This window comes from Gordonia sp. NPDC003376, from assembly GCF_053589235.1.
The window spans coordinates 37429-94579 of the sequence record NZ_JBSFRM010000016.1 but is presented as its reverse complement, the minus strand read 5'-3'; the positions used below and the strand labels follow the sequence as shown (position 1 = coordinate 94579).

54 protein-coding genes and 1 tRNA gene (1 of these 55 cut by a window edge) are annotated in these 57151 nt (G+C 68.7%); 36 read left to right on the top strand and 19 right to left on the bottom strand.

Annotated elements, in window-relative coordinates:
- On the top strand, positions 1-637 hold the 3' portion of the coding sequence (fbaA, locus tag ACWDUA_RS16705) for a class II fructose-bisphosphate aldolase (protein ID WP_449752117.1). The gene continues 398 nt to the left of window position 1, outside the view; the window shows 637 of its 1035 coding nt (coding positions 399-1035); its start codon lies off the left edge, out of view; its stop codon occupies positions 635-637.
- 859 nt (positions 638-1496) lie between these two features.
- On the opposite strand, the gene ACWDUA_RS16700 is transcribed toward fbaA, so the two are convergent.
- Positions 1497-3497, bottom strand: coding sequence for an Rv0361 family membrane protein (locus tag ACWDUA_RS16700; protein ID WP_449752116.1), 2001 nt, complete (start codon positions 3495-3497; stop codon positions 1497-1499).
- A 467-nt stretch (positions 3498-3964) separates the two neighbouring features.
- Here ACWDUA_RS16700 and ACWDUA_RS16695 point away from each other — a divergent pair, with 467 nt between their 5' ends.
- The 3 genes from ACWDUA_RS16695 to ACWDUA_RS16685 all read left to right on the top strand — a co-directional run bounded on the left by ACWDUA_RS16695 (position 3965) and on the right by ACWDUA_RS16685 (position 6508).
- Positions 3965-4402: a DUF3151 domain-containing protein gene (locus tag ACWDUA_RS16695; protein ID WP_449752115.1), complete on the top strand. Its 438-nt coding sequence runs from the start codon at positions 3965-3967 to the stop codon at positions 4400-4402.
- 10 nt (positions 4403-4412) lie between these two features.
- The gene (locus tag ACWDUA_RS16690; protein ID WP_449752114.1) at positions 4413-5516 is read left to right on the top strand and encodes an FUSC family protein; all 1104 of its coding nucleotides are present in this window, start codon (positions 4413-4415) and stop codon (positions 5514-5516) included.
- A gap of 74 nt (positions 5517-5590) precedes the next feature.
- Complete coding sequence (locus tag ACWDUA_RS16685; RefSeq protein WP_449752113.1) at positions 5591-6508, top strand: cation diffusion facilitator family transporter; 918 nt, start codon at positions 5591-5593, stop codon at positions 6506-6508.
- Positions 6509-6533: 25 nt separating this feature from the next.
- Here ACWDUA_RS16685 and ACWDUA_RS16680 read toward each other — a convergent pair whose 3' ends face one another.
- On the bottom strand, positions 6534-7094 hold the full coding sequence (locus ACWDUA_RS16680) for a helix-turn-helix domain-containing protein (protein ID WP_449752112.1): 561 nt from the start codon (positions 7092-7094) through the stop codon (positions 6534-6536).
- 93 nt (positions 7095-7187) lie between these two features.
- On the opposite strand from ACWDUA_RS16680, the gene ACWDUA_RS16675 reads away from it, so the two are divergent.
- Positions 7188-8402: a benzoate/H(+) symporter BenE family transporter gene (locus tag ACWDUA_RS16675; protein ID WP_449752111.1), complete on the top strand. Its 1215-nt coding sequence runs from the start codon at positions 7188-7190 to the stop codon at positions 8400-8402.
- A gap of 652 nt (positions 8403-9054) precedes the next feature.
- Here ACWDUA_RS16675 and ACWDUA_RS16670 read toward each other — a convergent pair.
- Together ACWDUA_RS16670 and ACWDUA_RS16665 are read right to left on the bottom strand one after the other, a co-directional pair.
- Positions 9055-9939, bottom strand: a complete 885-nt coding sequence (locus ACWDUA_RS16670; protein ID WP_449752110.1) for a polyphosphate kinase 2 family protein — start codon at positions 9937-9939, stop codon at positions 9055-9057.
- A gap of 32 nt (positions 9940-9971) precedes the next feature.
- Positions 9972-10823, bottom strand: a complete 852-nt coding sequence (locus tag ACWDUA_RS16665; RefSeq protein WP_449752149.1) for a TetR/AcrR family transcriptional regulator — start codon at positions 10821-10823, stop codon at positions 9972-9974.
- Positions 10824-10866: 43 nt separating this feature from the next.
- Here ACWDUA_RS16665 and ACWDUA_RS16660 point away from each other — a divergent pair, with 43 nt between their 5' ends.
- From ACWDUA_RS16660 to ACWDUA_RS16620, 9 genes are all read left to right on the top strand, one after another.
- Complete coding sequence (locus ACWDUA_RS16660; protein ID WP_449752109.1) at positions 10867-12213, top strand: DUF445 domain-containing protein; 1347 nt, start codon at positions 10867-10869, stop codon at positions 12211-12213.
- Positions 12214-12310: 97 nt separating this feature from the next.
- Positions 12311-12919, top strand: a complete 609-nt coding sequence (locus ACWDUA_RS16655; RefSeq protein ID WP_449752108.1) for a helix-turn-helix domain-containing protein — start codon at positions 12311-12313, stop codon at positions 12917-12919.
- Positions 12920-12924: 5 nt separating this feature from the next.
- Complete coding sequence (locus ACWDUA_RS16650) at positions 12925-14169, top strand: heparin-binding hemagglutinin (RefSeq protein ID WP_449752107.1); 1245 nt, start codon at positions 12925-12927, stop codon at positions 14167-14169.
- Between the two features lie 102 nt (positions 14170-14271).
- Positions 14272-14586: a DUF2516 family protein gene (locus tag ACWDUA_RS16645; RefSeq protein ID WP_449752106.1), complete on the top strand. Its 315-nt coding sequence runs from the start codon at positions 14272-14274 to the stop codon at positions 14584-14586.
- A gap of 425 nt (positions 14587-15011) precedes the next feature.
- On the top strand, positions 15012-15479 hold the full coding sequence (locus ACWDUA_RS16640) for an RrF2 family transcriptional regulator (protein ID WP_449752105.1): 468 nt from the start codon (positions 15012-15014) through the stop codon (positions 15477-15479).
- A gap of 75 nt (positions 15480-15554) precedes the next feature.
- Positions 15555-16745, top strand: coding sequence for an FAD-binding oxidoreductase (locus ACWDUA_RS16635; RefSeq protein ID WP_449752148.1), 1191 nt, complete (start codon positions 15555-15557; stop codon positions 16743-16745).
- Entirely contained in the window at positions 16742-17179 is a 438-nt protein-coding gene (locus tag ACWDUA_RS16630; protein WP_449752104.1) for a hypothetical protein, read from the top strand. Before ACWDUA_RS16635 ends, ACWDUA_RS16630 begins: the two co-directional genes overlap by 4 nt.
- A 53-nt stretch (positions 17180-17232) precedes the next feature.
- Positions 17233-18138, top strand: coding sequence for a MerR family transcriptional regulator (locus ACWDUA_RS16625; RefSeq protein ID WP_449752103.1), 906 nt, complete (start codon positions 17233-17235; stop codon positions 18136-18138).
- Positions 18139-18198: 60 nt separating this feature from the next.
- Positions 18199-19281 (top strand): alpha/beta fold hydrolase, encoded by a 1083-nt coding sequence (locus ACWDUA_RS16620; RefSeq protein ID WP_449752102.1) that lies wholly within the window; start codon positions 18199-18201, stop codon positions 19279-19281.
- Here ACWDUA_RS16620 and ACWDUA_RS16615 read toward each other — a convergent pair.
- The 3 genes from ACWDUA_RS16615 to ACWDUA_RS16605 all read right to left on the bottom strand — a co-directional run bounded on the left by ACWDUA_RS16615 (position 19278) and on the right by ACWDUA_RS16605 (position 22257).
- Entirely contained in the window at positions 19278-20702 is a 1425-nt protein-coding gene (locus ACWDUA_RS16615) for a sensor histidine kinase (protein ID WP_449752101.1), read from the bottom strand. The genes ACWDUA_RS16620 and ACWDUA_RS16615 overlap by 4 nt on opposite strands.
- Positions 20699-21406, bottom strand: coding sequence for a response regulator transcription factor (locus ACWDUA_RS16610; RefSeq protein ID WP_449752100.1), 708 nt, complete (start codon positions 21404-21406; stop codon positions 20699-20701). The genes ACWDUA_RS16615 and ACWDUA_RS16610 overlap by 4 nt, the downstream gene beginning before the upstream one ends.
- Positions 21407-21471: 65 nt before the next feature.
- Positions 21472-22257: a DUF5666 domain-containing protein gene (locus tag ACWDUA_RS16605; RefSeq protein ID WP_449752099.1), complete on the bottom strand. Its 786-nt coding sequence runs from the start codon at positions 22255-22257 to the stop codon at positions 21472-21474.
- Between the two features lie 137 nt (positions 22258-22394).
- Here ACWDUA_RS16605 and ACWDUA_RS16600 point away from each other — a divergent pair, with 137 nt between their 5' ends.
- Entirely contained in the window at positions 22395-23072 is a 678-nt protein-coding gene (locus ACWDUA_RS16600) for a GyrI-like domain-containing protein (protein ID WP_449752098.1), read from the top strand.
- Here the strand turns inward: ACWDUA_RS16600 and ACWDUA_RS16595 are convergent.
- Positions 22990-24615, bottom strand: coding sequence for an FUSC family protein (locus tag ACWDUA_RS16595; protein ID WP_449752097.1), 1626 nt, complete (start codon positions 24613-24615; stop codon positions 22990-22992). The genes ACWDUA_RS16600 and ACWDUA_RS16595 overlap by 83 nt on opposite strands.
- Before the next feature lie 19 nt (positions 24616-24634).
- A complete protein-coding gene (locus tag ACWDUA_RS16590) occupies positions 24635-25714 on the bottom strand; it encodes a UDP-N-acetylmuramate dehydrogenase (RefSeq protein WP_449752096.1) in 1080 nt (359 codons plus the stop codon).
- 123 nt (positions 25715-25837) lie between these two features.
- Here ACWDUA_RS16590 and ACWDUA_RS16585 point away from each other — a divergent pair, with 123 nt between their 5' ends.
- From ACWDUA_RS16585 to ACWDUA_RS16560, 6 genes are all read left to right on the top strand, one after another.
- Positions 25838-26332: a DUF2505 domain-containing protein gene (locus ACWDUA_RS16585; protein WP_449752095.1), complete on the top strand. Its 495-nt coding sequence runs from the start codon at positions 25838-25840 to the stop codon at positions 26330-26332.
- 49 nt (positions 26333-26381) lie between these two features.
- Positions 26382-26891, top strand: coding sequence for a DUF2505 domain-containing protein (locus tag ACWDUA_RS16580; protein WP_449752094.1), 510 nt, complete (start codon positions 26382-26384; stop codon positions 26889-26891).
- Positions 26892-27048: 157 nt separating this feature from the next.
- Positions 27049-27753 (top strand): class I SAM-dependent methyltransferase, encoded by a 705-nt coding sequence (locus ACWDUA_RS16575; protein WP_449752093.1) that lies wholly within the window; start codon positions 27049-27051, stop codon positions 27751-27753.
- Positions 27754-27886: 133 nt separating this feature from the next.
- Positions 27887-28687: a carbon-nitrogen hydrolase family protein gene (locus ACWDUA_RS16570; protein ID WP_449752092.1), complete on the top strand. Its 801-nt coding sequence runs from the start codon at positions 27887-27889 to the stop codon at positions 28685-28687.
- A 31-nt stretch (positions 28688-28718) separates the two neighbouring features.
- Positions 28719-30032 carry a hypothetical protein gene (locus ACWDUA_RS16565; RefSeq protein ID WP_449752091.1) on the top strand — a complete coding sequence of 438 codons (1314 nt, stop codon included), beginning with the start codon at positions 28719-28721 and terminating at the stop codon, positions 30030-30032.
- A gap of 52 nt (positions 30033-30084) precedes the next feature.
- Entirely contained in the window at positions 30085-30897 is an 813-nt protein-coding gene (locus ACWDUA_RS16560) for a DUF1542 domain-containing protein (protein WP_449752090.1), read from the top strand.
- A 132-nt stretch (positions 30898-31029) separates the two neighbouring features.
- Here the strand turns inward: ACWDUA_RS16560 and purU are convergent, their stop codons facing one another.
- On the bottom strand, positions 31030-31974 hold the full coding sequence (purU, locus tag ACWDUA_RS16555) for a formyltetrahydrofolate deformylase (protein WP_449752089.1): 945 nt from the start codon (positions 31972-31974) through the stop codon (positions 31030-31032).
- A 28-nt stretch (positions 31975-32002) separates the two neighbouring features.
- Here purU and deoC point away from each other — a divergent pair, with 28 nt between their 5' ends.
- Complete coding sequence (gene deoC / locus ACWDUA_RS16550) at positions 32003-32680, top strand: deoxyribose-phosphate aldolase (protein ID WP_449752088.1); 678 nt, start codon at positions 32003-32005, stop codon at positions 32678-32680.
- A 50-nt stretch (positions 32681-32730) separates the two neighbouring features.
- Here deoC and ACWDUA_RS16545 read toward each other — a convergent pair whose 3' ends face one another.
- On the bottom strand, positions 32731-33735 hold the full coding sequence (locus tag ACWDUA_RS16545; protein ID WP_449752087.1) for an NAD(P)/FAD-dependent oxidoreductase: 1005 nt from the start codon (positions 33733-33735) through the stop codon (positions 32731-32733).
- Positions 33736-33783: 48 nt separating this feature from the next.
- Between ACWDUA_RS16545 and ACWDUA_RS16540 the strand changes: the two genes are divergently transcribed.
- Together ACWDUA_RS16540 and ACWDUA_RS16535 are read left to right on the top strand one after the other, a co-directional pair.
- Positions 33784-34374 (top strand): helix-turn-helix domain-containing protein, encoded by a 591-nt coding sequence (locus tag ACWDUA_RS16540; protein WP_449752086.1) that lies wholly within the window; start codon positions 33784-33786, stop codon positions 34372-34374.
- A 107-nt stretch (positions 34375-34481) separates the two neighbouring features.
- Positions 34482-35741 (top strand): L,D-transpeptidase, encoded by a 1260-nt coding sequence (locus ACWDUA_RS16535; protein ID WP_449752085.1) that lies wholly within the window; start codon positions 34482-34484, stop codon positions 35739-35741.
- Positions 35742-35799: 58 nt separating this feature from the next.
- Here the strand turns inward: ACWDUA_RS16535 and ACWDUA_RS16530 are convergent, their stop codons facing one another.
- The 3 genes from ACWDUA_RS16530 to ACWDUA_RS16520 form a co-directional block, all read right to left on the bottom strand.
- Entirely contained in the window at positions 35800-36783 is a 984-nt protein-coding gene (locus tag ACWDUA_RS16530) for an alpha/beta hydrolase (RefSeq protein WP_449752084.1), read from the bottom strand.
- Between the two features lie 134 nt (positions 36784-36917).
- Positions 36918-37730: an SDR family NAD(P)-dependent oxidoreductase gene (locus ACWDUA_RS16525; RefSeq protein ID WP_449752083.1), complete on the bottom strand. Its 813-nt coding sequence runs from the start codon at positions 37728-37730 to the stop codon at positions 36918-36920.
- A 70-nt stretch (positions 37731-37800) separates the two neighbouring features.
- On the bottom strand, positions 37801-38598 hold the full coding sequence (locus tag ACWDUA_RS16520) for an HpcH/HpaI aldolase family protein (RefSeq protein WP_449752082.1): 798 nt from the start codon (positions 38596-38598) through the stop codon (positions 37801-37803).
- 82 nt (positions 38599-38680) lie between these two features.
- Between ACWDUA_RS16520 and ACWDUA_RS16515 the strand changes: the two genes are divergently transcribed.
- The 8 genes from ACWDUA_RS16515 to ACWDUA_RS16480 all read left to right on the top strand — a co-directional run bounded on the left by ACWDUA_RS16515 (position 38681) and on the right by ACWDUA_RS16480 (position 48311).
- Positions 38681-39601, top strand: coding sequence for a LysR family transcriptional regulator (locus ACWDUA_RS16515; RefSeq protein WP_449752081.1), 921 nt, complete (start codon positions 38681-38683; stop codon positions 39599-39601).
- Between the two features lie 155 nt (positions 39602-39756).
- Complete coding sequence (locus ACWDUA_RS16510) at positions 39757-40734, top strand: cyclase family protein (RefSeq protein ID WP_449752080.1); 978 nt, start codon at positions 39757-39759, stop codon at positions 40732-40734.
- Positions 40735-41075: 341 nt separating this feature from the next.
- Positions 41076-42608: an aldehyde dehydrogenase family protein gene (locus ACWDUA_RS16505; RefSeq protein WP_449752079.1), complete on the top strand. Its 1533-nt coding sequence runs from the start codon at positions 41076-41078 to the stop codon at positions 42606-42608.
- A complete protein-coding gene (locus ACWDUA_RS16500) occupies positions 42605-44140 on the top strand; it encodes a flavin-containing monooxygenase (protein ID WP_449752078.1) in 1536 nt (511 codons plus the stop codon). Before ACWDUA_RS16505 ends, ACWDUA_RS16500 begins: the two co-directional genes overlap by 4 nt.
- A gap of 2 nt (positions 44141-44142) precedes the next feature.
- The gene (locus tag ACWDUA_RS16495; RefSeq protein ID WP_449752077.1) at positions 44143-44625 is read left to right on the top strand and encodes a DUF3237 domain-containing protein; all 483 of its coding nucleotides are present in this window, start codon (positions 44143-44145) and stop codon (positions 44623-44625) included.
- A gap of 4 nt (positions 44626-44629) precedes the next feature.
- On the top strand, positions 44630-45406 hold the full coding sequence (locus ACWDUA_RS16490) for an alpha/beta fold hydrolase (RefSeq protein WP_449752076.1): 777 nt from the start codon (positions 44630-44632) through the stop codon (positions 45404-45406).
- 123 nt (positions 45407-45529) lie between these two features.
- The gene (locus ACWDUA_RS16485) at positions 45530-47302 is read left to right on the top strand and encodes a class I adenylate-forming enzyme family protein (protein ID WP_449752075.1); all 1773 of its coding nucleotides are present in this window, start codon (positions 45530-45532) and stop codon (positions 47300-47302) included.
- A gap of 13 nt (positions 47303-47315) precedes the next feature.
- Positions 47316-48311, top strand: coding sequence for an AraC family transcriptional regulator (locus ACWDUA_RS16480; protein ID WP_449752074.1), 996 nt, complete (start codon positions 47316-47318; stop codon positions 48309-48311).
- Between the two features lie 126 nt (positions 48312-48437).
- Here ACWDUA_RS16480 and ACWDUA_RS16475 read toward each other — a convergent pair whose 3' ends face one another.
- Entirely contained in the window at positions 48438-49244 is an 807-nt protein-coding gene (locus ACWDUA_RS16475; RefSeq protein WP_449752073.1) for an SDR family NAD(P)-dependent oxidoreductase, read from the bottom strand.
- Positions 49245-49335: 91 nt separating this feature from the next.
- Here ACWDUA_RS16475 and ACWDUA_RS16470 point away from each other — a divergent pair, with 91 nt between their 5' ends.
- From ACWDUA_RS16470 to ACWDUA_RS16460, 3 genes are all read left to right on the top strand, one after another.
- Complete coding sequence (locus ACWDUA_RS16470) at positions 49336-50448, top strand: ROK family protein (protein ID WP_449752072.1); 1113 nt, start codon at positions 49336-49338, stop codon at positions 50446-50448.
- 61 nt (positions 50449-50509) lie between these two features.
- Positions 50510-51322, top strand: a complete 813-nt coding sequence (locus ACWDUA_RS16465; RefSeq protein WP_449752071.1) for a transglutaminase-like domain-containing protein — start codon at positions 50510-50512, stop codon at positions 51320-51322.
- Positions 51323-51326: 4 nt separating this feature from the next.
- Positions 51327-52424, top strand: coding sequence for a zinc-binding metallopeptidase family protein (locus ACWDUA_RS16460; protein WP_449752070.1), 1098 nt, complete (start codon positions 51327-51329; stop codon positions 52422-52424).
- A 38-nt stretch (positions 52425-52462) separates the two neighbouring features.
- Here the strand turns inward: ACWDUA_RS16460 and otsB are convergent, their stop codons facing one another.
- From otsB to ACWDUA_RS16440, 4 genes are all read right to left on the bottom strand, one after another.
- Positions 52463-53272, bottom strand: a complete 810-nt coding sequence (gene otsB / locus ACWDUA_RS16455) for a trehalose-phosphatase (protein ID WP_449752069.1) — start codon at positions 53270-53272, stop codon at positions 52463-52465.
- Positions 53269-54765: an alpha,alpha-trehalose-phosphate synthase (UDP-forming) gene (locus ACWDUA_RS16450; RefSeq protein ID WP_449752147.1), complete on the bottom strand. Its 1497-nt coding sequence runs from the start codon at positions 54763-54765 to the stop codon at positions 53269-53271. Before ACWDUA_RS16450 ends, otsB begins: the two co-directional genes overlap by 4 nt.
- A 108-nt stretch (positions 54766-54873) precedes the next feature.
- The gene (locus ACWDUA_RS16445; protein ID WP_169798187.1) at positions 54874-55035 is read right to left on the bottom strand and encodes a hypothetical protein; all 162 of its coding nucleotides are present in this window, start codon (positions 55033-55035) and stop codon (positions 54874-54876) included.
- Between the two features lie 153 nt (positions 55036-55188).
- The gene (locus tag ACWDUA_RS16440; protein ID WP_449752068.1) at positions 55189-56592 is read right to left on the bottom strand and encodes a threonine/serine ThrE exporter family protein; all 1404 of its coding nucleotides are present in this window, start codon (positions 56590-56592) and stop codon (positions 55189-55191) included.
- A 5-nt stretch (positions 56593-56597) separates the two neighbouring features.
- On the opposite strand from ACWDUA_RS16440, the gene ACWDUA_RS16435 reads away from it, so the two are divergent.
- Positions 56598-56672: transfer RNA gene (locus ACWDUA_RS16435), tRNA-Thr, on the top strand.
- Positions 56673-57151: the final 479 nt, after the last annotated feature.

Genomic DNA, 57151 nt, shown 5'->3' with positions numbered 1-57151 from the left:
GGCCGTGCCGATCGACGAGAACCTCGAGATCGCCCAGGACCTGCTGGCCCGGGCCGCTGCCGCCAACATCATCCTCGAGGTGGAGATCGGCGTCGTCGGCGGTGAAGAGGACGGCGTCGAGGCCGCGATCGACGACAAACTGTTCACCACCCCCGAGGACTTCGAGAAGACCGTCGACGCGCTCGGCGTGGGCGACAAGGGCAAGTACCTGCTGGCCGCCACTTTCGGCAACGTCCACGGTGTGTACAAGCCGGGCAACGTCAAGCTGCGCCCCGACGTGCTGAACACCGGCCAGGAGGTGGCCACCAAGAAGCTCGGCCTGGCCGCCGGCTCCAAGCCCTTCGACTTCGTCTTCCACGGTGGCTCCGGCTCGCTGAAGAGCGAGATCGAGGAGGCCCTGAGCTACGGCGTCGTCAAGATGAACGTCGACACCGACACCCAGTACGCCTACACCCGCCCGGTTGCCGGCCACATGTTCGCCAACTACGACGGTGTGCTCAAGGTGGACGGTGACGTGGGTGACAAGAAGACCTATGATCCGCGCGCCTGGAGCAAGAAGGCCGAGACCTCGATGAGCGAGCGCGTCGTCGAGGCCTGCAACGACCTCAAGTCGAACGGCAAGTCGATCAGCGCCTGAGCGCGACCGGATGATGTCGGCGACCTGATCGCCGCACCGACCCCGACGCGGGCGGGAACCCCACACGTGTGATGCGTGTGGTGGGTCCTGCCCGCGTCGTCGTCGGGAGGTGGGTTCGCCGAAGGGGCGGCCTGGAAGACCCGGCTCGATGGTCGGTGGGCTCAGATGGTCAGAATGCCGACAAGCACGCCGAGTGCCAACAGCACCATCACGATGGCCGCCCCGATCACGAGTGGATCGGCGCGGTGTCGGCGGGACGAGGAGTCCCGGCCGGACCGGCGCGGTGCGGGGGCCGGTCGGAAGGTGCGCGGCGGGGCCTGGGGCCCCTGGGCCTGTGGTGTGGAAGCCTGTGGTCTGGAAGCTGGGGGGGCGGAAGCTGGGGGTGCAGCGGCCTGGGGTGCGGGTTGCGCCGGTGCGGCGGGTGGCGCGCCGACGGACCAGGCGCGGAATCCGCCCGGTGGGGCAGCGCCACCGGGCGGTGGCCCCGCCGGTGCCGCCTCGGGTTGGGGCTGCTGAGTTCCCGGCTGCGGAGTTCCCGGCTGCGGTCCAGGCTGCTGTGGTCCCGGGTGCGGTGGGGCATCGGGGACCACCGGTACCTGCTGCTGGGGGATCGGGGCCTGCGCAGGGGTGGGCACTTGCCGGGGTGCCGGTGCCGGTGGGGCCGACGGACCATCCACGTGATGCGCACCGGGACGTGCGCTCGTGCCCTGCGGCCCGACCGGGCGGGTACCCATCGGCAGTGGTGGACGATCCGGGGGAGGTGCGGGCCGCTGATGACGGCCACGCGCCGACAGCGGGCGCGTGGCGGGCTCGTCGTCGGCGCCCGGTGGAGTCACCTCCCCGGCCGGCACGTCCCAGGTCACTGCGGGGTGCAGACCTTCCAGTCGTCGCCGGACTTCTGCACGTTGATCGCCACGACCTGCGGGTCACCGGGGGCGCTGGTGCGTTCGGCGGTCACCTCGACCACGGCCGAGTTGCCGCCGTCGTCGATCCGGACCGCATTCACCGTGAGGACCCGGACCAGTTCGTTGCGCTGCTTCTGCACGTTGTAGACGCGGTTCCACTCTTCGTCGCTGATGCCTTGGTAGTAGGCCTGACGATCGCCACAGGTGACCTGCCGCAGGGTCGCCAGATCGCCGTCGTAGGCGGCCGTGGCGAAGGACTGCGCCGCATCGGCGGCCGCGTCTTCCGGGGCCATCGGTCGGGTCTGCAGGTAGGCGACGACGCCGATCACGATCGCGGCGATGACGACGATCGCGGCGACCACCGAGATGATCACGCCCTTGCGCTTCCCCCCGCCGGACGTGGTGTCGGTGGAACCCGGGATGACCTGCGGCTGATGAGCGGTGGTCGACCACCCCTGGGTTGCCGCGGCTCCCCCTGCGGGAGTACCTGAGGCAGCAGCCGCAGCGCCGGTGGCCGCGGTTCCTGCGGCAGCTGCGCCTCCTGCCGCGGCCGCGGCGACCGGCTTGGTCAGCACCGGCCGCGGCAGGACCTGGGTTGCGCTGTCGGCGTTGCCTTCCGGGGTGTCGGCTGCGGGGGCATCGGCTGCGGCGGGGGCTTGCGCGCTCTTGTCGTCCGCGCCTGCCTCGGTCGCCTCGGCTTCCGGCTGTGTCCCCGGCTCGGGATCGGACTCCGCCTCGGTGGCTGCGGTCTCGGGCTCCGACTCGTCCGTATCGGCGGCGGTCGGCTCGGAGTCCTCCGCCGACTGTGCCTCGACCTCCGCCGACTGTGCCTCCGGGTCCCCGTCCGATTCGGCTTCCGCCGCCGTCTCGGGCTCCGTCTCGGACTCTGGTTCGGTGGCTGATCCTGCGGCCTCGGGGGCTGCTTCGTCGGGGGCATCGGTGTCGGGGGCATCGGTGTCGGGGGCCGCGTCTCCGGTGTCGGCCGCCGGTTCGGTGGCCTCGTCGGCAGCGGAGTCCGTTGTGGCTTCGGCCTCGACCGTCTCTGTCCCGACCGTGTCTGGCTCGGTCGGCTGCGCCTCGGGAGCCTCGGTGTCGTGTGCGTCGGCGGGCTCCGCGTCGGACTCTGTTCCGGCGTTGTCGGTCTCGGCGTTGTCGATCTCGCTACCGGCGGTTTCGGTTCCGTCGGCGTCGCTGTCACCGTTCGACGCGGCGATCGCGGCACCGGCTGCGACCACCGCGGTTGCGCCGACAGCGGTGCCCTTCGAGGGTTCGGCGTCGGAACCAGCGGTGTCTGTGGTGGACCCGGCCGCGCTCTGCGGCTCGACCTCGGCTCGTGCGTCACCGGTATCGGCCTCGGTGGATTCGGAACCGGCGTCGTCGGCCTCGGCCGCTCCCGTTTCGGTCGGCGCGTCCGCAGCCTGGGTATCCGCAGCCTGGGTATCCGCAGCCTGGGTATCCGCAGCCTGGGTATCCGCAGCCTGGGTATCCGCAGCCTGGGTATCCGCAGCCTGGGTATCCGTAGCCTGGGTATTCGCAGACTCGTCGGCACCGGTCTCGGACCCGGGGGTCTCCGCCTCGGCGGCTGGGTCAGTGTCCTCGGCGGCGTCGACCGCCGGCTCCTGGGCTTCTGGTTGCTGGGCTTCTGGCTCCTGGGCTTCCGGTTCTGGGGTCCCGGCGTCCGTGTTCTTGTTCGCCGGTCCGCCCAGCGGGTCGATGTTCTCCAGGTCCTCCAGCTCGCCGGCATCCGGAAGGCTCGACCGTGAGATCACCTTGGTGGCCGAGTCGATTCCGCGGCCTCCGCGTGGGGTCGGGCGATCGGTCACCTGTTCTCCTGAGGTCGAGGCCGCGTCGTCGCTGGATTCGGCGGGGGCGGTGGATGTCGAGGGGGTGTCGGGGGTGGCCTGCACCGGCTTGTCGGGGCCGGCGGATGCGGTCCCGGCGGGTTGTGCCTTCATGGGCTGGGTCGTGAGGGGCCGGGTCGGCGTCGGCCGGGAGGCCGGTATCGGGATCGGCGTGGTCGGTGCCGATGACAGAGACCCTGATGACGGTGAGTCCGATGATGATGGTCGACCTGACGACGGTCGACCTGCTGACGGGGCAGGCGTCGACATCCGGGAGGCCGGGGGCGGCGGGGCGGTGGGATTCCGCTGTGCATCCGCGCGCCCCGAGCGGGCCTTGGCGCGTCGTTCACCCATCTCACGCAGTCGTGAAAAAGCCCTGGTGACGGCCGATTTCTGGTCGTCGGACTGCGTCATCGGTGATCACCCAACCTTCCTCGAACCCCCACGCTCGAATACATCAGGAACCGCCGAGATCTCGGCGAATGGGGTCGCGACGCGACTCCAGTGCGACTTCACCCTAGCGAACTGCCCCGGCAAGCATCATCTGGGGAGACCCGGACCATCGGTGATTGAATGACAAGGTGACTTCCTTCGGAGACCTCCTCGGCCCTCAACCGGTTCTGCTGACCGGTGACGACGACGCTGAATCGGACCTGCTGAACGGTGCCGATCCGGCCACGGTGGCGGCGGCGCACCCGACCGCGTCGATCGCGTGGGCCCATCTCGCCGAGGCCGCGCTCGATGGAGCCGGCGACGACCCGGGCAAGAGCAAGGTCATCGAGGCCTATGCCTACGCCCGCACCGGATACCATCGCGGCCTTGACCAGCTGCGTCGACACGGCTGGAAGGGATTCGGCCCGGTGCCGTGGCGACACGAACCCAACCAGGGTTTCCTGCGGTGCGTCGGTGCACTGGCGCGTGCCGCACAGTCGATCGGCGAGGAAGACGAATACCTGCGCTGCCTCGACCTGTTGAACGACAGCGACCCGACCGCCGCGGGTGAACTCGGCCTGGCCTGAGCGGAGCGCCGTGATCTCGTGGGTGCGAGACCGGTTCCAGGCGTTGCCCCCGGTGCTGCGAGTACGGAGCCGAAGGCTGTGGTTGTCGGCCGGGCCGATCCTGCAGTGTTCGGTGGCGGCCGGTCTGGCCTGGTGGTTCGCCCTCGACGTCCTCGGCCACGCGCAGCCCTTCTTCGCGCCGATCGCGGCGGTCATCTCCCTCGGCCTGTCCCTGGGCCGGCGATGGCGTCGGGCCGTCGAGCTCGTCGGCGGTGTCACCATCGGGATTCTCGTCGGTGACCTGCTGATCACCCAGATCGGCTCCGGGGCGTGGCAGATCGTGGTGGTGGTGGCGCTGGCCATGGCGGTCGCGGTGTTCCTCGACGACGGCCCGCTGATCCCGATGCAGGCGGCGTCGTCGGCGGTGCTGGTGGCCACCCTGTTGCCACCGGGCGGCATCGGTGGATTCCACCGTGCGATCGACGCGCTGACCGGCGGCCTGATCGGCATCCTCGTGGGGGCGTTGCTGCCCGCCAATCCGACGGCCCGCGCGCGTCGCGACGCCGCCGGTGTGCTCGCGATCGTGCGCGATGCCGCCACCGAACTCGCCACCGGCCTGCGGGAACAGGATGCGGACCTCGTCTACGCTGCGCTGGTCAAGGGCCGCGGCACCCAGGCCGCGATCAACACCATGCGGTCGGACATGCGCGGCGGGCGCGAGATCAGCACGATCTCACCGCTCTACTGGGGGTCGCGGATGCGGCTCCAGAAGATCTCGGCGACGGCCGACCCGATCGACAACGGGGTGCGCAACTTCCGCGTGGTCGCGCGGCGAGCCCTGGCGATCACCCAGCGCGGCGAGCAGGTGCGGCCCGAACTCATCGAGATCATCGCCGATCTCTCCGGCGCCTTCGAGATCCTGCGGGAGATGATGCTCGCCGACCCCGGCGAGTCGCCCGATGCCGCCGACGCCGCCCGCGTGCTGCGCACCGTGGCGCGCAAGGCACGTCCGGAGCTCGTCGCCGATCGCGGGTTGTCGGAGACGGCGTTGCTCGCCGAACTCCGATCGCTGCTGGTGGACCTGCTGATGGTGGCCGGTCTGCGACGCTCGTCGGCGCTGGCCACCCTGCGCTGAACCGCACTCCCGGAGCACTGAGGGTGACCTAACCCTTGTCATATATGCGAACTCGTGCATATATTGGGGTTGTCATGGGCCACTCACATTCACACTCGCACGCACCGGTCGACGCCGCCGACGCGGCACGGCGCCGGATCTGGCCGATGGCGGTCGCCGTCGGACTGATCGGCGGCTACTTCGTGGTGGAGCTGACCGTCGGTGTCGCGGTGAACTCGCTCGCCCTGATCGCCGACGCCGGGCACATGCTGACCGATGTGGTCGCGCTCCTCATGGGCCTGACCGCGCTCCTGCTGGCCCGACACGGCCGGACCACCGACACCCGCACCTTCGGATGGCACCGAGCGGAGGTGTTCACCGCCGTCGCCAACGCCGTGCTGTTGATCGGTGTCGCGGTCTTCGTCCTCTACGAGGCCATCGAACGGATCGGTTCCGACCCCGAGGTTCCCGGGCTCACGCTGATCATCGTCGCGCTGATCGGTCTCGCGGTGAACCTCGGCGTGATGCTGCTGTTGCGCGCCGATTCCCGTGAGTCGATCGCGGTCAAGGGCGCCTACCTCGAGGTGCTCGCCGACGCCGTCGGCAGCGTCGGGGTGCTCGTCGCCGGCATCGTCGCCATGTCCACCGGGTGGGGTTATGCCGACATCATCGTCGCGGTCGGGATCGCGTTGTGGGTGGTCCCGCGGGCGCTGCGGCTTGCCCTCGACGCCCTGCGCATCCTCAACCAACAGGCCCCCGCCCACCTCGACGTCGACGCCCTGCGTCGTGAACTCGCCGAACTCCCGCTGGTCGACGACGTCCACGACCTGCACGTCTGGTCGCTGACCACCGGCATGGACGTTGCCACCGTGCACCTCACCAGCACCTGCCCGAATGCCGAACTGCTGCCGCAGGCGCACGAGATCCTCGAACGGCACGGCCTCGCCCACGCCACCGTGCAGATCGACCCGTCCGACGAGAGCGAACACTGCCGCGAACATCTCACCTGGTAGTGCCGCCCGGGTGACCGGCCGCCGCTCAGGTGTCCGCCGGTGACTCGATGACGAGCACGGCCAGTGCCCCGTCGTCGCTGCGGTAGGTGTGCTCGGTGTCGGAGACCCAGTGCAGGCTCTCGCCCGGCCCGGCGGTCGATTCTGCACCGGCCGGACCGGCGACGACACGTCCTCGCACCACCCGGAGGTGTTCGACGACGCCGGCGCCGTGCGGGGGTGAGACCCGCATGCCGGGCCCGACACGCAACCAGAACACCTCTGTCACGCCGCCGTCGGGGTGATGTTCCACATGCAGCAACCGCGCCGACAGATGAGGGCCGACCCCCTCCGTGCCGGACTCCTCGCCCAAGAGTGCGGTGAGCGGCACGCCGAGCGGGCCCGCAACGGCGTACAGGGTGTCGAGCGTCGGATTGCGTTGTCCGGATTCGAGCTCGGACAGTGATCCCTTGCCGATTCCGGCGGCACGCGCCAGGGCGGACAGGCTCAGCCCGCGTTGTGACCGGACGTCGGCGATGCGGGCACCGACCGCCCTGCGCCGCTGATCGACGGGTGTCGCATCCGCGGTCATCGGCATCGGTGTGCTCATGGGGAATCCTGTGCTTGTGGGGGCGTGTCTGATCGAGGTCCTGCACGGACCAACATCGTTCCGTAAACAGAACGATATCGTTATGCTGGGTCGATGACCACCCCTGCACGGACATCTCTGAGTGAACCGATCACCGCCGGTGTCATCACCGCGCTGGTGGGGTTCACCTCGTCGTTCGTCGTGGTGGTGGCGGGTCTGCGTGCGGTCGGCGCCGACGCCGGCCAGGCCGCCTCCGGTCTTCTCGCGCTCACCGTCACCTTCGGGGTGGGCATCATCGTCCTCTGCCTGCGCTATCGGATTCCGATCACCCTCGCGTGGTCGACGCCGGGTGCGGCCATGCTCGTCGCCGCCGGTGCCGGCTATCACGGCGGCTGGCCCGCCGCGGTCGGGGCGTTCCTGGTGGTGGGACTGCTGATCGTCGCCACCGGTCTGATCCCGGCGCTGGGAGCCCTGATCGGCCGGATACCCACACCGATCGCGCAGGCGATGCTCGCCGGGGTGTTGCTCGTGCTGTGTCTTGCGCCTATGAAATCGCTTGCCGTACAGCCGCTTCTGACCATCCCGGTCCTGGCGGTGTGGTTGGTGGCCACGCGCTGGTTGGCCCGCTGGGCACTGCCGTTGGCCCTGGTCGCCGCGCTGGTGGTGATCGGGATCTACGTCGGCGCCCATGAGGTGAACGTCCCCGCCGCGTCGTCGTGGTGGCCACAGATGGCCTGGACCACACCGGAATTCGACGCCTCGGCGATCATCGGTCTGGCGATTCCGCTGTACGTGGTCACCATGGCCTCGCAGAACGTGCCGGGCGTCGCCGTCCTGAAGTCCTTCGGCTACGAAACACCTTGGCGTCCAACGATGTTCGTCACCGGTGCGGGGACGGTGGTCGGCGCACCGTTCGGCGGTCACGCGATCAACCTCGCCGCCCTCTCGGCCGCGTTGGCCGCGGGGGACGAGGCAGGCGCCGACCCGGCGCGACGCTGGATCGCCGGGATCAGCGCCGGGATCTCCTATCTGGTCCTGGCAGCGCTGTCGGGGGTGCTCGTCACCGTCACCGACCTCGCGCCGCACGGCCTGCTCGAGGCGGTCGCCGGCCTGGCACTGCTCGCGACCTTCGCCAACGCACTGCTCGGTGCGTTCGGGCGACCCGAGATCCGCGTCGCGGCGGCACTGACCTTCGTCACCGCTGCCGCGGGCGTCACCTTCTGGGGTATCGGGGGTGCGTTCTGGGCGATCGTCGTCGGACTGATCGCGCACGCGGTGCTCGGCGGCGGACCCGGGTCGCTGGTCCGGGAGGCCGAGTCGACCCGATGAGTGCGCGGTGCTGGTCGGCTCCGACTCCGTCGTCGCGCGTCTCGCCTGCGCAGGGTCGACCTGCTCGAGCGGTGGATGGTGGCATCGTGCTCGATCAGCAACTGCGGCAAGATGGTTGAGCTGCAAGGAAGCACAGCGACGAGGCGTGTGTTGTCGGTGGTTGAGCCGTCGAGGAGCGGAGCGACGAGGCGTGTCGAAACCTCGGTTGGCTGATGTCGGGTGGTGACCAACTGCTGGGGTGGGGGGACAGTGTCGGGTCGCGGGGTCTCGACTTGGGTCCTCGCCCTCGGGGCTCGGTCCCGGCTCGACCATCGATGCAGGGTGAGCCGCTGGGGAGCGGAGCGACGAGGCGTGTGTTTTTGGTGGTTGAGCCGTCGAGGAGCGGAGCGACGAGGCGTGTCGAAACCTCGGTTGGCTGATGTCGGGTGGTGAGCAACTGCTGGGGTGGGTGGGGACAGTGTCGGGTCGCTGGGTCTCGACTCGGGTCCTCGCCCTCGGGGCTCGGTCCCGGCTCGGCCATCGATGGGGGTGGGGCCCGGCTCGACCATCGAGAGCGGCCTCGACGGGGCCGGTGCGTGAGAACGTCCTGCTCAACCGGCAGCGGGGGTGTCCTGATGAGAATTGGCGATGCGCCGGCCGACGCCGACCGTGCTCAGTCGTCGAGAGACCGAACGCGTTCGAGTTCGGTGGCGACGTCGAAATCTGCTGCGGGCCAGTCCAGGTCGAGTCCGGAGAGCGCACGGATCAGTAATTCGCACACCGCCAGACGCGCGAACCACTTGCGGTTGGCCGGGATCAGGAACCATGGGGCGGCGTCGGAGTCGCAACGGTCGAAGATGGCCTGGTAGGCCTGCAGGTACTCGTCCCAGAATCCCCGCTCGTCGATGTCGCCCGGGTTGTACTTCCAGTACTTGTCGGGTCGTTCGAGTCGCTCGGTCAGACGCGCCTTCTGCTCGGCCTTCGACACCACCAATGCGCACTTGATGACCGTCGTCCCGGACTCGACCAGCTCCTTCTCGAACTGGTTGATGATGGCGTAGCGCTTCTCCCACTCCGCCTGCGGCACCAGGTTGTGGACGCGGACCGGCAGCACGTCTTCGTAGTGCGACCGGTCGAAGATCCCCAACCGCCCGGCGGGCGGAAGCGCCTGGTGGATGCGCCACAGGAAGTCGTGCTCGAGCTCCTCCGGGGTGGGCTTGCCGAATCCCTTGATCACCAACCCCTGTGGGTCGAGCAATCCGCCGACGTGACGCACGATGCCGCCCTTGCCCGCGGTGTCCATACCCTGCAACACGAGCAGGACCGATCGGTTGTCGCCGGCGCGCCCGTTGGCGTACAGCAGCTCCTGCAGACCCGCGAGCACCTCACCCCGCTCGGCCAGCATCTGCTCGCCCAGTTGGCGGGGGCCTGAGAACCCGGGCGTCGAGTCGGCGTCGAAGTCGGCGATCGGTCCGACCGCCCCGACCCGCAGTGCGGTTGCCGCCGGGGTCAGCCAGCCGACCGAATCCCCCTTGCCGTTCTTACCGTTCTTGCCCATGGGTGTGGACCTCCTCGGGTCGGTCGGGTCGATCAGGCAGGGAAGTCCGAATCCTGCCCTGCGGTGGAGTCGGGTTCCACTGCAGAACCGGGTCCCACGCCAGAACCGGGGACTGCGGTGGGGTCGGGCATGGCCGGCGGGGCGGCCATGAACAGTTCGCGGGAACCGTTCGCCGCGGCCACGCCGACGATCGAACTCCACACCATCATCACCAGATAGTCGATCAGTTCGGCCAGCTCGATCGGGCGGTCGACCATCCACCAGTCGACGGCGCGCTGCATTGCCCCGACCAACATGTACGACCACACCTGGGCGCCCGAGGAATCACCGGATCGCTCGTCGAAGCGGCTGACGAGGGTGGCGTTGAGTAACCGCGCGACGATCTTCTCCGACTCCGCGGAGGTCACCGACGACGTCGGCGACGCCGACCACGCGAACCGGTACAGCGCGGGTTCGTCGGCGACGGCGGTGACGTACACCTCGATCACCGTGCGGGTCAGGGTGTACTCGTCCACCTCGTCGCTGATCGCGTCGGTCAGCCGGGGCAGCAGCGTGGTCTCGAAGAACCGGAAGGTGACCGCGACGCCGAGGTCGTTCTTGTCGGTGAAGTATCGGTAGAGCACGGTCTTGGAGATGCCGATGTGCTTGGCGATCTCGTCCATCCCGACGTCGGCGCCGAGTTCGCGGATCGCGGCGATCGTGCCGTCGGTGAGTTCGGTCCGGCGTGCCTGCTTGTGTTTCTCCCAGCGGGCGCGACGGCCGTCGGGTTTCGGTCCGGACTCGGCGGGCCCCCCGAGCAGCGCATGCTCGATGCCCCGGGTCACCGTCGCCGCGGCCGACACCGCGGCACGGGCCGCCGATGCGGGGCTGGGGCGATTTGCGATCACCAGGTCAGCGTAGTGGCTGCAAACGGGTACAACTGAGGGGGTGTCAACACTGAGTCCGGACATCACGGGCACCGGGCGTCACCGTAAGCCGGAGTCGGCATCGGCTCCGGGGTTCGGCGCGGGCGACTCCGCGGCCGACGAGAAGCGGCGACGCGACCTTCGCAAGATGAAGGTCGTCGCGACCGGCATGCTGCTGCTCGCCGCGCTGATCTACCTGTTCACCAGGTATCTCGAGCACCGTGACGGCGCCGATGTGGCCGCGTGGGTGGGGTACGTCCGGGCGGCGTCGGAGGCGGGCATGGTGGGTGCGCTGGCCGACTGGTTCGCCGTCACCGCCTTGTTCAAGCACCCGCTCGGCCTGCCGATTCCGCACACCGCGCTGATCCGCAAGAAGAAGGACGAGATCGGCGACCAGTTGGGCGGCTTCATCGAGGACAACTTCATGACGCCGGAGGTGATCGTCCAGCGCGCCGAACAACTGGACATGCCGCGGCGGGTGGCGACGTGGCTGACGGATCCGGCCAACGCCCCGCGGGTGTCCGACGAGGCGGCGCGCGCCCTGCAGCTCGCGTCGGAGATGCTGCGCGACGAGGACATCGAACAGTTCATCCAGGCAGCGCTGCGCTGGGCGGCCGAACCGGAGTGGGCGCCGCCGATCGGCCGCATCCTCGACCAGCTGATCGCCGAGGAGCGACTCGAACCGGTCTTCCAGCTCTTGTGTGACCGCGCCCACGAATGGGCGCTCGGCAGCCAGGAGGTGATCGATCGGGTCGTCGAGGCGGATGTGGGGCCGTCGTGGAAACCGAAGTTCGTCAGCGTGCTGGTGGGCGACAAGATCTACCGTGAGCTCGTCGACTTCACCGAGAAGGTGCGCACCGATCCGCAGCATGACCTGCGCAAGTCGATGCACCAATTCGTCGAGAAGTTCGCCCACGACCTGCAGCACGACCCGCAGATGGTGGCGCGGTTCGAGGGCATCAAGCACGAACTGGTGGGCAGCGACGAGGTGGCCGGTGCCGCATCGACCGCCTGGAACACCGGCAAGGCCGTGATCGAGCAGATGCTCGCCGACCCCAACTCGACCCTGCGCAACACGTTGTCGGATGCGGTGATCAACCTGGGTGTGCGAATCCGTGACGACCGGCCGCTGCAGGAGAAGATGAACGGCTGGGTGGCGCGTGTCGCCAATCACGTGGCCACCAACTACTCGCGGGAGATCATCTCGGTGATCACCGAGACCGTGCGCGGGTGGGACGCCGACGACACCAGTCGCAAGATCGAGCTACAGGTGGGGCGTGACCTGCAGTTCATCCGGATCAACGGCACCGTGGTCGGCTCGCTGGCCGGACTGGTGATCTACACGATCTCGGTGCTGATCTTCCACTGATCCGCGGGGTCACGGCCCGCCTCGACGTCCTCACGGACTCGCGGTGCATGCACAGTGCTTGCATGAGTTAGCACCTGCGCCGATACTGGCTTGCACCATGCGCGGCACATCCAAGACCCCTGATCCCTCCCATCCCGACGACGACCCGGCCGGGTCGTCGGGGGACGGGTCGGATGCCGGACCGTCCCACGACAGCCACTCCGGCGGCGGGGTCGGGCATACGGTGGAGAACGTGACCGCCGTCGCGCAGGATGCCGTGACGAACGCCGCCCAGGACATCGGGGCGTTCATCCGGTCGCAACGGCTCGGTGCCGAGGTCTCGTTGCGGCAGCTGGCCGAACGGGCCGGCGTCAGCAATCCGTATCTGAGTCAGATCGAACGTGGTCTGCGTAAACCGTCGGCCGATGTGCTCGCCCAGATCGCCAAGGGTCTGCGCGTCTCGGCAGAGGTGTTGTACGTTCGTGCCGGGATCCTCGAAGAACGGCCGGCCAGCCCGGTCCGGGATGCCCTGGTCGCCGACGACTCCATCAACGAGCGGCAGAAGCAGATGCTGCTCGAGATCTACGAATCCTTCCGTAAAGAGAACGCCGCAGAGGTGAACGGCCCAGCGGCAACCGGCCCAGAGGTACATGGCCCAGAGGAAAACGACCCGGCGGAAGACGCCCCAGCGGGGAACGACCCGGACGGTCCCGACTCCGAGGAGTGACCACCATGCCCGACAACCCGTTGACCACCGCACTCGGCCAGGTGTCCGCGCTGCTGACCGATCTTCGCGAACGCGGGGAGGCCGCGACCGGCGAGGCGCAGTCGCGGATCGCCGACACCGTCGGCGGGGTCCAGGCCCGCATCGCCGGGGGCATCGAGGAAACGCAGTCCACCATCGACGAGACCCTGGCGGCGGCGCTCTCCGCGTTCGGCGATGCCCGGTCGAAGCTGTCGGCGTTGCCGGTGGAGATCCCGGCCGAGATCGACGAGCTGGCCGCGCGTTTCTCGCCGGACGAACTGCGCCGGGTGGCCGAGGCCTACCTGGCCGTCGCCGCCGCCCTGCTGACCTCGTTGTCCGAGCGCGGCGAGCAGGTCGTGGGCAAACTGAAAGCACAGCCATCGGCACTGGAGAACCGGCCGAAGCTGGAGAAGCTGTACACCGATGCGCTCGCGCTGACCGAGGAGGCGCTGAGCACCATCGCGTCCTCGGCCAGACTGGTCGGCGAACGTGCGGTGGCCGATGTCGAGACGCTCGTCGTCGATGCGGAGATCGTCGACGACGATCCGGTGATCGAGGCGCCGAAGGTGCCAGAGGTCGAGGTGGCGGTGGCGACGTCTGCACCCGCGAAGAAGGCTGCACCTGCGAGGTCCACGGTCGCTGTGACGCCCACTCCGGTGAAGAAGGCGGCGCCGGTGAAGAAGGCCTCGCCGGCCACGGGAACCGCCTCGAGAACCCCGGCAACCACGAAGGCTGCACCCGTTCCGAAGACAGCAGCGAAGGCGACGCCGGCCACGAAGACCGCACCGGCCACGAAGACCACGCCGGCCAAGAAGACCACGCCGGCCAAGAAGACCACGGCCGCGAAGACCACGGCCACGAGAAAGACCACGGCGAAGAAGACCACGGCGAAGAAGACGACCACGGCGAAGAAGACGACGACGGCAGCCACGAAGGCGACGCCGGTCCCGAAGACCACGGCAGCCAAGAAGGCGACGGCAGCCACGAAGACGACGCCGGCCAAGAAGGCGACGCCGGTCCCGAAGACCACGGCAGCCAAGAAGGCGACGCCGGCCAAGAAGACGACGCCGGCCAAGAAGACGCCGCCGGCCAAGAAGGCGACGCCGGCCAAGAAGACGACTGCTGCGAAGAAGACGACCAGCGCGAGGAAGCCCACCGCGGCAACGAAGACGACCGCCACCAAGAAGACCGCACCGGCGAAGAAGGCCACGCCACCGCGATCCACCACGTAGCGACGCACGGCCGGGGTGGCCCAACCGGATGTGCTCGGTCGATCGACTGTGGGCCCCGTCGCATCGGGTGCCTGTCGTGTATGTCGGTCTAGAGTGGTCGCTGTGAGTCTTGTGGGAGTTCTTGCGGCCGGCCAGAACATCGTGCTGTGGCTGCTGACCGTCGTCGCGGGCGTGGCCGCTGTCGTCGCGCTGATCCATGCCAGTATCCAGCGCAAGGACGCGTTCCCCGCGGTGGACAAGCAGAGCAAGGTGCTGTGGGTGTCCCTGCTCGCCGCGGCGACAGTGTTCATCTGGATCTTCCAGGCGCCGACGATCCTGTACCTGATCGGCGTCGTCGCCCTGATCGTCTACCTCGTCGACGTGCGTCCCCGCGTCGACTCCGTCCAGGGCAAGTCCTGGTTCCGTAAGCACGGCTGACCCGCCGAACCGTTCGCCTTCCGAGCAGCCGCCCGCATGGGGTGGCTGCTTCTTTCTGCCCCTTCCGGATCGTGGCTGGTGGTTGCGTCGGTGAGGTCGGGCGGCGGTGGTTTCGACACGCCTCGTCGCTGCGCTCCTCGTCGGCTCAACCATCGAAGGCACACGCCTCGTCGCTGCGCTCCTCGTCGGCTCAACCATCGAAGGCACACGCCTTGTCGCTGCGCTCCTCGTCGGCTCAACCATCGAAGGCACACGCCTTGTCGCCGTGCTCGGTTTCGGCTCGACCATCGCAAGGGCTCGCTGTGTCGCTGTGCTTGTCCGGCGCGGCGATCGCAAGCGCTGCCTCGTGGTCGCCTGGCACATGGTGACGAGGGACACGTCCAGATAATATGCATTTGAGATGCAAATTATGGTGAAGTGGAGTCGTGCAGTTGACCCGGTTCACCGACATCGGCCTCCGCGTGGTGATGCGGCTGGCGGTACTGGGGGACGGGTCGATGACCACACGAGCACTGGCCGATGACCTCGAGGTGCCCTATACCCATGTGGCGAAGGTCGTCGGTCGGTTGTCCGAGCTCGGGATCGTCCACTCCCGGCGCGGTCGAACCGGTGGGCTCGTCATCACCGAACTCGGGCGGACCGCCCGGGTCGGGTGGCTGGCGGGACGGCTGGAAGGGGAGGGGGAGGTCGTCGACTGTGATGGCCCCAACCCCTGCCCGCTCCGAGCCGCCTGTCGTCTGCGTGGGGCGCTTGCCGCCGCACGTCGGGCATTCTTCGCCAGCCTCGACGAGCACACCGTCGGCGACCTGGTCGCCGACCCCACCGGTGCGGTGCTGCTTACCCTCGACCTGCCGCGGCGAACCGTCGCCGAGGTGGACCGGGTCGCCGAATAGCCCTCGGCGACCTACCCTTCCCGCCCGGATACCCCACTCGGTACCCGCCCGGGGACCTATCGAATGGAGAATGCCGTGCTGTCGCAGGCCACTCGCGAAACCGTTGCCGCCACCCTTCCTGCTGTCGAAGGCGCGCTCGGCGAGATCACCCCCAACTTCTACAACCGGCTGTTCACCGCGCATCCGGCGTTGCGCGACAACCTCTTCAACCGCAGCCATCAGCAGTCCGGAGAGCAGCCGCAGGCCCTCGCCGGCTCGATTGCCGCCTATGCCCGTCTGCAACTCGAGCCCGACGTGCGTCGTCAGCTGTTCATCATCGACCGGATCGCCCACAAGCATGCCTCGCTCGGCGTCACCCGCGACCAGTACGCGGTGGTCCACGAGCACCTGTTCGGGGCCATCGTGGAGGTTCTCGGTGCGGCGGTGACCCCGGAGGTCGCCAACGCGTGGGACGAATTGTACTGGGACATGGCCGATCTGCTGATCCGCGAGGAGTCCGATCTCTACGCCGCGGCGGGCGTGGAGCCCGGACAGGTGTGGCGCGACCTGCTGGTCGCCGGCCGAACCCAGGTGTCGCCCGACACCGTCTCCTTCACCCTGGCCCGACCCGACGGCGCCGAGCTGCCGACATTCCATCCCGGACAGTACATCTCGGTGCAGGTCCCGCTCGCCGACGGCGCACACCAGATCCGCCAGTACAGCCTGACCGGTCCCGCCGATCGTCGCGCCGAATGGGAGTTCAGCGTGAAGCTCGCCGGCGAGGTGTCGGCACACCTGCACGAGCACATCTTTGAGGGCGACACCCTCCACGTGTCCACCCCGTTCGGAGATCTCGTTCTGCCCGAAGATGATTCGCCGCTTCTGCTGGCGTCGGCCGGAATCGGCTGCACCCCGGTGATCGGTCTGCTCAACTCCCTGGGCGCCAACGACCGACATCGCCGTGTGACCGTCCTGCACGCCGATCGCTCACGTGCCCGACAGCCGCACCGCGGCCAGCTCGCGGCCCTGGTGGAGAACCTCGACGATGCCCGCCTGTACCAGTGGTATGAGCAGGGCGTGGAGCACGTGAACTCCGACGACGTCCGTGTCGGCCAGATGTCGCTGGACGGAATCGAACTCGCCGACGGTGTCCACGCGATGCTCTGCGGCCCGGCAGGTTTCATGGGTGCCGTGCGCGAGCAGCTGCTGGCCCGTGACATCCCCGAGGACCGCATCCACTACGAGACCTTCGGTCCGGAACTGCTGCGCACGGGCAGCACCCGATGAGTTCCGCCTCGGCGTTCGCCGTCGCGGCCACCTTCCTGTGGCTCGGGATGGTGTTCGCGATCTCGTTCATCGAGGCACCGCTGAAGTTCCGGGCCCCCGGGATCACCATCCCGCTGGGCCTGGGCATCGGCCGGCTGGTGTTCCGGGCGCTCAATGCCGCCGAGGTGGTGTGGGCCGTCGTGCTGGTGGTCTGCGCCGCCGCCGGCGGCTGGATCAGGGACGCCCAGGGCATCCTCGTGATCGTCGTCGCGGTGCTCCTCGCGATCCAGGTGGGCGGGGTGCGTCCGATGCTCAACCGCCGCTCCGACGCCGTTCTCGCGGCCGGCGACGCCTATGTCGACGGCCCGCGCAGCCACACCCATCTGGTGTATGTGGCACTCGAGGTGGTCAAGGTGGGCGTGCTGATCGCGATCGGAGCGCTGCTTCTCGCGTGACGCGCGGGAGCGGGCCGCAAGCCGTGTGATCGAAGCGGAATAGACTGATCTGCGTGGCTGAGTATCGGATCAACGACCTTGCCGAGGCGTCCGGGGTCAGCGTGCGCAACATCCGCGTCTATCAGGACCGCGGTCTGCTCCCGCCCCCGACCATCCGGGGACGCACCGGCTGGTACACCGAGGACCACCTGGTCCGGTTGAACCTGATCTCCCGCATGCTCGAGCGTGGGTACACCTTTGCCACCATCAGCGAACTTCTGCACGCCGCGCACTACGGGATGAAGGTCGAGCACGTGCTGCGTGGCACCCCGCCCAAGGGCGGACGGTTCCGCAACTTCAAGCGGGCCGCGACCATCACCTTCACCGAGCTGCGCAAGTCGCTCAACGCCAGCGAGCGGTCCATCGCCCTGAGTCAGAAGCTCGGTCTGCTGGTCAAGGACGGCGCCCACTACGCGGTCAAGAACCCCGAGGTCCTCGAGGGGGCCGAGGTGCTGGTCAAGAGCGGTATCGACATCGACGTCCTGCTCGACCGGTTCGTCCGTGTGCAGGGCGATCTCGAGGACGCCGCACGCAGCTTCGTCTCCATCATCACCGACAAGTACGTCAACGAGAGCCTGCCCGATCTCGGCGAGGACACCATCAGCAAGGTCGCCGAGCTGATCCAGACGGTCCGGCCGATGGCGCACGAGATCGTCGAGACCACCTTCCGCAAGGCACTCGACGACGAGATCACCCGCGCGATCGGTCAGGCGTCGACCTACTTCGACGTGACCGCCGACGACGATGACGCCGGGATCACGGTGCTGGACGATCGAGACACCGCAGACGATCGGGACACCGCAGACGATCGGGACACCGGAGACGGCCGGGACCCCGTAGGCCACCTGGATGACGGGAATCAGGATCGCGCGGCACCCGTTGACGGGGAGGAGACGGCCGGCAAGGCGGCCGAAGGATGATGCGCGGCAACGCGCAAGGACGGGAGACCTGATCGTCAGGCCTCCGAGGGGGGAGAGAACATGCGAACACGTACTGCACTGATCGGAGTGGCGGGAGCGGTATCCGGTGCCGTGGCGGTGGGGGCCGCAGCCGGGATCGGCGGCATCTTCGCCGCATTGGCCCGGGAGGCGCTGACCGCCGAACGGGCGGTCGACGACGGCCCGGACGAGCTGATCGCCACCCCGGTGGCCGAGCCGATCCGCCGGGAGGTCGTCGCCACCGACGGCACCCGCCTGTATGTGGAGATCCACGGACCCGATCCGGCCACCTCCGACGCGGAGGTGATCGTCGCCGCCCACGGGTGGACCTGCAACACCAGCTTTTGGAATGCCCAGATCAACCGGCTCACCCCGGAACGCACCGTGGTGGTCTACGACCAGCGCGGACACGGCCGCAGCCAGGTGAGCCGCACCCGACCCACCATCGACCTGCTCGGTCAGGACCTCGACGCGGTGCTCACCGCGGTCCTCCCGGCCGGGCGCAAGGCCATGATCATCGGGCACAGCATGGGCGGCATGACCGTGATGTCGTGGGCGGCGCAGTTCGCCGACACGGTGCCCGACGTCGCGTCGTCGGTGGCGTTGATCTCCACCGCCGCGGTCGACGTGCTCGGCAACCATCGCCTGATCCCGGAGAACCTGCCGTTCTACAGCCGGCCGTTCCAGCCGACCGTCGGCCGCCTGGTCACCTCGACACCCGTTCCGCTGCCGCACACCGCGTTCAACGACCGGTTCTCGCACTACATCGCACTCGGACCGCACGCCCGCGCGGCACATGTCGCCTTTGTCGACGAGATGGTCTCGCAGTGTCCGGCGCGGGTCCGGGCCGGTTGGGGTGCGGCGATGGGTCGGCTCGACGTGCTCGCCGGGTTGCGTGCGCTCACCGTCCCGACCACGGTGATCGTCGGCGATCGCGACCGACTGACCCCGGTCGTCCACGCCGAACGGATGGCGCAGGTCCTACGTGACCAGGGCGATCTCCGCGACCTGGTGGTGCTGGAGGGGATCGGTCACATGGCCCCGATCGAGGCGGCCGGCGTGATCGACGACATCCTCGAACAGCAGGCGATCGAGACCGGTTCGGCGTTCCCCGCCGACCACTAGACCCCGGGCGAGCACGTCCCGGATCCTCTTGTCGCGGTGCCATCTACCGCGCCGGGTGCACCGGTCCCGTGGGGTGTGGTGGGGTCGTGCGGCGCACTGGTGAGCGGTAGCTCCAGCCGGAAGCTCGCGCCGGGTCCGTCGGTGTCGAGCAGGCGCAGCTCTCCACCATGGGAGCGGGCCAGGCCACGGGCCACCGCCAGTCCGAGCCCGGCTCCCCCGGAGCGGCGGTCCCGGGAGTGGTCGAGCCGCACCATCCGGTCGAAGATGCGTTCCCGGTCGGCCTCGGGCACCCCGACACCGGTGTCGGTGACCGTCGCCGAGACCGTGCCTGCCGACGCCGAGACCGTGACGTCGACCCGCCCGCCCGCCGGGGTGGCCTGACCGGCGTTGTCGACCAGATTGGCCAGGATCTGGGACACACGCCCGGGATCTGCCCACGTCAGCGGCGCGTCACCGGTGCAGCTGATCTCGAGTTCGGGATGCAGTAGGGCCACGCGCCGGCACTGTTCGTCGGCGAGCGCGGTGAGGTCGGTGGGTGCCGGTTGCAATGTCAGGCCGGCGTCGATGCGGGCCATGTCGACCATGTCGTTGACGAGTCGCCCGGCGCGTCGGGTCTCCTGCACGAGCAGCAGCAGCAGTTCCTCGCGTTCCTCGGGGTCGGCATCGGGCCGCATCTGCAGGAGTGTCTCGGCGATCGCCTGCACCCCGGTGACCGGGGTGCGCAGTTCGTGGGCGGCGTCGGCGACGAACCGGCGCACCTGCTCCTGCGCCGCACGCTGGCGTGCCTCCGCGCCCTCGAGCGAATCGAGCATGTCGTCGAATGCGGCCGCCGTCCGACCGAGTTCGGTGTCGGTGCGGACGGGGTCGAGGCGGGTACCGCGCCGACCCGCCGCGATGGACCGGGCCACCGAGGTCATCGAGTCGAGCGGCGACAACGCGTAGCGCATCCCGAACCACAGCACCAGTGCGGTGACGGCGAGCGCGACGGCGCCCGTGACGAGCATGTCGACGAGCAGGCGGGAGCGCACCTCGCCGATCAGATCGCCGTCGATGGCGAGGGTCACCTCGGCGTCGTCGCTCCACGATCTGCCCGACCCCCTCAGTCGGACGTCGCGCTGGGCCACCGACCCGCGGGTGGGTCGGCCCAGCTCGGTGCCGTCGGCCAGCCGGACGCGGGCGCGCACCGACTCGTTCTCGATACGACGCAGGAACATCTCGGGATTCGCCGAGTTACCCGCATACTGCTGGGCCAGGGCCTCCCGGTCGGCCAGCAGGGCGTCGGCGGCCTGATCGCTGGCCACCGTGAACAGCGTCGCCCCGATCGCGATGATCGCCACCAGGGCGAGGGTCACCACGGCGACGGCGGCCAGCGTGACCCGGGCCCGCAGCGAACCACCGGTGATCGGGCGGCGCAGCGTCACGGTCGGCTCCCCGCGGTGGAGTCACCCGCGGCATCCGGTGCGGCGGGACGCAGCGTGTAGCCGCGGCCACGTTCGGTCTGCAGCAGCCGTGGCCCGTGGGCCTCGAGTTTGCGGCGTAACGCGCTGACGTTGACCTCGACGAGGTTGGGGTCGTAGTGGTCATACCCCCACACCCCGGTGAGGATCTGGGTCTTGGTGACCACCCGGTCGCGTCGCTGCGCCAGGAAGTACAGGACGCGGAATTCGGTGGGGGTCAACGCAAGTGGCGTGCCGGCGCGGGACGCGACACCCTGATCCTGGTCGATCACCAGATCGTCGACGTAGAGCAGGTCGGTGTGTGCGCCGCGCCGGCGCAGCACGGCGCCGACCCGGGCGACGAGCTCGGCCATCTCGAAGGGTTTGGTGATGTAGTCGTCGGCACCCTCGGTGAGACCGTGCAGCCGGTCGGCGACGGCGTCGCGCGCGGTGACCATCAGGATGCCGGCGTCGCTGCGGCGCCGGACGACGTCGAGCAGCGTGAAGCCGTCCGATCCGGGCAGCATCACGTCGAGCAGCACGACGTCCGGTGTGAACTCGTGCAGATCGTGCTCGAGTCGGGTGCCGTCCTCCCGGGCGATCACCCGGTGCCCGGCGTCGGTCAGGGCCGCAGCCAGGGCGACCCGAATGGATGTGGCGTCCTCGATGACCAGGACCGTCGCGTTCACGACTTCCGATTCTGCCAGTGCCCGGGTCCGCCGCGGATGACGCCGGACCCGATTCGCACAGGTGCTCAGCTGGGCGTGGCGGCGGTGGACGGGCCGCTGGTGCTGCCCGGGGTGGTGGTGTTGCCCTGGGCGCCACGATCGGACGCCTTGGCGATGCGGGTGGCGGTCATCGTGTCGCCGTCGCGGAGACCGGCCACCACGACCTCGTCGCCGACGGCGAAGTCGCTGCGCTCTGCCGGGGCGCGGCCGGTGCCGAAGCCGGTCTCACCGCCGACGGTGACGGTGATGTCGGTGTTGTCGCCGGTGCGAACGGTCCAGGTGTCGCCGTTGATCGCGGTGATCTGGCCGATCACGCCGCGGCCGGTCCGCATCCCGGACCCGTTCTCGCCGCCCATCGGTCCGCCCCCCATCGGTCCACCGCCCATGCCACCGCGATCACCCTGGCCGAAACCGTCACGGTCACCCTGCATCTGTGAGTGGCCGCCACGCCCGCCGTGATGGTCGTCGCCGTCACCGCTCGCGGCCCAGCCGATGCCGCCTCCGATGAGTCCACCGATGATCAGCGCGGAGACACCGGTGATGATGGCGGTGCGGTGGGAGCGCACGAACGACCAGCGCGACGTGGATGCGGGGGCCGCTGCCGGGGGAGTCGCTCCTGCCGGAATCGTCCCTGCCGGAACCGCACTGCCCGGTTCGCCGCTCGAGTACGGGGCGGTGGGTGCCGCGGGGATCGCGGAGGTCGGCTCGGCCGGGTGCGCGGTGGTGGGGGCGGCGTCCGGGTGGACGACGGGGGTGGTCTCCGCGTCGCCGTTGTTGCCGTGGTCGTCCTGCGGTGCACGTGAATCACTCATGGGGCATACGTTAGGGATCCGACAGGGGCCGGAACTGAAGGGTTTCTGAAGGTATCCGGGAGGGTCGGGATGTGGCAGGGTCCCAGGTCGGGTGCCCCACCCCTGATGAGGGCCGCACCCGGGACAGGAGGGCAGCAGTGGGCGAGGTGGACGAGCAGACCGGGGAGGCGACGGCCGGAGGACACCGGAAGGTCGACTTCCGCACGGCGCTGGACGGGTACCGGGCGCGCCGCGGGCGGTTCGACATCATCGACGTCCCGGTCACGTCGTACCTGATGATCGACGGCCACGGGGACCCGAACTCGGCGCCGGAATTCGCCGATGCGGTCGTCGCGCTGTATCCGGTGGCCTACGCGCTGAAGTTCCTGAGCAAGCGGGAGCTGGGCCGCGACTACGTCGTCCCGCCACTCGAAGGACTGTGGTGGGCAACGGATATGGACGCCTTCACCACCGCACGCGACAAATCCCGCTGGGACTGGACGTTGATCCTGATGATCCCTGGCTGGCTCGGGGCACAGCATGCCGATGCCGCCATCGCCGCGGTGCGCGCCAAGGGCGATGTGCCCCGCCGGATCGACGACATCCGGGTCGCGGACCTCGACGAGGGACGATGCGTGCAGACGCTGCACGTCGGGTCGTTCGACGACGAGGCGCCCGTGCTCGACGAGATGCACCACCAGTTCATCCCCGGGCACGGTCTTGCGATGACCGGCACCCACCACGAGATCTACCTCAGCGACTTCCGTCGGACGGCGGTCGAGCGGCGCCGCACCATCCTGCGTCAGCCGGTGCGACCAGCGTCCGATGCGTGCTGAGAGGGCCCGGGACCCGGTGGGATCCGTGCGGCCGGAAGGTGGACCTGTCCCGATCGGCCAGCAGCTCGCGGCCGGCGGCGTGCAGTCGGTGATGTGCGGGCCACCGTTGCCGGGTCCATCCCGGTTCACAGTGTGCGGCATGCCGGACGGCGGCGGTCCCGGCCCGCAGCGCGTGGTCGAGTCGACGACGGTGATGCGGTGAACCGGGGTCGGTCGAGGCGTCGGTGATCGACGCGGTCACGCGTGCCTGGGCATCCGCGAGGATCGCCCGGTGTGCCCGGGGCAGGACGAGCCACAGCACGGCCACCGCGACCATCACACCCACGACGGTCTCCAGGATGCGGGCGAACAGCGTGGGACCCAGCGATTCCGGCGGGGCCAGCTCGCCCAGGATCATCGCGAGGGGGGTGATCACGATCATCGCGATCGAGTAGTTCACCACCAGGAACACCTCGGTGACCGCCATCAGCACCGCGACGGCGAGGATCAGCACCGCCGGGATCTGCAGCGGTACGGCCAGGACCGCCAGCACCACGACACCCGCCGCGGTGCCCACCAGCCGGTGCACTCCGCGCCAGCTGCCGAGGAGCCGGTCGGGTCCCTGATGCAGGATCATCGCCGCGGTGATCACCGCCCAGTCCGGGCGCGGTAGGCCGACGGCGATCGCCGCGCCACCCGCGATCACACAGGCGAACCCCAGACGCAGGGCCAGAGTGCGGGTCCGGGCGCTGCCGCATCCCCAGCGCAGACGCTCGGCCACGGTCGGGGTGTCGGTACGAATCGGGGCATCGGGACGCGGTGTCGTCGGCGCGAAAGTGGTTGCGGTCGAACCTGTTTCGGGTATCCGCCGGGTCCGGGACCGCCACACATCGGGGAGAGCGGCGCACACCGTCACCAGCAGTGCCGACACCGCCCCGGCCGCAGTCCATCCGATCACCGCGCCCACCGACGCCGTCGAACGGGCCACCAGTACCCCGGCGAGCTCGGCGCACAGCACCAGCAGGAACGACCCCGGCGCGGGTTCCCGGAGCAGGTCAACCCAGACCGCGGCGACGACTGCGATCACGATCATCAGCGCGCACAACGCGATCCAGCCGAGGGTGGTCGGCCACGAGCGCATGCCGTATCCGACCAGCGCACCCGCTCCGGCGCAACCGATGAGTACCAGTCCGTACCCGCACACCACCCGCCACCTGACCCGGTGCAGGCGGCGTTCGCCGTACACGACCGCGAACGCGCCGAGTGTGGAGATCGCCGCCGCGACACCACCGCCGACGGCCAGACCCACCAGGCCCGGTAGGGCCACCGCGATCAGCGCGCGGAGCGCACCGCCGACCCGGGACCGCGCGCCGTCCACGCCGAACAGGATGGTGCGGACCGAGGGTCGATGCGGAAACCCCTCGGAGATGGTCGAATTCGTCCGGTCGGCGGTCTGGGTGGGGCCGGCGGCCTGTGCGTGAACAGAGGTCCGTGCGTGATCAGGGTGCTGTGCATGATCGGGGGTCGGTGCGTGGTCGGGGGTCGAGGGGGGATCGGTGTTCACCGGGACACGGGCGCAGAGATCACAACGAACACCCCACCAGCACCGGCTCGGGATGCAGCACCACACCGAACGCGCCGGCCACGCCGTCGCGCACCTCGCGGGCCAGGGCGAGCACATCCGACGTCGACGCACCGCCCCGATTGGTCAGCGCCAGAGTATGTTTGGTGGACAACCGGACGAGTGCATCGGGGCCGGGATGGCCCTTGGCGAAGCCGGCACGCTCGATCAGCCACCCCGCCGACAGCTTGGTCCCGCCGTCGGCCGGATAGGTGGGCACCGCGACGTCGGGGCCCACCTGTGACCGAATTCGCTCCAGGATCGCCGAGGTGTCGGCGTCGGAGACGATCGGATTGGTGAAAAACGAACCAGCACTCCAGGTGTCGTGGTCGCCGGGATCGAGGACCATACCCTTGCGTCGCCGTGTCGCCAGAACGTGCTCGCGGACGTCGGCGGCGTCGGCACGCCCGCCGGGTTCGACACCCATCGATTCCGAGAGCTCGCGGTATCGCAGCGGCCGGCTGAGCCGATCGTCGTTGAGCCAGAACGACACCGCCACCACGACCATCTCGTCGCGGTGCTTGAGTCGCGACGTCCGGTATCCGAGCCCGAGCTCGTTGGGGGACACCCAACGCAAGTTGCCGGCGCGCCGGTCGAGCACTTGCACCGACCGCAGGATGTCGGCCACCTCCACGCCGTACGCCCCGACGTTCTGGACCGGCGTCGCACCGGTCGAGCCGGGGATGCCGGACAGGCATTCCAGACCGCCGAACCCCTCGGCGACGGTGCGGGCCACCAGGTCGTCCCACACCACCCCGGCGTCGGCGGTGACATGGGCGCGACCGGACTCGCGGCCGGTGCCGAACTCGATCCGGGAACTCTCCACCACGATCGCGGTGCCGGGGAACCCGTCGTCGGCGATCAACAGATTGGACCCGCCGCCGATGATCAGGACCGGTTCGCTCTCGGCGTCGGCGGCCGCGATCTCCTCCACGAGATCATGCGTCCGCACACAACGGATCAGGGCGCGGGCCGGTCCGCCGACACGCAGTGTGGTCAGGCCGGCGAGCGGCACCCCGTGCTGCAGCGATGTCTCGGTCACGGCTGTGAGGGTAACCCGGACACCGGACCGGTGAGATCTCGACGGCGTACGGTCCGGGCCGGTGACACCCGCCGGGCCGGGACGCGGCGCGGGTCCGGACCGGCGTCGAGTAATCTCCTCGACATGGCGAGCTCGCTCAAGCACTCGGTGTCCTTTCCGTTCTCCACCGCCCGGTACTGGGACATCGTGTCCACCGAGCAGTACTGGCATGACCTGCTCGAGGCGACGAACTCCAGCCACGGCTCCCTGGAGTCGTTCCACCGTGACGGCGACACCGTTGTGATCGAACTCAAGCAGGGTGTCCCCGAGGACCGGCTGCCGTCGGCGGTCACCGCCGTGCGTCCCGGCGACCTCGAGATCCCTCGCACCGTGCGCTTCACCCACACCGGCGACACCATCACCGGCACCATGTCGGCCACCGTCACCGGTGCTCCGGCCAAGGTCGACGGCGAGATCTCGGTCAGCGGCGACCCCGCCACCGTCGTCTACACCGGCTCGGCGGCGGTGAGCATCCCCTTCCTCGGCGGCAAGATCGAGAAGGCCATCATCAGCGAGCTCGAGGCACTGCTCGACAACGAGCGCGAGAAGACCGTGACCTGGGACGTCGAACACCCCTGAGCCCCCACCCGGGCGGAGGTAACGGGACGGTCACGTACGCTAGACCGTTATGGCACGACGTCTCAGCTACTCCGCGCGCTACACCCATGCGCCGGACAAGCTCTACGAAGCTCAATGCACCCGTCAGTACTGGGATGACATGATGGCGGGCTTCCAGATGATCTCCCCGCACTGCGAGGTGGAGGATTTCCGGGCCGACGAGACCGGCATGAAGGTGATCCTCAAGCAGCACATCGGCCGCGATCAGCTGCCGGCCATCGCCCAGACCGTCCTCATGAAGGACATGGTGATCACCCGTGAGGAGTCGTTCGGTCCCTTCGATCCGGACAACACCAAGGGTGACTACACCGCGTCCATCCCGGCCGGTCCCGGAAGCCTGACCGGATCGCAGGAGCTGCTGCGCACCGACACCGGCTGCACCATTCGCAAGACCACCGAGGTGAAGGTCTTCATCCCGTTCGTCAACGGCAAACTCGAGCAGCTGATGCTGGTCAACGTCGTCGATCTCTTCCGCGCCGAGGCCGAATACGCCAAGGACTGGATCGACAAGAACCTGTAATGCGCGTGCCGGGCCCGATCCCGCCCCGAGACCGTTCGGTGCGCGTGTCCTCGCCACGCTCGTCGATCCTCACCCGGCAACCGGCACGGTGAGACCCGCCGGCCGGATCACACGCGGCACGACGAACATCAATCGTCTGCGCCGGATCGATCGGTGGATGGTGAACTCACCGGCGGTCACCGCCGCGCTGACGTCGGTCCCCGAGCCGCTGGTCGTCGACCTGGGCTACGGCGCCCGCCCCGACACGTGCGTCGAGATGGCGTGCCGGCTGCGGACGGTCGCACCCGACCTACGGATGGTGGGACTGGAGATCGACCCCGACCGGATCGTCGACCCGCGAGACGGGGTTCGGTTCGCCCTCGGCGGTTTCGAGCTGGCCGGGCTCCGCCCCCACCTGGTGAGGGCGTTCAACGTGTTGCGTCAGTACGACGAGTCGGAGGTCGCCGAGGCGTGGGCGCGGATGTGTGGTCGGTTGGCGCCCGGAGGTCTGCTCGTCGAGGGGACCTGCGACGAGATCGGCCGTCGGTGCACCTGGGTCCTGCTCGACGCCGACGGCCCGCGCACCCTCACCCTGAGCTGGGCGCCCCGGCACACCGCCCGCCCCTCGGATCTGGCCGAACGGTTGCCCAAAGCCCTCATCCACCGCAACGTGGCGGGGGAGCCCATCCATGATCTACTCGTCCTCGCCGACCGATGCTGGGACAACGCCGCCGGTCAGACGGTATTCGGCCCGCGGGCGCGGTGGGCGCAGACCCTGCGGCTGCTGCGTGGCGAAGGTGTCGACGTCGAGATCCCCCGACACCGATCGGTGGACAACGTGCTCACCGTTCCGTGGTCGACGGTCATTCCGCGGCAGTGGTGAGGGCCGGCCGAGGGTGGGGCGCGTGTGCATGGCGGTCGTTCCGCGGCAGTGGTGAGGGCCGGCCGAGGGTGGGGTGCGTGTGCATGGCGGTCGTTCCGCGGCAGTGGTTGAGCCCTGGATTAGGGTGGGCCGCATGCGCATCGCCATGGCCCAGATCAGCACCGACGTCGATCCCGCGGAGAACCTGCGTGCGGTTGCCGCCGCGACGGCCGAGGCGGCCGCCGGCGGTGCACGTCTCGTCGTGTTCCCCGAGGCCACCATGTGCCGGTTCGGTGTGCCGCTGGGGCCGATCGCCGAGCCGCTCGACGGCCCGTGGGCGCGCGGCGTCGCCGACATCGCGGCCGAGCACGGTCTCACCGTCGTGGCCGGGATGTTCACCCCCGCCGACGACGGCCGTGTGTTCAACACCCTGCTGGCCGCCGGACCCGACGGCACCCGCACCGGATACGACAAGATCCACCTCTACGACGCCTTCGGGTTCCGGGAGTCGAAGACCGTCGCCCCCGGTGACACCGCGGCCGTCATCGACGTCGACGGTGTCTCGGTGGGATTGGCGACCTGCTACGACATCCGGTTCCCGGCCCTGTTCACCGCACTCGCCGAACACGGGGCGGAGGTGATCGTGGTGCCCGCCTCGTGGGGTGCCGGTCCGGGCAAACTCGACCAGTGGCGCACGCTCGCCACGGCGCGGGCACTCGATGCGACCGCCTATGTGGTGGCCGTCGGACAGGCGGAACCGGTCGACGAGGCGGTGCGCACGGCGAAGGCCCCCACCGGGATCGGACATAGCCAAATCTCAGATCCCTTCGGTAGCGTGGTCGCGTCATACGAGGGGGACCACCGGATCGGCGTGCACGAGCTCGATCCCGGTGTGGTCGTCCGCGCGCGCGAGCAGCTCGCAGTGCTGGCCAACCAGCGCACATTCCATTTCTGACCTTTTCCGACGACGCCGAAGGACCGAACGCATGTCCGAGGACCCGAACGACGAAACCCGTACCCCGAGCACCCCGGACGGGAGCGGCGGCGTCGGTCGTTCGCAGGATGTCCCGGCCACCGGTCGTTCGGCGACCGATGACTCGGAGACCCGTGAGATGACCGGGTCCACAACGGGAGAATCGTCCGACACCGCAGGCGGTGCCGGGGCCGGTGCCTCGACCCGAGGTGACTCATCGGGCAGTTCATCGCTCACCGATACCACCGATACCACCGATCCCGCCGAGCCCGCCGGGGCGGCGCCCACCGACATGTGGGAACCGATCCCGACCGCCGAGCAACCGCGGGCGTACTCGCGGATGTCGGAGGCGCCGACCAGCCCGACTCCGACCGATCCGCTGACGGCCTCGCCGGGTAGACCGGTGACCGCGACGTTCACGGCCACCGGAACGCAGACCCTGCCCCCGCAGGAGCCGCCGGCCACCCCACCGGCCGGTGGGGTGGTGACCACCGCGCCCAGCGGTGGTGGCAAGGGAAAGTTCATCGCGCTCGGCGCGGTCGGTGTGGTGCTGCTGGTCGTCATCGCGCTCGTGGGATCGGAGTTGTTCTTCCGCAGCCGGGTCACCAACTGCCTCGAGGACCAGCTCGGCGAGATCACCGGACAGCCGGTGAGCGTCTCGTTGAGCAAGAAGCCGGTGCTGCTGCAGGTGATCAGCAAGAACCTGCCGTATGTCCAGATCGACACCGACGATTCCGGTGGTAGCTCGGCCATCCGGTTGCACGTCCGGGCCGACGGGGTCTCCCAGAGCGGTGACGCGGTGACCATCGATTCGGTGCAGGGCACCGGGTTCGTGTCGTTCCAACGGGTCGTCGACCTCAGCAAGAACGGGCAGTTCGGACTGGGCGGGCAGGGGTCGGGCCAGACCGGGGGAACCACCGGCGGAACCGGGGGAACCGGTGGCCAGAACTTCCTCGCCACCACCCAGATCACCTCCCTGGTCGGCAATCCCGCCGACGGCACCATCAAGGTCGACGCCGCGGCGCAGCTCGGGTTCATCCCCATCCCGGTGAGCCTCACCGTCAAGCCGGTGCTCGAACAGGGCAAGGTGAAGTTCACCGCGGTCGAGGCGAGCGCCTTCATCTTCGGTATCCCGGCCGACTACGCGCAGCAGTTCGTCGACGGTTTCGGTGACACCCTGTTCGGCGACCTGACCGACGACATCACCGTGCAGGACCTCAAGGTGACCGAGCAGGGCGTCGACTTCTCGGTGACCGGATCGAACCTCGACCTGTCGCAGATGCAGACCGCCGGCGGGCAGCAGACGAGCACCTGTTCGCTGTTCTGACCCCGGTAGGCTGGGGGATGTCCGATTCTCCACCCGGCTCCCGGAGGTCACCGTGGGACAACTCCTGCTGATCGCGCTCGTCATCCTGCTCGTCGTGGGGGTGGTGGTGATGGTGCAGCAACGCACCGGCGCATCCCGTGCCCGCGACCTCGACGACGCGAAAGCCGATGCACGCCAGGCGATCGAACGTCTCGGCGGACAGGTCTATCTGCTCACCGGGGACTCCCCGGCGTCGCGGCAGGCGCTCGCCGACGCCTCCGAGCGGCTGACCGCAGCCGGGTCGCAGATCGAGCAGGCGGGCACGCCCGTCCAGGCGCGACTGGCCAAGCAGACCGCGATCGAGGGCCTCTACTACATCCGTGCCGCGCGCACCGCGATGGGCATGGACCCGGGGCCGGCCGTCCCCGAACTCGACGGACAGAAGAGCGCGGGACAGGTCACCGAGGACCGCGTCGTCGACTTCGAGGGCCGCAAGGTCGAGGCATCGCCCAGCCCGTCTGCGTCCACCCCGAACTACTACCCGGGCGGTCGTGTGGCCGGGCGTCCCGTGCCCGCCGGCTGGTACTCCGAACCGTGGTGGAAGCCCGCACTGATCGCCGGTGCGTGGGGGATGGGATCGATGCTGCTGTTCTCGTCGTTGTTCGCCGGGATGTCCGGGGTGGGCTACGACGCCGCCGCCTTCGAGAACGGCGCCGGTGACGGCACCGAGGCGCTCGACTCCGGTGCCGGTGGCGACGACGTCGGCGGCGGTGGTGATGGCGATTTCGGTGGCGGAGGAGACTTCGGCGGCGGTGATTTCGGTGGTGGTGGTGGTGATTTCGGCGGTGGTGGTGATTTCGGAGGTGGCGACTTCGGCGGGTTCTGATCGCCTGCGACGTCCGATGTCGCACACGGCCATCCGCACCTGATCGGGAGGAGTCGATGCCCGATCAGGTCAACACGGTGATCAGGTGAACGCCGTGATCAGGTGGACACCGTGATCAGTTGAACACCGTGATCAGTTGAACACCACGGTCTTTCGGCCGTGCACCAGTACGCGGTCCTCGAGGTGCCAGCGCAGGCCCCGTGCGAGGACCAGGGTTTCGATGTCGCGGCCCTGACGCACCATGTCCACCACCGAGTCCGAGTGGTCGATCCGGGTCACGTCCTGCTCGATGATCGGTCCGGCGTCGAGGTCGGCCGTCACGTAATGGCAGGTGGCGCCGATGAGTTTGACGCCCCGCGCGAACGCCTGGTGGTAGGGCCGTGCGCCGACGAAGCTCGGCAGGAAGCTGTGGTGGATGTTGATCGCCCGGCCGGCCCACGCCTCGCACAGTTCCGGCGGCAGGATCTGCATGAACCGGGCGAGCACCACCGCGTCGGGGGAGTAGCCGTCGACGATCGCCTCGACCTGATCGAATGCGGCGCGCTTGGCGCGGGCGCTCACTCGTGTCCGGCCCCGCGTGGCCGCTTCCGGCGCGGTGAACGGCACGTGGTGGAACGGGACACCGAATCGTTCGGTGAGTTGCTCGAGGTCGGGATGGTTGCCGACCACCGCCGACACCGTCGCGGGCAGTTCGCCGCGATGCGCCCGGCCGAGCAGGTCGATCAGGCAATGGCTCTCCTTGCTGACCAGCAGCACCACGGACTTGGGTTCACCGGTGTCGGTGAGCTTCCACTCGGTGTCCGGGCCCCATTCGGTGGCGACCTCGGCGAATCGTTCCCGCATCTCCGACAACGGCATCGACACCGAGTCCGCACGGACGGCCTGACGGGTGAAGAACCAGCCGGAGTCGTCGTCGGAGTGGTAGGCGGCCTCGGTGATCCATCCACCGATCTCGGCGAGGAAGCTCGAGATGCGCGCCACGATGCCGGTCTGGTCGGGGCAACCGAGGGTCAGGACGTAACGGCGGTCGGAGATGGCGGCGGTGCCGGTGGGGTGTGGGGCGTCGGAGGGGATCACGGTAGTCCAGTGTGCCAAGCTCGACGGTGTGACCACCACCGACCTCCGTCGTTCCGATGTCGCCGCCCTCGTCGACCACACCCTGCTCAAACCCGAGGCCTCCCGCGCCGACGCGGAGGCGACCGTCGCCGAGGCCGCCGAACTCGGGGTGTACGCGGTGTGTCTGTCACCCTCGATGCTGCCGATCGGCACCGGCGCCCAGAAGACCTGCGTGGTGGCCGGTTTCCCCTCGGGAAAGCATCATTCGCTGGTCAAGGCCGCCGAAGCGCGCCTGGCCGTCGACACCGGTGCCGACGAGGTCGACATGGTGATCGACGTGGGTGCCGCGGTGTCGGGGGCATTCGACGAGGTCTTCGCCGACGTCCTGACCGTCCGGGAGGCGATCGGCCCCGACGCCGTACTCAAGGTGATCGTCGAGTCGGCGGCACTGCTCGAGCTCGCCGGCGACGACACCCTGCGGGAGGTGTGCCGACGTGCCGCGACCGCCGGGGCGTCGTTGGTGAAGACCTCCACCGGGTTCCATCCGGCCGGTGGTGCGAGCGTGCGGGCCGTGCAGATCATGCGTGAGGCCGTCCCCGCGACGGTCGGGGTGAAGGCATCCGGCGGGATCCGCGATGCGCGCTTCGCGGCCGAACTGATCGCGGCCGGGGCCACCCGGCTCGGGCTGTCGGGGAGCCGCGCGGTGCTCGACGGCTTCCCCGACTAGTCCTGTGGCCGGCCGGTCCCGGGCGTCCGGGCCGGTCCGGGAGCCGGTCCTCAGGCCGAGGTGGCCGTGCTCACCCGCATCGCGACCGCGTGGGTCAGATCCGCGTCGGCGAGATCGGCGTTGATCAGTGCCCCTGCCTGCACCCCGGCGGCGGCCGACGCCCCGACGATCGCCGAGATGTCTGCCGCATTGCCCGCCGCGAAGACGCCGGGAACGCTTGTGCGCCCGCCCATCTCGGTAGGGATGAAGGTTCCCATCGGGTTGTCGGCGAGCTCGCCGCCGAGGGCGGTGAACAGGTCGGTGCGGGCGACGAACCGTGGCGTGACGGTCAGCGCGTCCAGCTCGAGTTCGGTGCCGTCGGAGAGGACCGCCGCCCGCAGCCGGCCATCGGCGGTGTCGAGGCGCCGGACCGGTCCCCGGACGAGCGGCACGCCGAGGGCGTCGAGCCGTGCGTGCTCGTCGGCGGACAGCTCCGGCAGTGCATGGTCGATCAGGGTCACGTGGTCACTGAGCTGGGCGAACAGCAGCGTCTGGTGCATGGCCATCGGCCCGCTGCCCAACACCCCGATCCGTCGGCCGCGCACCTCGTAGCCGTGGCAGTAGGGGCAGTGCAGCACATCGCGGCCCCACAGCTCGCCGATCCCGTCGATGTCGGGGAGCTCGTCGACGAGTCCGGTCGCGAGCAGCAGTCGTCGGGCACGGAACCGGGTGCCGTCGGTCAGTCCGACCTCGAAGGAGGGGTCGGTTCCGTCGCGTCGGGTCGCGGTCGTGACCTGGCCGTCGACGATGCGGGCGCCGTAACCGATCGCCTCGCCACGCCCCGCGGCGAGCAGGTCGGCCGGTGCGATGCCCTCGCGGCCCAGCAGGTTGTGGGCGCCCTCGGCGGGGGCATTGCGGGGGTGGCCGGCGTCGACGACGACCACCGTGCGCAGTGATCGGCCCAGGGCGACCGCGGCAGAGAGTCCGGCGGCGCTGCCGCCGACGATGACGACGTCCACCGCGGTGGCCGGAGCGGGCTGTGGGGAGTGGTCTGGGGAGGTGGGTGTGGTGGACATGGGACCGACGCTAACCGCGTCATGCCGAATTGGCATATGATCTTGCGTATGGAGCAAGAAATCGATGCGGTGGTGCGGCAGCGCATCCGCGCCCTGCGGATCGCGAAGGGCTGGACCCTCGATTCGCTCGCCGCGCGGTGTGACCTGAGCGCCTCGACTCTGAGCCGGATCGAGACCGGGCACCGGCGGGTCGCCCTCGATCAGCTGGTGCCGATCGCACGGGCCCTCGACACCTCGCTGGACGTGCTGGTGGAACCGATCGGCGACACCGACGTCGTGATCCGGCCCGAACCGCACTGCACCGCGGGCATCACCGTGTGGCCATTGTCACGAGAGGGTGCCCCGGCCGGCGTCGTGGTGGCCAAACTCCGCTTCGAGCAAGAGGTCGCCGAGGCCGCCCGCGAGCTGCGGGTCCATCCCGGGCAGGAGTGGTTCACCGTCCTGTCCGGGCGGCTCCGGCTGCGTCTCGGCGAGCGAACCATCCTCGTTCCCGCAGGTCACGCGGCAGAATTCCGGTGCACGGTGCCCCACTCACTGGCCCCCGACGGTGGCCCCGCGGAGATCCTGTCGATCTTCGACGCGGACGGTGAGCGAGCACACCTGCGCGGCTCGGCCGCGGGTACCCGATCCCTGACCTGAGGCCTCTCCGTGGTGCCCGTCCGAACCCCTGCCGTGTCGTTCACTCGGCGTCCTCACAGGAGGCGGAGCGCCTGCTCACAGCAACCCGCCGGTACGCTGGGATGGCCATGACTACGAACGCCACGCCCACACGACGCACCGTCCTCGCCGCTGCCGGCCTCGCCGCCGCGGGACTCGTCGCGGTGGCCTGCGGACGTTCGGACGATTCCGGTTCCGGTTCCGCCGGCCCCAAGACCGCCACCGTCTCGGTGACCTACACCCCGGATCTCAAGTCCCCGGACGCCCCCAACCCGACCGCCAAGATCGAGGTCACCGCCAACGGCGGCTTCCTCAATCCCGACATCAAGCTGCTCAACCCGAACGGCAAGTCGGTCGCCGGCACCCTGTCGGACGACCGCACGACGTTCACCGTCACCGAACCGCTCGGGTACGGCACCACCTACACCTGGAAGGGCACCGCCATCGGGCAGGACCGGATGACGGTTCCGGTCGAGGGCACGTTCACCACCCTCGAGCCGCAGACGCAGATCAACCTGGTGGTCAACGTCGCCGACGGCCAGGAGGTGGGCATCGCCGCACCCCTGATCCTCAAGTTCGACAGCACCGTCACCGACAAGGAAGCCGTCGAGAAGGCGCTGACGATCACCACCACTCCCGAGACCGAGGGTGCGTGGGCGTGGCTCGGCGAGGACAACGGGTCGCGGGTGCACTGGCGGCCCAAGGAGTACTACCGTCCCGGCACCAAGATCCACATGAGGGCCAAGCTCTACGGTCTCGACCACGGCGACGGCGCCTACGGTGCCGCCGACGTGACCAGCGACTTCGTCATCGGCCGGTCGCAGATCGTCAAGGCCGAGGCGTCGTCGCACCAGATCGTCGTGGTGCGCGACGGGGCGACGCTGATGACGCTGCCGTGCAGTTACGGCGAGGGCGACCTCGACCGCAACGTCACCAGGTCGGGCATCCACGTGGTCAGCGAGAAGCACGAGGACTTTTACATGTCGAATCCGGCGGCCGGGTACTTCAACGTCCGCGAACGCTGGGCGGTGCGGATCTCCAACAACGGTGAGTTCATCCACGCCAACCCGGAAACCGTTGGCGTGCAGGGCTCGTCGAATGTCACCAACGGGTGTATCAACCTGTCGCTGGAGAACGCCGAGCAGTACTTCAGCACCGCCATCTACGGCGACCCGGTGGAGGTGACCGGCACGCGGATCGCGTTGTCGGAGGCCGACGGTGACATCTTCGACTGGATCTACGACTGGGAGACCTGGACGAGCATGTCGGCGATCAAGGGCACCCCGCAGTCGCAGTCGGTGCCCGCCACCCCCAGCGGGGCGCCGTCGACGGTGCGCGTCCCGAACTGATCCGACGCCGTCGTGGTGGGACGGCGAGCAGGTCTCACTCAGCCGGAGCGGGGCCGAGTCACACAGCGCCCTCGGCGTTCTCGCCGAGCAGCCGGCGGATCCAGGCATCGCGCGCCCGGGCCATCTCCTGCGAGAGTCGTGTGTGCGGCGCCAGGGCCGAGGCGCCGTGGAAGACGCCGGGCCAGACATGGAGTTCGGCCTGGCCGCCGGCAGCCCAGATCGCATTCGCGTAGGCGACGTCCTCGTCGCGAAACACCTCGGCCGAGCCGACATCGATGAAGGTCGGCGGCAGATCGGACAGCTCGGTTGCCCGCGCCGGTGATGCATAGATCGAGACCTCTGGTCCGCCGCGACGGTCACCGAGCAGCGCGCTCCATCCCGTGCGGTTGCTCTCGCGGTCCCAGATCCCGCACCCGTCGATCTGTGCCGCCGAAACGGTGTTGTCGCGGTCATCGAGCATCGGGTAGATCAGCAACTGTCCGGCGAGCTTCGGGCCGCCACGGTCGCGTGCCAGCAGTGCTGTCCCGGCCGCGAGCCCGCCGCCCGCGCTCTCACCGCCGATGACGAGCCGGTCGACGTCGATGCCGAGCTCCGTCGAGTTCTCGGCGGTCCACACCAGGCCCGCATAGCAGTCCTCGATCGGGTAGGGGTCCGGGAACTCCGGCGCCAGACGATACTCCACCGACACGACCACCCCGTTGTAACGTGCCGCCCACTCGACATATGGTGCCAGTCCCCCGAATCGATCACCGATGACCATGCCGCCGCCGTGCGCGTGGTAGAACCCGGGGCCGGTTCCGGTGTGGTTCTTGGTCGTGATGATGGTCAGGATGATCTCGTCACCCAGGTGACCGGGAATCCTCACGTCGTGTTGTTCTGTGCCGAATCGTTCGAGCAGTTCCGCGGTCGACTCGAGGGGAGTCGGCTGACGAAAGGCGGGGATCATCTCCGGGGTGATTGTCGCGGGAAGGGTCTTGTTGATCACCGACAACGCCGCTTCCTGTTCGGGATCGAAGGGTGGGCGGGGGATGATTCCGGTCATCGTCAACTCCTGCTGCATGGTCGTCGAGTGTGGGGGGCGGGTGCCGTGGCCCGACGGTGATCTGAGATCTGTTGTGGCGCCGGCGCATCGATGATGAGTCCGGTCCGGTGTCTCGTGGTGCGAACGAGGCCCACTCAGAGGGCGGAGACCTGGTGGATGCCACCGTCGACGGTGAGGAGCTCACCGGTGACATATCCGGACAGATCGGTGGCGAAGAACTCGATGGGTCCGACCAGGTCGGCAGGTGTGCCGAGGCGGCGCATCGGGATTCGGTCGTTCTGGTCAGCGGTCGCGATTCCGCGCTGCGTCGCGGTCGCGACCACCCGAGCGGTCCGGACGATGCCGGGTGCGACGGCGTTCACCCGGACTCCGTCGGGGCCCAGTTCGACTGCGAGTGAACGGGTGAAGTCGACGACGGCTGCCTTTGCGGCCGTGTAGACCGCGTAGGTGGCACCCAGCGGTGACGAGAAGATGCCGAGGGTCGCGATGTTGATGATCGACCCACCCGGTTTGGTGATGACCTTCGAGGCCTCCTGGCAGCAGTACAGGGTGCTGTAGAAGTTTGCGTTCATGAGTTTTTCGATGTCTTCGACCGGTGACTTGGTCACGGTGCTGCGCTCGATGGGGGTGATGGCACCGCCGGCGTTGTTCACCACCACATCGAGCCGACCGAAGGCATCGATGCCGGCGGTGACGGCGGCATGGGCGACCTCCGGGCGGGAGAGGTCACCCTCGACGCTCGTGGCCCGTCGTCCCAGTGCCAGGATCTCTGCCTCGACGGAATCCTCGACCTCGCCCCACCGCTTGCCGGCACCGAGATCGAGATCTGCGATCACGATGTCGGCGCCGAGTCGTGCCAGGTGGTGTGCGTAGGCGCGGCCCATGCCACCGGCGCTACCGGTGACGAGTGCGACCTTGCCTTCGAGGGGGAGTGCGGCGGTTGTCATGGTGTCGAGCTGCTTTCTGTTGTGTGGGTTGGGGTGAGTGAGGTGTCGTGACCCGGTGGGTCGTCGGGCGTCAGACGGCTGCGTCGGTGTGGGCCGGCCGGCCGTTCTTCACCGCATCCAGCGATCCGAGAAAGGCGGCGAAGATCCCGGGGCGATCACCGGTGACGGTGACCACGCGGCTCCCGGTGCCGGGGAACGCACCGAATTCCCAGTCGACGGTTGCGGTGACGTAGTCGATGCCCGCGGTGCGGCAGGCCTCGACGACCCGGGCATGCTGCTTGCGCACGGTGGGATGACCGACGTCACCGTCCACTCCGATTTCCATACCGAGATCGAATGGGCCGAACACGAGCCCGTCGAGACCGGACTCGGCGGCGATCGCCTCGACGTTCTGGACACCTTCGACGTCCTCGATCAGACCGAACACGAGCAGGTCGGAGTCGGCGGACGTGTAGTCCGCCTTCCAATCTCGTGTGATGTGGCCGACCGAGCGGACCGCCGGGCAGGCGCCCCGGATGCCTGCCGGGTTGTACTTGGCCGCGGCGACGATGGCGCGTGCGTCGTCAAGGGTTCGGACGTGCGGAGCCATGATGCCCGCGGCCCCCAGGTCGAGGACACGCTGGATGAACGACGGCTCATGGTCGGGCACTCGCACGATCGAATCGATGCCCACGGCGTCGGCGGCACGGATCAGCGAGCGCAGGTCGGACAGCGAGAAGCAGCCGTGCTCGGCGTCCAACCACGCGTAGTCATAGCCTGTCTGGCCGACCATCTCGACGAGGTCTGGGCTGGGGAGCTGGATCGCGACGCCGTAGGCGCGTTCACCCGAGGCCCACCGTGCTCTGATCCGACTGTTTCGGGTGGCCATCTCGGTCCCTGCCTTTCGATGATCGTATTGGACATCGTCGATGCTATGGCAGAAGATCAAGAGCGAGATTCCGATTTTCGGAATGAGAGTTTCTGTAGATCGGGAGTATCGCGTGCAGTTCGCCCACCTTCAGGTATTCCTGGCCGTCGTCGAAGAGGGGTCCTTCGCGGCGGCTGCGCGGAAGTTGTGGATCTCGCCGTCGCGTGCCACCGAACGGGTCCAGCAACTCGAGCGGTCCCTTGGGGTGTCCCTGCTGGACAGATCGTCACGCCGGTTGGAACCGACCCAGGCCGGGCTTGCCCTGGTGCCGCGTGCGCAAGCGGTTGCCAGGGAGTTCGAGCTGATCAGGGCCCTGTTTCCGGAGGATCGCGACACCGGGCTCCGCGTCGGTATGCGTTCGCTTCCGCTCCCGTTCCGGGAGCGGGTCAGGGTCCTGCTGGAGCGGGCCGTCGGTGTCGACCGTCTGACCATCCTGCCGCTGGACACCAGGACCCAACTGAACCTGCTGGATACCGCGCGACTCGATTGCGGGTTCATCTGGTCGGTTCCCCCGGAGCCCATCGCGACGGTGCCCATCTTGAGTGAGCGTCTGGCGGTCGCGGTCCCCGCGGCGTCCCCGCAGGCTGCTCATTCGGTGATCCATCCACGAGATCTGGCAGGTCTACGGCTCGCGAGCATTGTCGATCCGATGACGATCCCGGCCGACCTGGGTTCCTTTCTCGAATACCTGCCGCAGGTCGACATCGTCAACGCGGCCGTGGCGAATGCGTTGTACATGCTCGTCTCCGGGGGAAAGCACTGTGCGTTTGTTCCGGCGGAAACGACCGAACACGCCTCGCTCTCGAGTGAGACCCGGCGAAACGTCGTGGTGAAACCGCTGGCGGAGCCGGTCCCGACGCTGTGTACGCACCTCGCCTGGCGGGGAGACCTCGAGCAGGCCCCATTACTGGCGGCCGCCGTGACGCAGTTCGAACACACCTTTCGGGAACCCGAGGTCCACTGAGACTTCTGCGGATGTGCGGCGATCTTCGGATTTCCAGAATCAGGATGCCAGGATCTCGTACTAGCGTTGGGGAGAACAATCCGCACGCACATCGCGCAGCCACGTGTCGCGGCCGCCGACCCATGCGCGTGAAGCCAACGAAGGGAGCGTCGACGATGGGTATCGCCGATCCGATTCTGACCGCCGCTCAGGTCGAGGAACTGCATACCACTCTGTCCAACTGGGGTCGATGGGGCGACGACGACCGTCGTGGAACCCTCAACCTGATCACACCGGAGGTCCGGCGCGCGGCCCTGGCCAGTGTCCGATCGGGCAACGCGATATCCCTGTCCCGTGACATGAACCCCGCCGATCCCGATCCGTTGAAGTCGGGGATCGCCGAGGTCCGGCGGACCAGCGATGTCGCGGAGGTGCAGAACGCCGTCGGTCGGGGGTTCCGTTTCGAGGCGGTCAGTGAGCACATCCACATCGCTCCGCACGGTGGGAACGCGCATCTCGACGGGCTCGCTCACTACTCATGGGATGGCAAGAACTACAACGGGTTTCCTGCTTCGGCGACCACCGAGGACGACGGTGCCACCGAACTGGCCGTCCAGCACGCCTCCGCGGGCATCATCACCCGGGGGGTGCTGTTGGACATCGCGGGTCTGTTCGGTGTGCGTCACGTCGAGCGGGGATACGCCGTCACCCCGACAGATCTCGAGGCAGCCGAACGACGTCAGGGCGTCACCGTACGTTCCGGGGATGCACTCCTGATCCATACGGGCAACGCTGCCGCCATCCTGGAAGAGGGTCCGCTGTATCGAGGTGCGGGTCGCGGGCCCGTCGACGGAGTGCAGACCGGACTCGATGCCTCTGCGCTGCAGTATCTTCGAGACCGCGATGTCGCGGTCATGGGCGCTGACGGTACGCACGACGTGCAACCGCCCCAGTACGAGGACTTCGATTTCGCCCGGCCCATCCACAGCGTGTGTCTGGTGGCGATCGGTCTGTGGCTGATGGACAACCTGGACCTCACCGCGCTGGCGGCCACCTGTGCAGAAGAACGCCAGTGGGACTTCTTGTTCACCGCACTTCCCTGGCGCTTCGTCGGATCGACCTCCAGTCCGATCAATCCGGTCGCGGTGCTGTAGGCGGAGCCGACCGCTCGCCGGGAGCGACGGTCGGGCGCATCGGCGGTGGACCCGGTGCCACCGAACGACGAACACCCCATCCGACCACGGATGGGGTGTTCGTCGTTCGGTATCGCCACCAGAACTCGACCGCAGACCTTGCCTTTCGGTGTCCTTCGGCGGATCGGTCGGGTTGCTGCTCGGGCTCTGCGGTGGCCGAGGGATTGCCGATTCACGCATCCCCTTGCCTGTGCGCGCAGAATGCTGGAAGTCACACCTGGTCGTTGGTTTGGTGCAGATCACAGCCATGTGGTGGTTGGGGAGAAACCCCGCGCCAGACCGGAAGGAACGACGTCCAGCTCATGTCCGATCAGCACTTCAGCATGTTCATCGATGGAGAACCACGGGATACCGCGGCCCACTACGAGATTCGCAACCCCGCCACAGGTGGGGTCGCCGCCACCGTGGCACGCGGCGGGGTCGCCGACGCGGCCGATGCCGTCGCGGCCGCCACACGAGAGTTCGAGACGGGGACGTGGTCGAGTCTCACCTGCCCGGAGCGTGCGGCGATTCTGGGCGAGATCGCCGCCCGTCTGGCCGAGGAGACACCCGCGCTCTGCGAGCTCGAGTCCCTGGCCAACGGCGCGACCATACGGCAAACCCAGGGATTCCACGTGGGGATGGCCGCCGCCCACGCCGCTGCGGTCGCGCAGCAGGTCGCTGCGTTCGTCCCTGACCGTGAGGTGGAGGTCCCGGCGCTGCCGACGCCGTCGGCGCACCGACAGCGAAGTGTTCCGGTGGGTGTCGTCGCCGCCATCATCCCCTGGAATTTTCCACTCCTGCTGAGTATCTGGAAGGTGTTCCCGGCCCTGGGGGCAGGCTGCACGGTGGTCGTCAAGGTGGACGAGCGGGCGCCGCTGACAGTTCTACGGCTCGCCCGGATCGCGGTCGAGTGCGGTGTTCCCGCAGGTGTGCTGAATGTGATCACCGGCGACGGAGCCGAGGTCGGTGCCTACCTCACCACGCATCCGGACGTCGCCAAGATCACCTTCACCGGATCGACGGCGGTGGGCCGGCAGATCATGTCCGACGCCTCCGCGAGCATCAAGAATCTGACGCTCGAATTGGGTGGGAAGGCGCCCATGGTCGCCCTCGATGATGCCGATCTCGACCTGATCGCAGACGGATCGCTGTTCGCGTCGATGCTCTACTCGGGTCAGATCTGTGTATCCGGTACCCGCCTGCTCGTGCCTCGTCATCGCGAGCAGGAGATCGTCGACAGGTTGTGCGCCAGGGTCTCCACGCTGCGACTCGGCGATCCTGCGGACCCGGCCACAGATGTCGGACCCGTCATCTCCGAGCGTCAGCGCGACCGGATCCTCGACTACGTCGAGTCCGCGGTCGATCAGGGAGCGCAGGTGGTCGCCGGCGGCGGTACGGCCGAGATCGACGGGTTCTCCGGTGGGTTCTGGGTGGAGCCGACTGTCATTGCAGGCGTGGACAATCAGATGACCATCGCCCGCGAGGAGGTGTTCGGGCCGGTGCTGATCGTCATCCCCTACGATGACGAGGAGCAGGCCGTCGCCATCGCCAACGACACCGCGTACGGGCTGTCGGCGGGAGTCTGGGCGGGAGACCTCGAGCACGGAGCCGATGTTGCGCGGCGCCTGCGGGCGGGCACGGTATGGGTGAACGACTGGCACCTGCTGCATCCGATGCTGCCGTTCGGCGGATTCAAGCAGAGTGGGTCCGGACGGGAGCTCGGTCCCGATCCCCTGAGTTCCTTTGTGGAGCAACAACATCTGCATGTCGGACTCGGAGAGTCGGTGGACGAGCACATCTTCGCCATCCTGCTGTCGACGCCCGTTGCCGACGCGCAGGTGGCGAGCGCATGAGCGCGCCCGGGTCCCGGGATGTGAGCCCGGTGGCGATCGTCGGTGCCGGGTTGTCCGGAACGGCAATGGCCATCAGGCTCCAACAGGAGGGTATTCCGTTTCGTATCTACGAGAAGTCCGACGCCATCGGTGGCACCTGGCGGTACAACACCTACCCGGGCCTGGCATGCGATGTCCCGGCCATCGGGTACACCTACTCGTTCGCCGTCGACGTGCACTCCGACCGGCTCCTGGCGCCGGGGTCTGCACTCCGGGACTATCACCAAAGGGTGTTCGACGCTCACGGTCTCGGTGAGCACCTGTCCCTGGGTAGCGAGATCGTCGACGCCGAGTGGCTCGGTGACCGGTGGTCTCTGCTGACGGGGTCGGGGGAACGGCATGAGCACCGGATCGTCGTCCATGCCACCGGCTTCCTGCATCACCCCAAGTATCCGGAGATATCCGGTCTGGACGACTTCGCCGGACCGGTCATGCACACCGCGCGGTGGAACGACGACGTGGATCTGGGCGACAAGCGGGTTGCCGTCCTCGGTAGCGGGTCCTCGGGAGTACAGGTCGTCGCGGCGCTGGCCGGCGAGGTGGAGCACCTGACCATGTTCCAGCGGACCCCGCAGTGGATGTTCCCCCTGCCCGACTTCACGATCCCGGGTCCGGTGCTCGCCGCGTTACGTCGGTGGCCGGTGTTTGCCCGAGGGGTTCGGAGCGTCTCGCTGGCCAGCTTCTCCAGAATTCTCGGGCGCGGGATGATGAAGCCGAACTCGGTGGAGAACAAGATCTTCGGCTGGTTGTGTCGTCGGAATCTGGCTCGGGTGAAGGACCCTGATCTGCGTCGGAAGCTCACCCCCGATGAGCCGATCATGTGTCGCCGACCGGTGATGACGACCAAGTTCTACCCGGCCGTGCAGCATCCGGACGTGACGGTCGAGACGTCGAGAATCGCCGAGGTGACCCCGACGTCGATCCGGACGGAGGACGGCGTCGACCATCCGGTCGATGTGATCGTGCTGGCCACCGGGTTCGACTCGCACGCCTACATGCGCCCCATGGAGATCACCGGGCAGGACGGGCTCTCGCTCGGCGATGTCTGGGCGGCACGACCGCTCAACTACGGAACGATGATGATCCCTGGTTTCCCCAACATGTTCATGATGCTGGGGCCGAACTTTCCCGTCACCCATGTCGGCTTGCACGCGAGCATGGAGGGCCAGGCCGGATACATCACGAAGGCGATCACGGAGATGAGGCGCCGCGACGTGGCCTCGATCGCTCCGACCCGAGAGGCGACCGACCGCTGGTACGAGGAGGTCGGTGGCGCTTTCGGCGGCACCACCTGGTCACTGTGTAGCAGCTGGTACGTCGGCGACGACGGCACGCCCGTGCTGTGGCCGTTCAGCAAGCGTCGATGGATCGACCACCTCGACCACCCCGACCTCGACGACTTCGAGCTGCAGCCGGACGACGCCGCAGACGTCGCCACGGATTCGCCGTCCACAGATACCCATTCCACTCATCGTCGCAAGCAGGAGATCTGACCATGACACCATCGGCACTGCACCTCATCCCGGAATTCACCTTCGACGCAAAGCTCTCGGCACCAGTGGATTTCGGTTCCACCGCGCAGGGAACCCGGCTCTACATCGAGGTACTCGGAGGCCGCGCCGAGGGGGACAGACTGAACGGTACCGTGCTGCGCGGCGGGGGTGACTGGCTGACGGTCACCTCGGACGGCTGGGGCCTGACAGACGTGCGGCTGGGTATCGAGACCGACGATGGTGCGTCGTTGCTCGTGACCTATTCGGGGCTGATCGAGATCAACGCCGCCTTCGGCGCAGTGCTCGGCGGTGAGGGTGCAACCGATTTCGGCGACCAGTACTTCCGCAGTGCGGTTCGGATCGCCACCGGTGATGAGCGTTACGCGTGGGTCGACCACGCGCTGTTCGTGTCGGAAGGAAAGGCGCACTGGTTGGCCGGGGAACCAGGACCGAGCGTCACCTACAACGTGCACCGGGTGGGTTGACCGGATGCTGTTCCATCGTCGAGCCGGCGCCGGGGAGCCGCTCGTTCTCTTGCATCCCCTCGGGAGTTCCCAGGCGGCCTGGGATCCCGTCTTCGACGACCTGTCGCAGGACTTCGACGTGATCGCCCTGGATCTGCCCGGATTCGGCCGATCGGCCGATGTCTCGGGTGAGCAGACGATTTCGGGTTTCGCCGATCAGGTGGAGAGGTTCTTCGTCGAGTCGGGCGTGCACCGACCGCACGTTGCGGGGAACTCGCTCGGTGGCGGAATCGCGCTCGAGCTGGGCCGAAGAGGAGCCGTCCGCTCGGTGACAGCGGTCTCGCCGATCGGCTTCTGGTCGGGTGCAGAACGGACCTACTGCAGGCTTCTCCTGAAGGCGATGCGCGCCGGGTTGCCATTGGTTCGAGGTCCGCTGCCCCGGTGGATGGAACATCGGTCGCTTCGCGTGCTGCTGTTCGGGGTCATCTACGGCAAACCGTGGCGCGCCGACTCCCGGGAGTGCCTGCAGGACGTCGATTCGATCCTGGGCAGCAGCGGATTCGACCAGGCGATCGCCGCGATGGGGGGCTACGCGGCACCCGACCAGCAGGAGATCGTCGACACCCCGGTCACGATCCTCTGGGGCTCAAGGGATCTCGTCCTGCCGGTGTGGCAGTCGTGGCGAGCTGGCCGCAGACTGCCGAACGCCCGAGTCCGGCGGCTCGGGGGATGCGGGCACGTCCCTTTTCGCGACGACCCCGCGCGCGCGGCCGAGTTGATGCGTGCCGCCTGCCGAGAATGAGACGCCCGCCGAGACCGAGCCCCCGCCGCTCTGGCCGGATGCGGCCACGACGGACACCGCGTCGGCGGGTTGTCGACGCAACCGCCGCAACAATCGATCTTCTCCCGGGAGCAAGGAAGAAATGTGAACACCATCGCCGAGCGCCGCGAGGCGCTGCAGAAGCGGTTCCCCACCTGGTCCCCGCGCACCCTCGACGGCTGGCTCGACGCCTGCGCCGAGCAGTACCCCGACAGAGACCTCGTCGTCACCGACGAGCGTGTCCTCACCTACGCCGAGGTCGTCTCGGAGTCCCGTCGGCTGGCCGACGGTCTGGTGGCCCTGGGTGTCGGCAAGGGGGACCGCGTCGGACTGCTGATGGCCAACCACGCAGAGTTCGTCACCCTCAAGTTCGCGATCGCCCGCACCGGGGCGGTGGCCATCCCGTTCAACTTCCTGTACCGCACCGACGAACTGCGGTACGTGTTGGCGCAGTCCGCATGCAAGGTGTTGATCACCACCACCGGGTTCGCCGGACTCGACCACGCAGGGATGCTCGACACGATCGTGCCCGGGTGGGACGCGTCGGGATTCGCCGAGCGCGCCGCCGTCGGCGGCGATGCCCCGGATACGCTGCGTCACGTCGTGCTCGTCGGGCGGCCCGACGATCCACCGCGACAGGTCGCCCTCACCGGTCGCGTGCTCGCCGAGATGGGTGCGGCCAACGCGGGCGCGTCCGCGGACGCCGGGCACGGTCCCGACGATGTGTCGGATCTGCTCTACACCTCGGGGAGCACCGGCTCGCCCAAGGGGGTTCAGGTCACACACGACGCGGTGCTGCGAACCGGCTACGCGTCGGCGCTGACCCGCGCCTACGAGGATGGTCGTCGAATCCTCTTCTCGCTTCCGTGTTACCACATGTTCGGATACATCGAGGGGTTGCTGTCGGCGACCTATGTCGGTGGCGCGGTGATCATGCTCCCGTCGTTCAGTGCCGAGGGGTACCTCGAGGCGATCGAGACGCACCGGGCCACCGACATGCTCGTCGTTCCGACGATGGCCGTCGCACTCGTCGAGAGTCCCAGACGACTGGAGACCGACCTCTCGAGTCTGACGGCGATCCTGTGCGGTTCGGCACCTGCGCCGGTGTGGCTGTGGGAGCAGGTCGAGCGCGAGTTCGGGGTGAGTGAGATCGTCACCGGCTACGGCATGACCGAGTGTGGCGGCGCGATGACCCTGACGCTCCCCGAGGACGGCCTGATGCTGACCTCGACCACGGTCGGCCGACCCAAGATGGCCGGCTCCGCCGGTATCGGTCACGAGCACACCCTCTGCGTGTATCGCACCGTCGATCCGGCGACAGGTGAGGTCCTGCCTGCGGGGGCGGTCGGAGAGCTCTCCTCGTCCGGTCCGACCACGATGGTGGGCTACTACGCCAAGCCCGAGGAGAGCGAGGGAGCGCTGATCACCGAACCGGCCACCGGGACGACCTGGCTCCAATCCGGGGACCTCGGCCGAGTCCGCGCGGACGGTTACCTCGTCCTGACCGGCCGGAGCAAGGAGGTCTACAAGTCCGGTGGCGAATTGGTGATGCCGAAGGAGGTCGAGGAGGTACTGGGTGCCCATCCCGGCATCAGTCAGATCTTCGCCGTCGGCGTCGTCGACGATCGGTGGGGTGAGATCGGCTGCGCCGTGGTGGTCCGTGCCCCGGGGCCGGATGGCGATGCGCTCACCGCCCAGACCGTGATCGCACACGCCAAGGAGCATCTGGCGCGGTTCAAAGTGCCCAAGCGTGTGGTGTTCCTCGAACCCGATCACCTGCCGACCACGGCCACCGGTAAGGTCCAGAAGTTCAGGCTCGTCGAGCTGGTCTCCCGGGAATCGGTCGAAAGGGTGGGAAACGTTCCACCGATCATCTAATATCTATTAGAATATGAGCGAAGTCGGCCCCCTGTCCACCGGCGGTGCCGCCGACGCGGCGCAGGCTGCCGGCGAGGTCAGACATCAGAGCAACAACCTTCGTCGCGGTGGTGGGGGTGCCGTGCCATCCCTTGCCGAAGTCGTATCGGAAACCTATGTTCCACTGGAGTTCTCGCGGCGTCGGTCGGGGTCCGGTGAGATCCAGGTGGCGACCTTCAACTGTCACGACCTCACCATCGTGCGGTCTGTTGCCGACCCGTGGCGAGCGCGCCTTCGGCACCAGGACGCCGAGTCCGGTCGGGCCGTTGTCGTCTTCGTGCAACGGGGTGCCGTGCTGCACACGCAGGGCCCGGCGCCGTCGGTCGTGGGACCGGGGGGAGTGGCGGTCTGGGACAGTTGCCGAGATGCCGAGATCGATGTCCTTGCCCAGGTACACAAGCTGGCGGTGGTCGTTCCCCGGAGACGTCTGCTCGAACTCGACCGGGGTGTGCCTGCGCCGTGTGCGCCCTCGGCTCCCGGACTCCGCCTGTTCACCGGCTATCTAGGCACGCTGCTGACCGATCTGCACCACATGACGCCCACGCAGCGTCGTGGTGCGGCCGAAGCGCTGACCAGCCTCGTCCGGCTGGTGCTCTGGCCACACCCGGATCGGGTCTCCCTGGCCGGGCCGAGCCTGGTCGCAACCACGACGGAGTGGATCGACAAGCACCTCTACGGCGAACTCGATCCGTCGAGAATCGCGGCGGCTCAAGGGGTCTCACTCCGCACACTCCAGGCGGCCTTTGCCGAGGCCGGGCAGACCGTGTCGCGTACCGTCCTTGATCGCCGGTTGGACGAGGCGCACCGAGTGCTCTCGCGCGAACCGTCCATCCTGGTCTCCGAGGTCGCGCGTCTCTGCGGCTTTCGCACGGCTGCACATTTCACGCGGTCATTCCGTACGCGATTCGGCACGACGCCGAGTGAGGTCAAGGGATCGCATGCGCGAGACAGCCGGACGCGGCTCTCCTGAGCGGTGACCCGAACGGGAACGAGCGCGCATCGGGCCGTCCGGGGAGCTGCGGGCGGACCGAAGGCGCAGATGTCCACCGGCCCGGGTGTCGGTCTCCTCACCCGGGCCGACCGTGGTCCGCGACGGCTATCCGGTCTTGATGTTGCGGCGCGCGCTGGCCTGATCGCGCGGCTTGAGCACGATCAGGTCGAGGTTCACATGCGGTGGCCGGGATGCGACGAAGCCGATCACCTCGGCAACGTCGTCGGCGACCATCGGCGTCAGGCCCTGGTACACCGCGTCGGCACGTTCCTGGTCGCCGTCGAAGCGCACCAGCGAGAAGTCGGTCTCGACCATGCCCGGGGCGATCTCGGTGAGCCGGATCGGCTTGCCCAGCAGCTCGAATCGCAGCGTGCGGTGCAGCACGCCCTGTGCGTGCTTGGCCGAGGTGTAGCCGCCGCCGTTGTCGTAGGCCTCGAGCGCGGCGATGGAGGTGATGGTCACGATCAGGCCGTCCCCTGACGCCTCCAGCGCGGGCAGCAGGGCCTTGGTCACCCGCAGGGTGCCGAGCACGTTGGTCTCCCACATCCAGCGCCAGTCGTCGAGATCGGCGGTGGCCACCGGATCGAGTCCCTTGGCGCCGCCGGCATTGTTGACCAGCACCGACACCCTATCCAGGCCGTCGACGAATGCGGCCACCGAATCCTCGTCGGTGACGTCGAGTTGCCTTCCGGTGCCACCGATCTCGGCGGCGAGGGCCTCGACCCGGTCGACCCGGCGGGCGCCGAGGACGACGTGGTATCCCTGCCCGGCGAGCGTGCGGGCGGTGGCGGCGCCGATCCCGGAACTGGCCCCGGTCACCACGGCGACCGGACGGGTGTCGGAGGAGGACGGTGCGGACGAGGCAGCGGCGGACGAGGCAGCGGCGGACAAGGCGGCGTCGGGATCGGTCATGGTCTCAGAGTTTACGGCCCGTGGCCAGGGCACCGGTCGGACGCACGTTCGCCGGGGACGGGACACCCGGACTCGCTGATACATTCGTCGCATGCAGGCAGTGGTCCCGGCGACGCTTCAGGTCACCTCGACCCCGGCGGCGTTGGTGCTGCAGGCGATTCGGGTCGGCGCGCCCATCACCCGTGACACGATCGCCGCGGACACGAAGCTCTCCCCGGCGACGATCAACCGTCAGATCGTCGCCCTCGCCGACCTCGGCTTCGTCACCGAGCGACGCGACCTGGTGCATCACGGCGGGATCGGCCGACCCAAGAACCCGCTCACCCTCGACCGCGACGGCCTGTGCGTGGCGGGTATGCACATCGGTGCCCGCCGCACCCTGCTCGCCCTGGCCGACCTGGGCGGACGCACCCTCTACAGCCATGCCGTCCGCACCCCTGACGGTCCGCCGGACGCCGCGGTGGACGCGTTGTGCGCCCAGCTGCGCACACTCGCCGACCGGTTCTCCGGCCGTCGGCTGCTCTGGGGCGGGGTGGCGCTGGGTGGTCGGGTCGACACCGCGACCGGCGTCGTCGACCATCCGGTCCTCGGCTGGCGCAAGGTGCCGCTGGGTGAGAGGCTGGCCGAGACGCTCGGTGTCCCGGTGTCGGTGTGTGAGCACGTGCAGGCGATGGCGGCGGCCGAATTGCTGCTCGGTTCACCCCGCAGCACCGACGAGTCCGGACTTTTCTTCTATGCGCGCGAAACCACCGGTATGGCCGTCACGGTCAACGGTCGGGTGGTCGTCCCGGCCCGGGGTGCGGGCACCATCGCGCACGTGCGGGTCGACGCCCCGGTGCTCGGTCCGGGTCCCGCGACGTTGCAGGGGGTGATCGGCGTCGCCGCCGCCGCCCGGGCCGCCGAGCGGCTCGGGGTGTCCCCGGACGCATCGTGCATCTCCGACGAGCGGGCCCGCATCCTCGGGGAGGTGGTCGCCGGATTCCGGGACGCGTTCAATCCCGACACGGTGATCGTCGCCGGCGACGCATTCGCCGCCCATCCGCAGGGGCTCGCGCCCGTGCAGGCAGCCTTCGACGCCGCGTCCCGTGCGGGCTGGCCGTTGGAGCTGACCCCGTCGCGGTTCGGCCACGCGGTGCAGGAGAGCGCAGCGATCGTGGTGGCGCTCAGTGTGATCTACGCCGACCCGATCGGGGCGATGACCTGATCGCCCCGACGCGTTCGCCCCGCGTTCGCCGGTCGCGCGGTCGGCGCCTACGGTGAACGCCATGTCGACTCCCACACGTGAGGTGAGCGCGCACCTCGACGTCACCGTGCAGGCGCCCACCGAGCTCGAGATGCAGATCGCGGTCGCGCATCTGCCCGGTCTGACCATGACCGAGACCCTCGAGATCACCGTGGACGGAACATCGATCACGCCGACCGAGATCGTCGACGACCACGGTGGCCGCATCCATCGGCTGACCCTCGACGCCGGGTGGCTCGCCATCGACTACCGTGCATCGGTGACCACCCCGGCCGAGCCCGTCTCGGTGCGGGCCACCGACCGCTCGATCTACCTGCGGCCCAGTCGATATGCCGAATCTGATACTTTCTTCGGTTTCGCCGCGGGCCAGTTCGACGCGGGTCTGCCACCGCGGGAACTCCTCACGCAGGTCACCGATTTCGTCACCCGGCGGCTACGGTACGTGCCCGGGGCCAGCGACCCCATCGACGGGGCGGCCGACACGCTGCTCGCCGGGGCCGGGGTGTGCCGGGACTATGCCCATCTGGTGATCGCGCTGTTGCGGGCGCTGACCATTCCGGCCCGGCTGGTGGCGGTGTACGCGCCGGGATGTTCGCCGATGGACTTCCACGCCGTCGCCGAGGCGCTCATCGACGACGAGTGGGTGGTGGTCGACGCGACCCGGCTCGCACCGCGACAGACGATGGTGCGGATCGCCACCGGACGCGACGCCGCCGACACCGCATTCCTCGACAACCACGGCGGCGCGATCTCCCTGGACTCCTACCGGGTGGACGCGGCGGTGCACGGAATCCTGCCCACCGACGACCATCACCGGTGGGTTCACCTAGGCTGAACGGGTGCGCGCACTGACGTGTCCCATCTGCAATGCCCTGTCGGGCTTCATCAACCAGACCTGCCCCAACTGTGAGACCACCGTGGGGGTTCACCTACCGAGCCGCTCGCTCGTCGTCGCCTCCGAAGAGGGGGTCGAGATCGACGGGAGGCGGTGGGAACGCTGCTCCAACTGGGAGCGATTCGGCTGCAACTGGATGACGCCGTCGGAGTACACCGACGCCGACGCCGGCATGCGCGGGCTGTGCTTCGCCGACGCCCTGGTCCGCAGGCTGCCCGACCGGTCCGACACCATCGCGATGGAAAAGATCCCGCCCACACTGGCGGATCTACGGCTGCTGGTCTATCAACTCGTCGACCTGGGCCTGCCGGTGGAGCCGCACTGGCGCACCGAGGGCGGGCTGGCCTTCGATCTGTTGTCGAGTCTGTCGTCGCGGGATCGCGTGATCATCGGTCACGCGAACGGCGTGATCACCCTCGACCTCGCCGAGACGCTCGACGCCTACCGCGAACGCCTGCGGGTGCAGCTCGGTGAGCCGTACCGCACGATGCTCGGCCACTTCCGGCACGAGGTGGGCCACTATTACGAGCACGTGTTGGTCGAGACCGGCGACGGTACCGACATATACCTGCAGAAGTGTCGACAGATCTTCGGTGACGAGCGCGCGAGCTATGCCGACGCCCTCGACCGGCACTACCGGCAGGGGCCGCCGGTGGACTGGCACGAATCGTTCATCTCCGAGTACGCGACGATGCATCCGTGGGAGGACTTCGCCGAGTGCTTCGCCCACTACCTGCACATCACCGGGACCATCGACACCGCACGCGAATCCGGCCTGATGCTGGAGAAGGACCAGGTGCGGTTCGCGATGGACCGTGACATCGTCCCGTTGGAGTCCTACGCGGACCAGCCGGTGGAACGCCTTCTGTACGACTGGAAGTGGTTGTCCACCATGTTCAATCGCGTGAACCAGGCGATGGGTCGCCGACCGCTCTATCCGTTCGAGATCCCCCGTCCGGTGGTGCGCAAACTCGGGTTCGTGCACCGGGTGATCCGGGAGAGCGCGGCCCGCGTACCGGTCACCGATCCGCTGGTGGTGTGACGCGCCCGTGGACCTGACATCCCGGCCGGGGTGTCGGGTCAGGCCGAACGGGTGCGGAGGGCCTCGGCGCGGCGGGCTGCGACGTACGTCAGTACTGCCGCGACCGCCTGCGGATCGTCGATCCGGTACTGCGCCAAGGTGCTTCCGGTGCCCACCTTGACGCTGATGTCGGTGTCGGGCCGCAGATGCGCAAACGCCTTCTCGTCGGTGACGTCGTCGCCGAGATAGAGGACGACGTCGGCGCCGGATCGGTCCCGCAGCAGGTCGAGGGCGATGCCCTTGCTGGTCTCGATGACGGCGAGCTCGATCACCGCCTTGCCCTCGGTGGCCTCCACCCCGTCCCACGACGCCGGACCCCGTCGCGCCCGCGCGAGTGCGGCGTCGGCGTCATCGGCGGTGGCATTGCGGACATGCAGGGCGGTGCTGACCGGTTTGGTCTCCACCGTCACACCCGGGTGATCGGCTGCGATGGAATGGAATTCGCCGACGACACGCGACAGCAGATCGCGGTGGTCGTCGGTGATCTCCTGCGGGAATCCGGTGTCGAACTCGCTGCCGTGGCTGCCGATCAAGGCGATCCCCGACGCGCCCAGCCCCGACAACCGGGCCAGGTCGGCCAGGGCCCGGCCGGAGATCACCGCGACCGGCGTCCGGTCGAGCGCGGCGGCGTCGAGGAGCGCGGTCCGTGACTCGGGGATCGGGCGGGCGTCCTCGGGACGGGACACGATGGGGGCCAGGCAGCCGTCGAAGTCCGACGCCACCAGCAGGACCGAGACCGTGGCCGCCTGCTCGAGGGCGGCGGCCAGATCGGCGGGGATCAGATCCGGGCGGGCGGGGTTCGGGCTCATTCCTGCGGCGCCCCGGGGTCGTCGACGACCGGCGGACTCATCAGGTGCAGACCGCGATCGGCTTCCGACTCGGTGGATGCCGCCTCGGTGAGGGTGTCGAGGAAGCTCGCCGCCCACTTCGCGACGTCGTGGGTCAGCACCTGCCGGCGCAGGGCCCGCATCCGGCGGCGGCCCTCCTGCGGGGTCTGCGTGACGGCCGCCTCGATGGCATCCTTCACGCCGTCGAGGTCATACGGGTTGGCCTGATATGCCGACCGCAATTCGGCTGCGGCACCGGTGAATTCGCTCAGCACCAGCGCGCCGCCGAGATCGCTGCGGCAGGCCACGTACTCCTTGGCCACCAGGTTCATGCCGTCGCGCAGCGGGGTCACCAGCATGACGTCGGCGGCGACGAAGAACGCGATCAACTCGTCGCGGGGGACCGGGCGGTGGAGGTACTGCACCACCGGCTGGCCGACCCGGGAGTAGGTGCCGTTGATGTTGCCGACGAGTTGCTCGATACCGGCCCGCATCTGGATGTAGCTCTCCACCCGCTCGCGGCTGGGGGTGGCCAGCTGCACCATCACGGTGTCGGCGGCGTCGATCCGCTTCTCGGCCAGCAACTCCGACAGCGCACGCAGGCGGACGTCGATGCCCTTGGTGTAGTCGAGACGGTCGACGCCGAGCATGACGGTCTTCGGGTTGCCGAGCTCGCGGCGGATCTCGGCGGCCCGCTTGCGGATCTCGCGGGAGCGGGCCTTGGTGTCGAGCTCACCGGAGTCGATCGAGATCGGGAACGCACCGACGCGTACGGTGCGGAATCCCACCTGCACCACACCGAAGCGCGAACGTACCCCGACGGTGCCCTTGCTGGTGGCCTGCCCGGCCAGACGACGCGCGAGATAGAGGAAGTTCTGGGCGCCGCCGGGCAGGTGGAAGCCGATCAGGTCCGCTCCGAGCAGTCCCTCGACGATCTCGGTGCGCCACGGGTTCTGCATGAACAGTTCGACCGGCGGGAACGGGATGTGCAGGAAGAACCCGATCTTCAGGTCGGGTCGCAACATGCGCAGCATCTTCGGCACCAGCTGCAGCTGGTAGTCCTGCACCCATACGATCGCGCCCTGGGCGGCGGCCTTGGATGCGGCCTCGGCGAAGCGGCGGTTCACCTCGACGTAGGTGTTCCACCATTCGCGGTGGTATTCGGGTTTGACGATGACGTCGTGGTACAGCGGCCACAGCGTCGCGTTGGAGAAGCCCTCGTAGTATTCGGCGATCTCCTGCGACGAGAGCGGTACCGCCTGGATGCCGATGCCCTCGACCTCGGGGTTGTCGTCGGAGTCGGCGTTCCCCGACCAGCCGACCCAGGCGCCGGTGTGGGAGCGGAGGATCGGCTCGAGGGCGGTCACCAGCCCGCCGGGGCTGCGTCGCCAGTGGACCTCGCCGTCGGGGCCCACCTCCTTGTCGACCGGCAACCGGTTGGCGACCACGACGAATTCGGCGCCGTCGGCGGGGATGCCGCTACCCGGTGTGGGTGCGGTGGCCTCCTCGGCTGTGGCGTCCTCTGCCGCGGGGGCGTCGGGGGTGGTGGACTCGGGAACCGCTCGGCTGTCCGAGGTCACGACTCAGGCGTTCTCGCCCGGTGCGATCCCCAGCATGGCCAGCAGCATCCGGCATTCCTCGGCGTCGGTGGCGTATGCGGCGACGACGCGGCGTGCCGAGTTGGCGGTCTCGTCGGCTACCGGCTTCAGCTCTTCATCGGCGATGTCGGTGGTCTTGGCTGCCATCATGTCCCCTCGGTCGGTGCCCCGGGCGCGGGGCGGACGCTGTCGGTCGGATGTCGGTGCGCGCCCGTGGCCGGCCGAAGCCGTCCATGAGGCGCGGCGACCCGTGATGCGGGTCGTGCGACACCACATTCTACCTGTTCGGTGGTGATGCGTTCACCGGCGACGCCACCGGCCCCAGTTCGGCGGGACCAGCCTGGGGGTGCGCAGACTGCGGGCGACGAACTCGCCGAGGGTGACGCCGGCGGCGAGCGCGCATCCGATGGCGAGGGCACTGGCCATCCAGGTGAACCCCTCGAGGGTCTGCTCGTTGAGAATTCCGTAGAGCCCGCGATAGGCGGCGAGCCCGGGGAGCAGCGGGGTGATGCCGGCCACCGCGACGACCAGCGGTGGGGTCAGCGCGCGGCGGGCGAGCAGACCACCGAGCAACCCGACGCACACTGCGGCCACACCGGAGGAGATGACGTCGCCCACCGGGATGAACGTCGCCCCGGCGGCCACGCCCACACCGATCGCACCGGCCAGGAATGCCACCGGCAGTGCTCGGCGTTCGGCGTAGCTGGCGAGCGCGAATGCCATCGCGGCGACCGCGCCGGCGGCCACCCGGATGGGGACCTCGACCGCGGCGAACTCGGTGGACGTGGTGATGGTGGGCAGGTAGATGCCGAAGGCCTCGAGCATCCGCAACGCCATGCCGACACCGGCGATGATGCCGCCCGTCATCAGCAACAGTTCGAAGAATCTGGCGACACCGGTGATCGGGGCTCCGGTGATGGCGTCCTGCACCGAGCCGACCAGCGACAACCCCGACAGCAACACCACGATCCCGGCGGCGATGACCTGCGACGGTGCGATGGTGACACCGAGGTCGCCACCGATCTGGAAGACCAGCGCGGCGGGGACCACCGCGATGAATCCGCCGGCGACCTGCTGGAAGAACAACGGTGTGCCCAACCGGTTGAGCCACCGGTTGAGCGTGACGGTGGCACCGGTGGTGACAAAGGCGATCACTGCCACCAGCGGACCACCGCCGAGCAGGACGGCGACGGCCGCCGCCATCAGGCCCCAGGCCGCGGTCGCCACCGCATACCGGTAGGGGTGTGGGGCGTCGACGATCTTGTTGATCATGCGGTGTGCCGTGGACGGGGCGATCGCCACGTCGCGGATGTTGCGGATCAGTCGGTCGACCTGGGCGAGGCGGGTGAAGTCGAGGGACCGGTAGCGCACCGTCTGCATCGCGGTGATCGGGGGCAGCGTCGGCCCGCGGCGGGCGCTCACCACGATCGTGTTGTAGGTGACGTCGACGTCGAGATCGGAGAGTCCGTAGACGCGCGCGACGAACCGGATCTGGTCGGCGGTGTCGATCGCGCCGGTCCCCGAATCGAGGAGTACCGCACCGATCTTGGTGGCGAGGTCGAGGACCTCGGTGATCGACGCGACGTCGAACCGATCGATGGGCCGGCGCGGCGCGATCCGGATGGTGCCGGGTTCGATCGTGTCGATGGTCGCCTTGCTGGTGCCGGTGAGGCGCCGCAACGCCGTGCGGATATACTCGCGCAAGCAATGCCTCCTTAGCTCAGTGGTAGAGCACTCGCCTTGTAAGCGAGCGGTCGTCGGTTCAATCCCGACAGGGGGCTCCAACACACTGTGCACGAATCGGTGGCTCCGCGGTCCGGTCGGGGTCTCTGGGTCGGGGTCCGGAAGGCCAACGACGTGCCCCGGGCCGGATGTTCCGAGACGTGCGCGACCTCACGCGGTCGCATGGCCGACGGTCGAGCCGGGGCCGGCGGGTCATCTGTTGAGTGGCACCCCCCGACGATGATCGAGCCGGGACCGAGCCCGAGGGGCGAGGACCCGTGTCGAGATCTCTGGAGTTTGGGTTGGGGGGGTGACTGCTTCGGGTGTTCGGTCTGTGGGGCGCTGGTGGTCGGTCATCGGTTGGGTGGTGTCATCCCAGCGGTGATCGAGCCGGGACCGAGCCCGAGGGGCGAGGACCCGTGTCGAGATCTCTGGAGTTTGGGTTGGGGGGTGACTGCTTCGGGTGTTCGGTCTGTGGGGCGCTGGTGGTCGGTCATCGGTTGGGTGGTGTCATCCCAGCGGTGATCGAGCCGGGACCGAG

Bases quoted from the DNA above. Each gene is read 5' to 3' on its own strand.
- ACWDUA_RS16700 (WP_449752116.1), bottom strand. From the start codon at position 3,497: ATGAAGGCACAACCCGCCGGGACCGCATCCGCCGGCCCCGACAAGCCG.
- ACWDUA_RS16685 (WP_449752113.1), top strand. From the start codon at position 5,591: ATGGGCCACTCACATTCACACTCGCACGCACCGGTCGACGCCGCCGAC.
- ACWDUA_RS16680 (WP_449752112.1), bottom strand. From the start codon at position 7,094: ATGAGCACACCGATGCCGATGACCGCGGATGCGACACCCGTCGATCAG.
- ACWDUA_RS16675 (WP_449752111.1), top strand. From the start codon at position 7,188: ATGACCACCCCTGCACGGACATCTCTGAGTGAACCGATCACCGCCGGT.
- ACWDUA_RS16670 (WP_449752110.1), bottom strand. From the start codon at position 9,939: ATGGGCAAGAACGGTAAGAACGGCAAGGGGGATTCGGTCGGCTGGCTG.
- ACWDUA_RS16655 (WP_449752108.1), top strand. From the start codon at position 12,311: ATGCGCGGCACATCCAAGACCCCTGATCCCTCCCATCCCGACGACGAC.
- ACWDUA_RS16650 (WP_449752107.1), top strand. From the start codon at position 12,925: ATGCCCGACAACCCGTTGACCACCGCACTCGGCCAGGTGTCCGCGCTG.
- ACWDUA_RS16630 (WP_449752104.1), top strand. From the start codon at position 16,742: ATGAGTTCCGCCTCGGCGTTCGCCGTCGCGGCCACCTTCCTGTGGCTC.
- ACWDUA_RS16620 (WP_449752102.1), top strand. From the start codon at position 18,199: ATGCGAACACGTACTGCACTGATCGGAGTGGCGGGAGCGGTATCCGGT.
- ACWDUA_RS16605 (WP_449752099.1), bottom strand. From the start codon at position 22,257: ATGAGTGATTCACGTGCACCGCAGGACGACCACGGCAACAACGGCGAC.
- ACWDUA_RS16585 (WP_449752095.1), top strand. From the start codon at position 25,838: ATGGCGAGCTCGCTCAAGCACTCGGTGTCCTTTCCGTTCTCCACCGCC.
- ACWDUA_RS16580 (WP_449752094.1), top strand. From the start codon at position 26,382: ATGGCACGACGTCTCAGCTACTCCGCGCGCTACACCCATGCGCCGGAC.
- ACWDUA_RS16575 (WP_449752093.1), top strand. From the start codon at position 27,049: ATGGTGAACTCACCGGCGGTCACCGCCGCGCTGACGTCGGTCCCCGAG.
- ACWDUA_RS16570 (WP_449752092.1), top strand. From the start codon at position 27,887: ATGCGCATCGCCATGGCCCAGATCAGCACCGACGTCGATCCCGCGGAG.
- ACWDUA_RS16565 (WP_449752091.1), top strand. From the start codon at position 28,719: ATGTCCGAGGACCCGAACGACGAAACCCGTACCCCGAGCACCCCGGAC.
- ACWDUA_RS16545 (WP_449752087.1), bottom strand. From the start codon at position 33,735: ATGTCCACCACACCCACCTCCCCAGACCACTCCCCACAGCCCGCTCCG.
- ACWDUA_RS16540 (WP_449752086.1), top strand. From the start codon at position 33,784: ATGGAGCAAGAAATCGATGCGGTGGTGCGGCAGCGCATCCGCGCCCTG.
- ACWDUA_RS16535 (WP_449752085.1), top strand. From the start codon at position 34,482: ATGACTACGAACGCCACGCCCACACGACGCACCGTCCTCGCCGCTGCC.
- ACWDUA_RS16530 (WP_449752084.1), bottom strand. From the start codon at position 36,783: ATGACCGGAATCATCCCCCGCCCACCCTTCGATCCCGAACAGGAAGCG.
- ACWDUA_RS16525 (WP_449752083.1), bottom strand. From the start codon at position 37,730: ATGACAACCGCCGCACTCCCCCTCGAAGGCAAGGTCGCACTCGTCACC.
- ACWDUA_RS16520 (WP_449752082.1), bottom strand. From the start codon at position 38,598: ATGGCCACCCGAAACAGTCGGATCAGAGCACGGTGGGCCTCGGGTGAA.
- ACWDUA_RS16515 (WP_449752081.1), top strand. From the start codon at position 38,681: ATGAGAGTTTCTGTAGATCGGGAGTATCGCGTGCAGTTCGCCCACCTT.
- ACWDUA_RS16510 (WP_449752080.1), top strand. From the start codon at position 39,757: ATGGGTATCGCCGATCCGATTCTGACCGCCGCTCAGGTCGAGGAACTG.
- ACWDUA_RS16505 (WP_449752079.1), top strand. From the start codon at position 41,076: ATGTCCGATCAGCACTTCAGCATGTTCATCGATGGAGAACCACGGGAT.
- ACWDUA_RS16500 (WP_449752078.1), top strand. From the start codon at position 42,605: ATGAGCGCGCCCGGGTCCCGGGATGTGAGCCCGGTGGCGATCGTCGGT.
- ACWDUA_RS16495 (WP_449752077.1), top strand. From the start codon at position 44,143: ATGACACCATCGGCACTGCACCTCATCCCGGAATTCACCTTCGACGCA.
- ACWDUA_RS16490 (WP_449752076.1), top strand. From the start codon at position 44,630: ATGCTGTTCCATCGTCGAGCCGGCGCCGGGGAGCCGCTCGTTCTCTTG.
- ACWDUA_RS16480 (WP_449752074.1), top strand. From the start codon at position 47,316: ATGAGCGAAGTCGGCCCCCTGTCCACCGGCGGTGCCGCCGACGCGGCG.
- ACWDUA_RS16475 (WP_449752073.1), bottom strand. From the start codon at position 49,244: ATGACCGATCCCGACGCCGCCTTGTCCGCCGCTGCCTCGTCCGCCGCT.
- ACWDUA_RS16470 (WP_449752072.1), top strand. From the start codon at position 49,336: ATGCAGGCAGTGGTCCCGGCGACGCTTCAGGTCACCTCGACCCCGGCG.
- ACWDUA_RS16465 (WP_449752071.1), top strand. From the start codon at position 50,510: ATGTCGACTCCCACACGTGAGGTGAGCGCGCACCTCGACGTCACCGTG.
- otsB (WP_449752069.1), bottom strand. From the start codon at position 53,272: ATGAGCCCGAACCCCGCCCGCCCGGATCTGATCCCCGCCGATCTGGCC.
- ACWDUA_RS16445 (WP_169798187.1), bottom strand. From the start codon at position 55,035: ATGGCAGCCAAGACCACCGACATCGCCGATGAAGAGCTGAAGCCGGTA.